This window comes from Stenotrophomonas sp. 107298_Sma (assembly GCF_056480345.1).
This window is the reverse complement of record NZ_CM151094.1, coordinates 3,208,770-3,262,706: the sequence shown is the minus strand read 5'-3', so window position 1 is coordinate 3,262,706 and position 53,937 is coordinate 3,208,770. Positions and strand designations below refer to the sequence as shown.

General features: G+C 66.7%; 56 protein-coding genes and 4 tRNA genes (2 of these 60 running past the window's edge). 31 read left to right on the top strand and 29 right to left on the bottom strand.

All coding sequences use genetic code 11. The features are described from left to right. The 9 genes from thrS to ACZK2G_RS15350 form a co-directional block, all read left to right on the top strand. Nucleotides 1-1,768 carry the 3' portion of a threonine--tRNA ligase gene (gene thrS, locus ACZK2G_RS15390; RefSeq protein ID WP_046983963.1) on the top strand. It extends 134 nt beyond the left edge of the window, so 1,768 of the gene's 1,902 nt are visible here — the last part of the coding sequence; its start codon lies beyond the left edge, outside the window; its stop codon occupies nt 1,766-1,768. 49 nt (nt 1,769-1,817) lie between these two features. Further along, on the top strand, nt 1,818-2,360 hold the full coding sequence (gene infC, locus ACZK2G_RS15385) for a translation initiation factor IF-3 (RefSeq protein ID WP_136639961.1): 543 nt from the start codon (nt 1,818-1,820) through the stop codon (nt 2,358-2,360). 284 nt (nt 2,361-2,644) lie between these two features. Next, the gene (rpmI, locus tag ACZK2G_RS15380; RefSeq protein ID WP_005410436.1) at nt 2,645-2,842 is read left to right on the top strand and encodes a 50S ribosomal protein L35; all 198 of its coding nucleotides are present in this window, start codon (nt 2,645-2,647) and stop codon (nt 2,840-2,842) included. Between the two features lie 11 nt (nt 2,843-2,853). Continuing rightward, nucleotides 2,854-3,213: a 50S ribosomal protein L20 gene (gene rplT, locus ACZK2G_RS15375; RefSeq protein ID WP_005410435.1), complete on the top strand. Its 360-nt coding sequence runs from the start codon at nt 2,854-2,856 to the stop codon at nt 3,211-3,213. A gap of 192 nt (nt 3,214-3,405) precedes the next feature. Continuing rightward, entirely contained in the window at nt 3,406-4,401 is a 996-nt protein-coding gene (locus tag ACZK2G_RS15370) for a phenylalanine--tRNA ligase subunit alpha (protein ID WP_012511694.1), read from the top strand. 83 nt (nt 4,402-4,484) lie between these two features. After that, nucleotides 4,485-6,866 carry a phenylalanine--tRNA ligase subunit beta gene (pheT, locus tag ACZK2G_RS15365; RefSeq protein ID WP_136639962.1) on the top strand — a complete coding sequence of 794 codons (2,382 nt, stop codon included), beginning with the start codon at nt 4,485-4,487 and terminating at the stop codon, nt 6,864-6,866. 27 nt (nt 6,867-6,893) lie between these two features. Then, the gene (locus ACZK2G_RS15360) at nt 6,894-7,193 is read left to right on the top strand and encodes an integration host factor subunit alpha (RefSeq protein ID WP_005410432.1); all 300 of its coding nucleotides are present in this window, start codon (nt 6,894-6,896) and stop codon (nt 7,191-7,193) included. Then, nucleotides 7,174-7,530: a MerR family transcriptional regulator gene (locus ACZK2G_RS15355; RefSeq protein WP_005410431.1), complete on the top strand. Its 357-nt coding sequence runs from the start codon at nt 7,174-7,176 to the stop codon at nt 7,528-7,530. Before ACZK2G_RS15360 ends, ACZK2G_RS15355 begins: the two co-directional genes overlap by 20 nt. 68 nt (nt 7,531-7,598) lie before the next feature. After that, nucleotides 7,599-7,675, top strand: a tRNA-Pro gene (locus ACZK2G_RS15350). Nucleotides 7,676-7,740: 65 nt separating this feature from the next. Here ACZK2G_RS15350 and ACZK2G_RS15345 read toward each other — a convergent pair. The 3 genes from ACZK2G_RS15345 to ACZK2G_RS15335 all read right to left on the bottom strand — a co-directional run bounded on the left by ACZK2G_RS15345 (nt 7,741) and on the right by ACZK2G_RS15335 (nt 9,129). Beyond that, nucleotides 7,741-8,181 (bottom strand): GNAT family N-acetyltransferase, encoded by a 441-nt coding sequence (locus ACZK2G_RS15345; RefSeq protein ID WP_478473770.1) that lies wholly within the window; start codon nt 8,179-8,181, stop codon nt 7,741-7,743. Continuing rightward, nucleotides 8,178-8,531, bottom strand: coding sequence for a DUF6713 family protein (locus ACZK2G_RS15340; protein ID WP_428709614.1), 354 nt, complete (start codon nt 8,529-8,531; stop codon nt 8,178-8,180). The genes ACZK2G_RS15345 and ACZK2G_RS15340 overlap by 4 nt, the downstream gene beginning before the upstream one ends. Before the next feature lie 88 nt (nt 8,532-8,619). Continuing rightward, nucleotides 8,620-9,129 (bottom strand): DUF3011 domain-containing protein, encoded by a 510-nt coding sequence (locus ACZK2G_RS15335; RefSeq protein ID WP_478473769.1) that lies wholly within the window; start codon nt 9,127-9,129, stop codon nt 8,620-8,622. A 241-nt stretch (nt 9,130-9,370) separates the two neighbouring features. Here ACZK2G_RS15335 and ACZK2G_RS15330 point away from each other — a divergent pair, with 241 nt between their 5' ends. Next, nucleotides 9,371-9,766, top strand: coding sequence for a hypothetical protein (locus tag ACZK2G_RS15330; protein WP_046983958.1), 396 nt, complete (start codon nt 9,371-9,373; stop codon nt 9,764-9,766). Nucleotides 9,767-9,790: 24 nt separating this feature from the next. Here the strand turns inward: ACZK2G_RS15330 and ACZK2G_RS15325 are convergent, their stop codons facing one another. After that, nucleotides 9,791-10,495, bottom strand: coding sequence for an aspartate/glutamate racemase family protein (locus ACZK2G_RS15325; RefSeq protein WP_308518121.1), 705 nt, complete (start codon nt 10,493-10,495; stop codon nt 9,791-9,793). A gap of 142 nt (nt 10,496-10,637) precedes the next feature. On the opposite strand from ACZK2G_RS15325, the gene ACZK2G_RS15320 reads away from it, so the two are divergent. Further along, nucleotides 10,638-11,279, top strand: coding sequence for a LysE family translocator (locus ACZK2G_RS15320; RefSeq protein WP_136639965.1), 642 nt, complete (start codon nt 10,638-10,640; stop codon nt 11,277-11,279). 94 nt (nt 11,280-11,373) lie between these two features. Beyond that, on the top strand, nt 11,374-11,547 hold the full coding sequence (locus ACZK2G_RS15315) for a DUF1328 domain-containing protein (RefSeq protein ID WP_006380555.1): 174 nt from the start codon (nt 11,374-11,376) through the stop codon (nt 11,545-11,547). Nucleotides 11,548-11,569: 22 nt separating this feature from the next. Here ACZK2G_RS15315 and ACZK2G_RS15310 read toward each other — a convergent pair whose 3' ends face one another. The 4 genes from ACZK2G_RS15310 to ACZK2G_RS15295 all read right to left on the bottom strand — a co-directional run bounded on the left by ACZK2G_RS15310 (nt 11,570) and on the right by ACZK2G_RS15295 (nt 13,109). Beyond that, nucleotides 11,570-11,902 carry an SMR family transporter gene (locus ACZK2G_RS15310; RefSeq protein WP_046983956.1) on the bottom strand — a complete coding sequence of 111 codons (333 nt, stop codon included), beginning with the start codon at nt 11,900-11,902 and terminating at the stop codon, nt 11,570-11,572. Between the two features lie 13 nt (nt 11,903-11,915). Then, the gene (locus ACZK2G_RS15305; protein WP_046983955.1) at nt 11,916-12,488 is read right to left on the bottom strand and encodes a TetR/AcrR family transcriptional regulator; all 573 of its coding nucleotides are present in this window, start codon (nt 12,486-12,488) and stop codon (nt 11,916-11,918) included. 90 nt (nt 12,489-12,578) lie between these two features. Further along, nucleotides 12,579-12,812, bottom strand: coding sequence for a DUF1653 domain-containing protein (locus ACZK2G_RS15300; protein WP_046983954.1), 234 nt, complete (start codon nt 12,810-12,812; stop codon nt 12,579-12,581). A 12-nt stretch (nt 12,813-12,824) separates the two neighbouring features. Next, nucleotides 12,825-13,109, bottom strand: coding sequence for a hypothetical protein (locus ACZK2G_RS15295; RefSeq protein WP_136639967.1), 285 nt, complete (start codon nt 13,107-13,109; stop codon nt 12,825-12,827). A gap of 395 nt (nt 13,110-13,504) precedes the next feature. Here ACZK2G_RS15295 and ACZK2G_RS15290 point away from each other — a divergent pair, with 395 nt between their 5' ends. From ACZK2G_RS15290 to ACZK2G_RS15280, 3 genes are all read left to right on the top strand, one after another. Further along, on the top strand, nt 13,505-13,708 hold the full coding sequence (locus tag ACZK2G_RS15290; protein WP_046983951.1) for a hypothetical protein: 204 nt from the start codon (nt 13,505-13,507) through the stop codon (nt 13,706-13,708). Between the two features lie 133 nt (nt 13,709-13,841). Continuing rightward, nucleotides 13,842-14,414: a DUF3011 domain-containing protein gene (locus ACZK2G_RS15285; protein WP_478473767.1), complete on the top strand. Its 573-nt coding sequence runs from the start codon at nt 13,842-13,844 to the stop codon at nt 14,412-14,414. 166 nt (nt 14,415-14,580) lie between these two features. Continuing rightward, nucleotides 14,581-14,784, top strand: coding sequence for a hypothetical protein (locus tag ACZK2G_RS15280; RefSeq protein ID WP_005417823.1), 204 nt, complete (start codon nt 14,581-14,583; stop codon nt 14,782-14,784). A 109-nt stretch (nt 14,785-14,893) separates the two neighbouring features. Here the strand turns inward: ACZK2G_RS15280 and dxs are convergent, their stop codons facing one another. From dxs to ACZK2G_RS15245, 7 genes are all read right to left on the bottom strand, one after another. After that, entirely contained in the window at nt 14,894-16,801 is a 1,908-nt protein-coding gene (dxs, locus tag ACZK2G_RS15275; protein ID WP_136639969.1) for a 1-deoxy-D-xylulose-5-phosphate synthase, read from the bottom strand. A 105-nt stretch (nt 16,802-16,906) separates the two neighbouring features. Beyond that, the gene (locus tag ACZK2G_RS15270) at nt 16,907-17,572 is read right to left on the bottom strand and encodes an HNH endonuclease (protein WP_046985953.1); all 666 of its coding nucleotides are present in this window, start codon (nt 17,570-17,572) and stop codon (nt 16,907-16,909) included. 491 nt (nt 17,573-18,063) lie between these two features. Continuing rightward, on the bottom strand, nt 18,064-19,854 hold the full coding sequence (locus ACZK2G_RS15265; protein ID WP_337303133.1) for an acyl-CoA dehydrogenase C-terminal domain-containing protein: 1,791 nt from the start codon (nt 19,852-19,854) through the stop codon (nt 18,064-18,066). Nucleotides 19,855-19,914: 60 nt separating this feature from the next. Next, nucleotides 19,915-20,391 (bottom strand): LEA/WHy family protein, encoded by a 477-nt coding sequence (locus ACZK2G_RS15260; RefSeq protein ID WP_006380397.1) that lies wholly within the window; start codon nt 20,389-20,391, stop codon nt 19,915-19,917. A 162-nt stretch (nt 20,392-20,553) separates the two neighbouring features. After that, on the bottom strand, nt 20,554-21,105 hold the full coding sequence (locus ACZK2G_RS15255) for a lipocalin family protein (RefSeq protein WP_478473765.1): 552 nt from the start codon (nt 21,103-21,105) through the stop codon (nt 20,554-20,556). 159 nt (nt 21,106-21,264) lie between these two features. Next, nucleotides 21,265-21,340 (bottom strand) — tRNA-Phe (locus ACZK2G_RS15250). Between the two features lie 73 nt (nt 21,341-21,413). After that, nucleotides 21,414-21,489, bottom strand: a tRNA-Phe gene (locus ACZK2G_RS15245). Nucleotides 21,490-21,824: 335 nt separating this feature from the next. On the opposite strand from ACZK2G_RS15245, the gene ACZK2G_RS15240 reads away from it, so the two are divergent. Beyond that, nucleotides 21,825-22,850 (top strand): NADP-dependent oxidoreductase, encoded by a 1,026-nt coding sequence (locus ACZK2G_RS15240; protein ID WP_164159136.1) that lies wholly within the window; start codon nt 21,825-21,827, stop codon nt 22,848-22,850. Nucleotides 22,851-22,921: 71 nt separating this feature from the next. Here ACZK2G_RS15240 and ACZK2G_RS15235 read toward each other — a convergent pair whose 3' ends face one another. Further along, nucleotides 22,922-23,764, bottom strand: coding sequence for a bifunctional transcriptional activator/DNA repair enzyme AdaA (locus ACZK2G_RS15235; protein ID WP_478473764.1), 843 nt, complete (start codon nt 23,762-23,764; stop codon nt 22,922-22,924). 132 nt (nt 23,765-23,896) lie between these two features. Between ACZK2G_RS15235 and ACZK2G_RS15230 the strand changes: the two genes are divergently transcribed. Beyond that, nucleotides 23,897-24,658 carry an SDR family oxidoreductase gene (locus tag ACZK2G_RS15230; RefSeq protein WP_478473763.1) on the top strand — a complete coding sequence of 254 codons (762 nt, stop codon included), beginning with the start codon at nt 23,897-23,899 and terminating at the stop codon, nt 24,656-24,658. Between the two features lie 6 nt (nt 24,659-24,664). On the opposite strand, the gene ACZK2G_RS15225 is transcribed toward ACZK2G_RS15230, so the two are convergent. After that, complete coding sequence (locus ACZK2G_RS15225) at nt 24,665-25,150, bottom strand: hypothetical protein (RefSeq protein WP_136639752.1); 486 nt, start codon at nt 25,148-25,150, stop codon at nt 24,665-24,667. Between the two features lie 160 nt (nt 25,151-25,310). Between ACZK2G_RS15225 and ACZK2G_RS15220 the strand changes: the two genes are divergently transcribed. Beyond that, on the top strand, nt 25,311-25,484 hold the full coding sequence (locus ACZK2G_RS15220) for a hypothetical protein (RefSeq protein ID WP_426355548.1): 174 nt from the start codon (nt 25,311-25,313) through the stop codon (nt 25,482-25,484). 61 nt (nt 25,485-25,545) lie between these two features. Here ACZK2G_RS15220 and ACZK2G_RS15215 read toward each other — a convergent pair. The 4 genes from ACZK2G_RS15215 to ACZK2G_RS15200 all read right to left on the bottom strand — a co-directional run bounded on the left by ACZK2G_RS15215 (nt 25,546) and on the right by ACZK2G_RS15200 (nt 28,595). Continuing rightward, nucleotides 25,546-25,621, bottom strand: a tRNA-Ala gene (locus tag ACZK2G_RS15215). 88 nt (nt 25,622-25,709) lie between these two features. Then, a complete protein-coding gene (locus ACZK2G_RS15210) occupies nt 25,710-26,636 on the bottom strand; it encodes an alpha/beta hydrolase (protein WP_478473760.1) in 927 nt (308 codons plus the stop codon). Next, on the bottom strand, nt 26,626-27,519 hold the full coding sequence (locus ACZK2G_RS15205; RefSeq protein WP_478473758.1) for an alpha/beta fold hydrolase: 894 nt from the start codon (nt 27,517-27,519) through the stop codon (nt 26,626-26,628). Before ACZK2G_RS15205 ends, ACZK2G_RS15210 begins: the two co-directional genes overlap by 11 nt. 20 nt (nt 27,520-27,539) lie before the next feature. Next, entirely contained in the window at nt 27,540-28,595 is a 1,056-nt protein-coding gene (locus ACZK2G_RS15200; protein WP_136639754.1) for a sugar phosphate isomerase/epimerase family protein, read from the bottom strand. A gap of 101 nt (nt 28,596-28,696) precedes the next feature. On the opposite strand from ACZK2G_RS15200, the gene ACZK2G_RS15195 reads away from it, so the two are divergent. Then, complete coding sequence (locus ACZK2G_RS15195) at nt 28,697-29,278, top strand: TetR/AcrR family transcriptional regulator (RefSeq protein ID WP_478473756.1); 582 nt, start codon at nt 28,697-28,699, stop codon at nt 29,276-29,278. Nucleotides 29,279-29,458: 180 nt separating this feature from the next. Then, nucleotides 29,459-31,789 carry a TonB-dependent receptor gene (locus ACZK2G_RS15190; protein WP_046985303.1) on the top strand — a complete coding sequence of 777 codons (2,331 nt, stop codon included), beginning with the start codon at nt 29,459-29,461 and terminating at the stop codon, nt 31,787-31,789. Between the two features lie 89 nt (nt 31,790-31,878). On the opposite strand, the gene ACZK2G_RS15185 is transcribed toward ACZK2G_RS15190, so the two are convergent. Both ACZK2G_RS15185 and rnd read right to left on the bottom strand, forming a co-directional pair. Beyond that, nucleotides 31,879-32,631 (bottom strand): hypothetical protein, encoded by a 753-nt coding sequence (locus ACZK2G_RS15185; RefSeq protein ID WP_248298509.1) that lies wholly within the window; start codon nt 32,629-32,631, stop codon nt 31,879-31,881. 177 nt (nt 32,632-32,808) lie between these two features. Further along, complete coding sequence (rnd, locus tag ACZK2G_RS15180; protein ID WP_046985304.1) at nt 32,809-33,885, bottom strand: ribonuclease D; 1,077 nt, start codon at nt 33,883-33,885, stop codon at nt 32,809-32,811. 84 nt (nt 33,886-33,969) lie between these two features. Here rnd and ACZK2G_RS15175 point away from each other — a divergent pair, with 84 nt between their 5' ends. Then, complete coding sequence (locus ACZK2G_RS15175) at nt 33,970-35,856, top strand: formylglycine-generating enzyme family protein (protein WP_426355549.1); 1,887 nt, start codon at nt 33,970-33,972, stop codon at nt 35,854-35,856. Between the two features lie 88 nt (nt 35,857-35,944). After that, a complete protein-coding gene (locus tag ACZK2G_RS15170) occupies nt 35,945-36,841 on the top strand; it encodes a M48 family metallopeptidase (protein ID WP_478473755.1) in 897 nt (298 codons plus the stop codon). A gap of 550 nt (nt 36,842-37,391) precedes the next feature. Here the strand turns inward: ACZK2G_RS15170 and xseA are convergent. Together xseA and queG are read right to left on the bottom strand one after the other, a co-directional pair. Continuing rightward, nucleotides 37,392-38,723: an exodeoxyribonuclease VII large subunit gene (gene xseA / locus ACZK2G_RS15165; protein ID WP_478473753.1), complete on the bottom strand. Its 1,332-nt coding sequence runs from the start codon at nt 38,721-38,723 to the stop codon at nt 37,392-37,394. A gap of 44 nt (nt 38,724-38,767) precedes the next feature. Then, nucleotides 38,768-39,838, bottom strand: a complete 1,071-nt coding sequence (queG, locus tag ACZK2G_RS15160; protein ID WP_478473751.1) for a tRNA epoxyqueuosine(34) reductase QueG — start codon at nt 39,836-39,838, stop codon at nt 38,768-38,770. Between the two features lie 23 nt (nt 39,839-39,861). Between queG and ACZK2G_RS15155 the strand changes: the two genes are divergently transcribed. From ACZK2G_RS15155 to ACZK2G_RS15130, 6 genes are all read left to right on the top strand, one after another. Then, nucleotides 39,862-41,346: an NAD(P)H-hydrate dehydratase gene (locus ACZK2G_RS15155; RefSeq protein ID WP_478473749.1), complete on the top strand. Its 1,485-nt coding sequence runs from the start codon at nt 39,862-39,864 to the stop codon at nt 41,344-41,346. After that, on the top strand, nt 41,343-41,825 hold the full coding sequence (gene tsaE, locus ACZK2G_RS15150) for a tRNA (adenosine(37)-N6)-threonylcarbamoyltransferase complex ATPase subunit type 1 TsaE (protein ID WP_046985047.1): 483 nt from the start codon (nt 41,343-41,345) through the stop codon (nt 41,823-41,825). Before ACZK2G_RS15155 ends, tsaE begins: the two co-directional genes overlap by 4 nt. Nucleotides 41,826-41,907: 82 nt before the next feature. Continuing rightward, complete coding sequence (locus ACZK2G_RS15145; protein ID WP_046985046.1) at nt 41,908-43,473, top strand: N-acetylmuramoyl-L-alanine amidase; 1,566 nt, start codon at nt 41,908-41,910, stop codon at nt 43,471-43,473. Nucleotides 43,474-43,571: 98 nt separating this feature from the next. Further along, the gene (gene mutL, locus ACZK2G_RS15140) at nt 43,572-45,476 is read left to right on the top strand and encodes a DNA mismatch repair endonuclease MutL (RefSeq protein ID WP_100469053.1); all 1,905 of its coding nucleotides are present in this window, start codon (nt 43,572-43,574) and stop codon (nt 45,474-45,476) included. 11 nt (nt 45,477-45,487) lie between these two features. Beyond that, nucleotides 45,488-46,417 carry a DUF1684 domain-containing protein gene (locus tag ACZK2G_RS15135; protein ID WP_136639845.1) on the top strand — a complete coding sequence of 310 codons (930 nt, stop codon included), beginning with the start codon at nt 45,488-45,490 and terminating at the stop codon, nt 46,415-46,417. Nucleotide 46,418: 1 nt separating this feature from the next. After that, entirely contained in the window at nt 46,419-47,372 is a 954-nt protein-coding gene (locus ACZK2G_RS15130; protein WP_478473747.1) for a TraB/GumN family protein, read from the top strand. Between the two features lie 75 nt (nt 47,373-47,447). Here the strand turns inward: ACZK2G_RS15130 and phaR are convergent, their stop codons facing one another. The 3 genes from phaR to gluQRS form a co-directional block, all read right to left on the bottom strand. Continuing rightward, nucleotides 47,448-47,993: a polyhydroxyalkanoate synthesis repressor PhaR gene (gene phaR / locus ACZK2G_RS15125; protein ID WP_012511655.1), complete on the bottom strand. Its 546-nt coding sequence runs from the start codon at nt 47,991-47,993 to the stop codon at nt 47,448-47,450. Nucleotides 47,994-48,176: 183 nt separating this feature from the next. Next, nucleotides 48,177-48,917 carry a beta-ketoacyl-ACP reductase gene (gene phbB, locus ACZK2G_RS15120; protein ID WP_006379851.1) on the bottom strand — a complete coding sequence of 247 codons (741 nt, stop codon included), beginning with the start codon at nt 48,915-48,917 and terminating at the stop codon, nt 48,177-48,179. A gap of 17 nt (nt 48,918-48,934) precedes the next feature. Further along, the gene (gene gluQRS / locus ACZK2G_RS15115) at nt 48,935-49,855 is read right to left on the bottom strand and encodes a tRNA glutamyl-Q(34) synthetase GluQRS (RefSeq protein ID WP_136639847.1); all 921 of its coding nucleotides are present in this window, start codon (nt 49,853-49,855) and stop codon (nt 48,935-48,937) included. A gap of 93 nt (nt 49,856-49,948) precedes the next feature. Here gluQRS and htpX point away from each other — a divergent pair, with 93 nt between their 5' ends. After that, complete coding sequence (gene htpX, locus ACZK2G_RS15110) at nt 49,949-50,815, top strand: protease HtpX (protein WP_019336842.1); 867 nt, start codon at nt 49,949-49,951, stop codon at nt 50,813-50,815. Between the two features lie 835 nt (nt 50,816-51,650). On the opposite strand, the gene ACZK2G_RS15105 is transcribed toward htpX, so the two are convergent. Beyond that, nucleotides 51,651-52,478 carry an inositol monophosphatase family protein gene (locus ACZK2G_RS15105; protein ID WP_136639849.1) on the bottom strand — a complete coding sequence of 276 codons (828 nt, stop codon included), beginning with the start codon at nt 52,476-52,478 and terminating at the stop codon, nt 51,651-51,653. 120 nt (nt 52,479-52,598) lie between these two features. On the opposite strand from ACZK2G_RS15105, the gene ACZK2G_RS15100 reads away from it, so the two are divergent. Beyond that, the gene (locus ACZK2G_RS15100) at nt 52,599-53,369 is read left to right on the top strand and encodes an RNA methyltransferase (protein WP_136639850.1); all 771 of its coding nucleotides are present in this window, start codon (nt 52,599-52,601) and stop codon (nt 53,367-53,369) included. 76 nt (nt 53,370-53,445) lie between these two features. Then, nucleotides 53,446-53,937 carry the 5' portion of a phosphate/phosphite/phosphonate ABC transporter substrate-binding protein gene (locus tag ACZK2G_RS15095; RefSeq protein WP_426355553.1) on the top strand. 411 nt of this gene lie beyond the right edge of the window, so the window shows 492 of its 903 coding nt (coding positions 1-492); the start codon lies at nt 53,446-53,448; its stop codon lies beyond the right edge, outside the window.

Genomic DNA, 53,937 nt, shown 5'->3' with positions numbered 1-53,937 from the left:
CGATGCCAGCGATGTCATCGACCACGATGCCAGCCTGCGCATCATCACCGCCAAGGACGAGGAGGGCGTGGAAATCATCCGCCATTCCTGTGCACACCTTGTTGGCCACGCCGTCAAGCAGCTGTACCCGGACGTGAAGATGGTGATCGGTCCGGTGATCGCCGAGGGTTTCTATTACGACATCTATTCCGAGCGCCCATTCACGCCCGAAGACATGGCTGCGATCGAAAAGCGCATGGGCGAGCTGATCGCCCAGGACTACGACGTCATCAAGAAGGTGACGCCGCGCGCCGAGGTGGTCGAGATCTTCAAGGCCCGTGGCGAGGACTACAAGCTGCGCCTGATCGAGGACATGTCCGACGATATCCAGGCGATGGGCATGTACTACCACCAGGAGTACGTGGACATGTGCCGCGGCCCGCACGTGCCGAACACGCGTTTCCTGAAGGCCTTCAAGCTGACCCGCATTTCCGGTGCCTACTGGCGTGGTGATGCGCAGAACGAGCAGCTGCAGCGCATCTACGGCACCGCCTGGGCCGACAAGAAGCAGCTCGAGGCGTACATCAAGCGCATCGAGGAAGCCGAGATGCGCGACCACCGTCGCATCGGCAAGCAGCAGGACCTGTTCCACCTGCAGGAAGAGGCCCCGGGCCTGGTGTTCTGGCACCCGAAGGGCTGGGCGCTGTGGCAGGTGGTCGAGCAGTACATGCGCAAGGTGTACCGCAGCACCGGCTACGGCGAAGTGCGCTGCCCGCAGATCCTGGACGTGTCGCTGTGGCAGAAATCGGGCCACTGGGACAACTACCAGGACGCGATGTTCTTCACCGAATCGGAGAAGCGTACCTACGCGCTCAAGCCGATGAACTGCCCGGGCCACGTCCAGGTGTTCAACCAGGGCCTGCACAGCTACCGCGACCTGCCGATCCGCTATGGTGAGTTCGGCGCCTGCCACCGCAACGAGCCATCCGGCGCGCTGCACGGCATCCTGCGCGTGCGTGGTTTCACCCAGGACGACGGGCACGTGTTCTGCACGGAAAACCAGGTCGAGGCCGAAGTGACCGCGTTCCACCAGCAGGCGCTGGCGGTGTACCAGCACTTTGGCTTCGATGAGATCCAGGTCAAGATCGCCTTGCGACCGGAATCGCGCCTGGGTGACGACGCCACCTGGGACAAGGCCGAAGCCGCGCTGCGCTCGGCACTGTCCAGCAATGGCGTGGAATGGCAGGAGCTGCCGGGCGAGGGCGCCTTCTACGGCCCGAAGATCGAGTACCACCTGAAGGACGCCATCGGCCGTACCTGGCAGCTGGGCACGATGCAGGTCGACTTCATGATGCCCGGCCGCCTTGGCGCGGAGTACGTGGACGAGAACAGCCAGAAGAAGCACCCGGTCATGCTCCACCGCGCCATCGTCGGCTCGATGGAGCGCTTCCTAGGCATCCTGATCGAGCACCATGCAGGGCAGTTCCCGGCCTGGCTGGCGCCGACCCAGGTGGTGGTGGCCAATATCACCGACGCCCAGGCTGAATACGTCTCGGACGTGACCAAAACCCTTGCGGATCAAGGCTTCCGCGTCAGCGCGGATTTGCGTAACGAGAAGATCGGCTATAAGATTCGCGAGCACACGCTGCAGCGCGTGCCGTACCTGCTGGTCATCGGTGACCGCGAGAAGGAAAACGGCGCTGTGGCGGTGCGTACGCGTTCTGGCGAAGATCTCGGCAGCATGAGCCTCCAGGCCTTCATCGAGCGGCTCCAGGCCGAGGGCGCGTAAGCAAAGGTCCGGCCCGTGCGCATTGGCGCCCGGGCCGGGTTCGACACCCTTGGGAGATCGCAATATCAGTACCCCTGACAACAAACAGAACCGCAAGAATCAGGAAATCCGTGTGCCGCGCGTCCGCGTGATCGGCAGTGACGGAGAAATGATCGGCGTGTTGACGCGTGACGAAGCGTTGTCCATGGCCGAAGATGAGGGCCTGGACCTGGTCGAGATCCAGCCGCAGGCCGACCCGCCGGTCTGCAAGATCATGGACTTCGGCAAGTTCAAGTTCGAAGCGCAGAAGAAGGCCAGCGAGGCCAAGAAGAAGACCAAGCAGGTCGAGATCAAGGAAGTGAAGTTCCGTCCGGTCACGGACGAGGGCGACTACCAGATCAAGCTGCGCAAGATGCGCGGTTTCCTTGAAGAAGGCGACAAGATCAAGGTCAACATCCGCTTCCGTGGCCGTGAAATGAGCCACCAGGAACTGGGTCGCGAGATGGCCAACCGGATCGAGTCCGATCTGGGTGAAGACATCGTCATCGAGTCCCGTCCGCGCCTGGAAGGGCGTCAGATGGTCATGATGATCGCGCCGAAGAAGAAAACCTGAGGCCTGACGGGCTGCCTTCCGGGGCGCCTGGCGGCTGAATGGAAAGGTGAAAGGGCGCCGCTGGCGCCCTTTTGCCTTTGTGCGGGCGGCTCCGCCGCCTGCGATGTGAAGACGGGCGTGAAAAGGGTGGCAGGGGCTGGTGATGGCCCCTGTTTGCCTGTATCATGCCCGGCTCGACCCACCCAGGACGGGTCGTACGCCGATCATGGCAGGACGGAAAGAGCGGCCCAGGCCGCCGCCAGATCAGTCAGAAACCAGGGTCATATCCCATCAAGGACATTGCAATGCCCAAGATCAAGACCAACCGGGCAGCGGCCAAGCGTTTCCGCAAGACCGCCTCGGGCAAGTACAAGTGCGGCCACGCCAACCGTAGCCACATCCTCACGAAGAAAGCGACCAAGCGTAAGCGTAATCTGCGTCAGACGGGCCATGTCCGTGCAGAAGACGCAGGCCGTCTGGACCGCATGCTCCCTTACCTCTGAGGAACTGAAAAATGGCACGAGTTAAGCGTGGCGTACAGGCGCGTCGCCGCCACAAGAAAATTCTGGATCTCGCCAAGGGCTATTACAACGCCCGTCGCAAGGTCTTCCGCGTTGCCAAGCAGGCGGTCATCAAGGCACAGCAGTACGCCTACATCGGCCGTAAGCAGAAGAAGCGCAACTTCCGTTCGCTGTGGATCACCCGCATCAATGCGGCTGCCCGCATCAATGGTCTGAGCTACAGCCGCTTCATGAACGGTCTGCTGAAGGCCGGCATCACCCTGGATCGCAAGGTCCTGGCTGACATCGCCGTGCACGACGCAGCCGGCTTTGCCGCACTGGCCGAAAAGGCCAAGGGCGCGCTGGCGGCATAAGTCCTTCCCGATGCCGTAACCGTTCCTCGGAACGGTGTCAGGTCAAGGCAATGCATGGGGAAGGGCGCAAGTCCTTCCCCATTCTTTTTTGGGTCCCGGCGTGGCCACAGCGGCAGCGCGGGGACGGCGGTGGCGACAGGGGTCGGCCCTTCGCGCATCGCGATGGCAGATCGACTGGAGTTCCGGCCCCCCATGAGCGACATCCAATCCCTCACCACCCAGGCGCTGGCCGATGTGGCCGCCGCACAGAGCCCCGACGTGCTGGAACAGCTGCGCGTGGCCCTGCTTGGCAAGAGCGGCAGCATCACTTCGCAGCTCAAGCAGCTCGGCGCGTTGCCGGCTGACGAGCGCAAGGCTGCCGGTGAAGCCATCAACCAGGCCCGCGATGCGCTGAGTCACGCGCTGGGCGAGCGCAAGGCGGTATTGGAAGACGCCGCACTGGACGCGCGCCTTGCCGCCGAATCGATCGACATCACTCTGCCGGGCCGCAGCGCCGAGCGCGCCGGCCTGCATCCGATCACCCGCACCCTTGAGCGCATCACTGGCATCTTCGGCCGGCTGGGCTACGAGCTGTCGGAAGGGCCGGAGATCGAGGATGACTGGCACAACTTCGAGGCGCTGAATTTCCCGCCGCACCACCCGGCGCGCGCCATGCACGACACCTTCTACTTTGGCGACGGCCGTCTGCTGCGCACGCACACCTCCGGTGTGCAGGTGCGCTACATGGGCGACCACGCGCCGCCGCTGCGCATGATTGCCGCCGGCAAGGTGTACCGCAGCGACAGCGACCAGACCCATTCGCCGATGTTCCACCAGGTGGAAGGCCTGCTGGTTGATGAGCATTCGACCTTCGCCGACCTGAAGGGCACGCTGGCCGAGTTCGTACGCGCGTTCTTCGAGCGCGATTTCGAAATGCGTTTCCGCCCCAGCTACTTCCCGTTCGTTGAACCGGGCGCGGAAGTGGACATCGCCTGGCAGCAGCCCGATGGCAGCACCCGCTGGCTGGAAGTGCTCGGCTGCGGCATGGTTCATCCGAACGTGCTGCGCAATGTCGGCATCGATCCGGAGCGCTACACCGGCTTCGCCTTCGGCATGGGCGTGGAGCGCTTCGCGATGCTGCGCTACGGCGTCAACGATCTGCGCGCGTTCTTCGAGAACGACGTGCGGTTCCTGAAACAGTTCGCGTAAACCACCAGGTAGCGCCGGGCCATGCCCGGCGGACTCAACAACGCAGGCCCAGGCGCATGCGCCGGGCCCACCAGGGTGACACCATGAAATTCTCCGAAAACTGGCTGCGCAGCCACGTCCCGACCAGCGCATCGCGCGAAGAACTGAGCGCGGTGCTGACCGCCATCGGCCTGGAAGTGGAGGAAGTGACCGCGCTGGGCGAAGGCCTTGATCACGTGGTCGTGGCACGCATCGTCGAAGCGGTGCGCCACCCGGAGGCCGACCGCCTGCAGGTGTGCAGGGTCGATGCCGGGCAGGGCGAGCTGCTGCAGATCGTCTGCGGTGCACCGAACGCACGCCCGGGCCTGGTCGCGCCGTTGGCGATGGTCGGTGCGCAGATCGGTGAGCTGAAGATCAAGCCGGCCAAGCTGCGCGGCGTCGAGTCCAACGGCATGCTGTGCTCGGCCAAGGAGCTGGGCCTGGACAACGATGCCTCCGGCCTGTTGGAACTGCCGGACGACGCGCTGGTCGGCCAGACCCTGGTCGAGTACCTGGGCCTGCCGGACGCCAGCATCGAGATCAAGCTGACCCCGAACCGCGCCGACTGCTTCAGCCTGCGCGGTATCGCCTACGACGTCGCCGCGGCCACCCGCAGCGACGTGCTGGATTTCACCGCCGAGGCGATTCCCGCCGTCGGCAGCCGTGAGTTGGCCATCCAGCTCGATGCCGGCGCCGAGGCGCCGCGCTACCTCGGTCGTGTCATCGAAGGTGTCAACGCCGCCGCCAAGACTCCGCTGTGGATGGCCGAGCGCCTGCGCCGCAGTGGCGTGCGCCCGGTCTCGTTGCTGGTCGACATCACCCAGTACGTGATGCTGGAGCTGGGCCAGCCGATGCATGCTTACGACCTCGGTACTCTGCAGGGCAGCATTGCCGTGCGCCGTTCGCGCGCCGGCGAGAGCCTGAAGCTGCTGGACGGCCGCGACGCCGCGCTGGACGACAGCTTCCTGGTGGTCACCGACGCCGATCGTGCGGTCGGTCTGGCCGGCCTGATGGGTGGCTTCGACACCCGTGTCACCGACGCCACCACCGCCGTGTTCCTGGAGGCCGCGCACTTCGCTCCGGCCGCGATCATGGGCCGCGGTCGCAAGCTGGGTCTGCACACCGATGCCGGCCATCGCTTCGAGCGCGGCGTCGACCCGGCACTGCCGCGCACCGCCATCGAATACGCCACCCGCCTGGTGCTGGACCTGGCCGGCGGTACCCCGGCAGCGGTCACCGAGGCCGTGCGCGCCGGCGACCTGCCGAAGCCGGCGACGATCGTGCTGCGCCGCGCCCGCATCACCCGCGTGCTTGGTATCACCATCGACGATGCCGAAGTCGAACGCATCCTCCGCGCGCTGGGCATGGACGTCGTTGCGACCGCCGATGGCTGGCAGGTCACGGCGCCGAGCCGCCGTTTCGACATCGCCATCGAGGAAGACCTGATCGAAGAGCTGGCCCGCATCCACGGCTACGAGCAGATTCCGACCACGCTGCCGGGCGGTGCCTCGCGCGTGGCGATGCCGAGCGAGACCCAACTGGACGCGCTGAGCGTGCGTCGCCAGCTGATCGCCCGTGACCAGCAGGAAACCGTGAACTTCGCCTTCGTCGACGATGCGCTGCTGACCCAGTGGCAGCTGCGCGACAACCTGGTGCCGCTGGCCAACCCGCTGTCGGCCGAACTGGCGGTGATGCGCCCGTCGCTGCTGCCGGGCCTGGTCGCCACGCTCGGTCGCAACGCTGCCCGCCAGCTGGGCCGCGTGCGCCTGTTCGAGATTGGTCGGGTATTCGCCCGGCAGGCCGGTGACGGGCAACCGGCACCGCTGGAAACCCCGCGCGTGGCCGCTGCGGTCTGCGGTGAAGCGCAGGCGGTGCAGTGGGGCCTGCCGACCCGCAAGGTCGATTTCCATGACCTGAAGGGCGACCTGGAATCGCTGGCCGCCGCCAGTGGCGCGGTACTGGAGTTCCGCCCGTCGGACCGTGCCTACGGTCACCCGGCACGTTCGGCCGAGGTGTTCCGCGACGGCGTGGCGATCGGCTGGATCGGCCAGGTCCACCCGCGGCTGGCCAGGGCGATGGACATCGAAGCCGATGTCTATGCCTTCGAACTGGACCTGGAGCCGCTGTCCGCCCGCCGCCTGCCGCGTGCCGGCGAGCTGTCGCGCTTCCCGGCGGTGCGCCGCGACCTGGCGTTCCTGGTGCCTGAGCAGGTGGCCTGGGCCGAGCTGGCGGCGACTGTCCGCCAGGCCGCTGGGCCGCTGCTGCGCGACCTGAACCTGTTCGACCGCTATGTCGGCCAGGGCGTCGAGCCGGGATTCAAGAGTCTCGCTATGGGCTTGATTTTGCAGGACAAGTCGCGCACTCTGACGGACCGCGACGTGGATGCGGTGGTGGCCGAGGCGGTCACTGCCATCGAGCGTGAACACCACGCCCGGATCCGCGGCTGAGCGGGCAGCACTCGGGGGTAGCAGGCAATGGCATTGACCAAGGCGGAGATGGCGGAAAAGCTGTTCGACGAAGTCGGTCTGAACAAGCGGGAAGCCAAGGAATTCGTCGACGCGTTTTTCGATGTGCTGCGTGAAGCATTGGAACAGGGACGTCAGGTGAAGCTGTCGGGCTTCGGTAATTTCGATCTGCGGCGCAAGAACCAGCGCCCGGGTCGCAACCCCAAGACCGGCGAGGAAATTCCGATTTCCGCCCGTACGGTGGTCACCTTCCGTCCGGGCCAGAAGCTCAAGGAGAGGGTGGAAGCTTATGCTGGATCCGGGCAGTAACCGCGAACTACCGCCGATCCCGGCCAAGCGCTACTTCACCATTGGTGAGGTCAGCGAGCTGTGCGACGTCAAGCCGCACGTCCTGCGCTACTGGGAAACCGAGTTTCCCAGCCTTGAGCCGGCCAAGCGCCGAGGCAACCGTCGCTACTATCAGCGCCACGACGTGCTGATGGTGCGGCAGATCCGCAGCCTGCTGTACGAACAGGGCTACACCATCGGTGGTGCGCGTCTGCGTCTGGATGGCCCCGATGCCCGCGAGGAATCGGCATTGAGCAACCAGATCATCAAGCAGGTGCGCATGGAGCTGGAAGAAGTGCTGCAGTTGCTGCGCCGCTGACCCCATTTCCATCGTAATCCGCTATACTTCACGGCCCGCCGCACTGGCGGGCACATCGCAGCATCAGTCGGGGCGTAGCGCAGCCTGGTAGCGCATCTGCCTGGGGGGCAGAGGGTCGTCGGTTCGAATCCGGCCGTCCCGACCACTGTGATGAACCAAGAAGCCTGCGCAGCGATGCGTGGGCTTTTTTGTGCGTGCGGCAGAGGGAGATCATGCACCCGCGAAGCGGTAGATCAGCTCCGGGTCGCCTTCGTCCAATCCGTGTACGATGCCGCTGTCGATGAAGCCCGACGCAGCGAGCAGGCGCTGCATGCCGATGTTGGAGGCATTGGTCGAGGTGAACAGTTTGCGCCGGCCATGCAATGCGATGGCCTGGAGCAGCAGTGCGGTACCGATGCCTTGGCCGCGCTGTGCGTGCGCCACCATCAGCATTTCGATGAAGGCTTCGCCGAAGAAGTGGTGATGAATGACCAGGTAGCCGACGACCTTGCCGTTCTGCTCGGCAACCTGCACGCCGCCGCGTGCCAGCCAATCGCCGATCTGCATGGCCCGGCTTGGATCGATGGCGGCCACGCTGTCGAGCGCAATCAAGGCATCGGCGTCCTGCGGAATGCTGTCGCGCAGGTGCGGGGAAGAGGACGTCCGGTTCATCGCCGGCGCAGCTGCAGCAACAGGCCGCCGCCCGACACAAAGCAGGCGAGCAGGACGGCGATCGACAGCGGCAGGTGGAATTCATTGCGACCGAACAGGGCAAACGCCAGATGGATCAGCGCCGTGCCAATACCGAGCGCGCCACAAACCAGCGCATGGCCGCGCGCCGACGATGTGCCCAGCAGGGTCTGGCGATAACCCCAAAGCACGAAGCCGATCGCAAGCAGGTTGAACAGCAGGAAGCCCTGGATGCCACCGGGCACATGGAACATGGCCCATTCCTGCCAGAACGCAGCGTCGATCTGATGCAGGATCAACGCCAACAGCGTCGCCAGATACCATCGTTCCATGTCGCGCTCCCTGCCATGTACAGGCCATAGTCTATCGGCTCTGTCCCGCACGCATGCCTACCCGCCGCAGCCAGCGCGTGCTCGGCAGTCAATACACCCGGAACTCGGCACGGCAACCGTCACTGACCCACACGCCGTGGCGGTCCCAGCCCCAGTTGCGATCCTCGATGCAGGTCGTCACCGACTTCTGTTTGACCAGGCGCACGTCGCGACGAATACGGATGCGGCATTCCTTTTCCTTCTTTTCATAGGACTCGCAGACCAGGCGTTCGCCGTCATCGTCGCGGTCCCGGCCGCGCCCGGGCCAGCGTCCGCGCCCCTGTTCGTCGGCAACGAACTCGGCGCGGCAGCCATCGGTGACCCACAGCATGCGACGGCTCTGGCCCCAGTTCCTGTCCTCGACGCAGCGGGTGACCGAGAGCTGCTTTGCCAGGCGCATGCGGCCCTCGATCGGGCACTGCTGGGTCTTGTTGAACTGCGACTCACAGCGCAGCGGTGGAATGTGGTCGGTGTCGTAGTCCTGGGCGGCCACGGCGGTGGCGGCCAGCAGCAGGGCAAGGGCGGTGCCGGCGATCGGCAGCAGCAGGCGATGGGTCATATGGAGCCTCGGGTGGGGAACGGGTGGCAAGAATGGCCCAGCCCGGGGCTGCCGGAACGGATCGTTCCGGCGATGGCTCAGTGGGGATTTAGTAGTGCGCGCCAGCCCATGCAGGGGCTTACATCCCGTATCATCGCTGCACATCCGATCGCATCGGCTTACACCTTCTTACATGTCTCCCACGCCTGTCGGCACAGCCTGTGGCTGTCGTCACTGGCGTGCGGGCGGCCTGCGGAGGACGATGCGCGGACCACGACGACCACAGGGGGTTGCGTTGATCAGCAGTACCGTCATTCATCGCTCGGCCGACGCAGGCGGCGCCGAGGTGCGGGTCCTGGACACCACGTTCAAGGGCAAGCATGTGTTCATCGCCTGGGGCCTGCGCGGGCCGGAACTGACCCGCAGCGCAGACCCGGCTGCCACCGTGGCTGCGCGCAAGGCGTTGCACGCCGAGGCCGGCCACAGCGAAGGACCGCGCAGTCCGGAAGTGTTCATCGCCAACCAATCGGCGGTGGCGATCACCGTCTATCGGCTGCTTACCGAAGCGCGCTCCGGCGATGCCATCTTCTTCCTGTGTGATTCGCAGGCGGTGGTCGATTGGCTCATCACCGCGCTGGAAGTGCAGGGCGCGGACTGATTCCGGGCCCTGTCCGGTATCGGTTCAGGCCAGTGCCGCGTCCACCGCGGCCAGCGCATGCAGGGTGGTGGTATCGAACAGCGGCACGGCGCTGTCCTCCGTTCGCACCAGCAGCATGATCTCGGTGCAACCGAGGATGATCGCTTCGGCACCGCGCTCGACCAGGCGTGCGATCACGTCGACATAGACCTGTCGCGAGCGATCACTGACCACGCCGGCGATCAGTTCCTGGTAGATGATGTCGTGCACGCTGCGACGATCATCGGCATCGGGGACCAGTACCTCCAGGCCGAAGCGATCCTGCAGCCGGCCGCGGTAGAAGTCCTGTTCCATGGTGAAGGCGGTGCCCAGCAGGCCCACCCTGCGTATGCCCGACTGCACGATGGCAGATGCGGTCGGGTCGGCGATATGCAGCAGCGGCAGCGGGCAGGCGGCCTCGATACGGTCGGTCAGCTTGTGCATCGTGTTGGTGCAGATCAGCAGCAGGTCAGCACCGCCGGCCTGCAGCCGCCGTGCGGCGTCGACCATGTGGTCGCCCAGTGCATCCCAGTCTCCGTCGTGCTGCAGCTGCTTGATGCCGGCGAAATCCACCGACCACAGCAGCAGCTGCGCCGAATGCGCGCCTCCCAGGCGCTGCCGCACCTCCTCGTTGATGAGCCGGTAGTACTGCGCCGAGCTTTCCCAGCTCATACCGCCGATCAGGCCCAGGGTTTTCATGCGCAGCTCCATGCCAGGGGCCGTCATTGCAGCACAGATGGCGTCCGGGTGCCGATGGCCGGGATCTGTAACCCTTGTATCCACGCCGCGCTGTATGTGCCGCTGATGGTGGCAACCGCTTAAGCTGGCGGGGTTTCCTGGAGCGACTGAAGAAATGGCCCTGCATACCTGGTGGTGGTTCCTGGCCACGGTCTTTGTGCTGTGCGGTACGCCTGGGCCGAACATGCTGCATATCCTTGGCCGCAGCGTCGGGCTCGGCTTCCGCGGCAGCGTGCCGGCGATGGCCGGTTGCCTGCTGGCGATGCTGCTGGTGCTGGCAGCGTCCGCGGCCGGCCTGAGTGCGCTGCTGCATTCCTCGCCGATGCTGTTCGATGTGCTGCGCTACCTGGGCGTGGCCTACCTGGCGTGGCTGGGCCTGAAGGCGTGGCGCGACAGCTGCCGGCCTGCACCGCCGGTGACGACCGATGCCGCACTGCCGACGATGCCGGTACATGGTGCGTGGACGGTGTTCCGTGGCGGTCTTCTGGTGGGCCTGAGCAACCCCAAGCTGCTGCTGTTCGCAGCGGCGTTCCTGCCGCAGTTCGTTGATCCGTCGCGCGGCCAGGCGCTGCAGTACAGCGTGCTTGTCACCACCTTCGCTGCCTGCGAGCTGTTCTGGTACGTGATGTATGCCGCCGGAGGCCATGGCCTGCGCCGCTGGTTGGCCAAGCCCTTCGCACGGCGCTGGTTCGAGCGGCTGGTGGGCAGCGTGTTCCTGGCTTTCGCGGTGGCGCTGCTGCGCTTCCGGCCGCGCTGATTCACGCCGCGCACGCGGCCTGTTCACGACTGCCGCATCGGCCACGGCCTAGCCTGATCATCCAGTACGCAGTCCCCGTGGGGAAAGGATTGACATGATCAAGTGGGCCATCATCTTCGCCATCATCGGCGTCATCGCGGGCGTGCTCGGTTTCGGCGGCATTGCCGGCGCCGCGGTCGGCATCGCCAAGTTCCTGTTCTGGGCTGGCATCATCATCGCCGTGGTGCTGTTCCTGCTCGGCATGACCGTAGCGAAGAAGGTCAGCTAGCGTTGACCGCGCAGCAGCGTGCTCAGTGTGCGCTGCTGTGCGAGAACAGGTTGATCACCAGCACGCCCGCACAGATCAGCCCGATGCCGATCAGCGCCGGTACATCCAGGCGTTGCTTGAAGACCACCAGCCCGATCAGCGAGATCAGCACGATGCCGACACCGGACCAGATCGCATAGGCGATGCCGGTGGGGATCGACTTCATCGTCACTGACAGCAGATAGAAGCACAGGCCGTAACCGACCAATGCGCCCAGTGTCGGTGCCAGGCGGCTCATGCCATCGGACGCCTTCAACAGCGAGGTGGCGATCACTTCCAGCACGATCGCAGCGGCAAGACAGGCGTAAGGGCTCATTGCAGGCTCCGGCTCACAACGGGTCGCACAACTTCAGGGCCTGCTCGGCCATGGCCAGCGCGTTGAGGCGCTCTTCTTCGTCCAGCGGCCGGCCGTAGGCGGTAGCCCAGTAGCCGTCGGCGGCGCATCGCGCGGCATACAACCGTGCATCGTTGGCCTCGTCAGGGAATTCGGCCAGCATGGCGCGCTTCCAGGTGCGCCAATGCGCGAGCAGGGCCGGCTCCATCAGATTGCCGAGGGTCAGGCCGATGTCGTTGTCTTCTTCCTGCTGCAGCAGGTGTTCGAAGTTGGCCTGCACATAGGCACGGCTGAAGCAGCCATGGCCAGGTGCGCTCTGCAGCAGCAGGGCGCGCACGCGTGCTTCGAATTCGCCGATGAGTGCGCCGATGGCTTCATCGACCAGTGCCTGCTTGCTGCTGAAGTGGTGGAACAGCGCGCCCTTGCTGACACCGGCGGCGTGGGCCACGTCCTGCACGGTCAATGCGGCCAGGCCATCTCGGCCGATCACTTCAATGGTGGCCTGCAGCAGTGACTGGCGCACGCTGTCGGGCGCCTTGCGGCGCGAGCGGGAGGGGGATGCGGACATGATGGGAAGAAACCGACTGGACGGTACGATTGTAGCGCAGGCCTGCAGATGCGCCGCGCCGCGCTGCCGGCCGCGGCCGGCAGCTTCCGGTCAATCGTCGATCCGAGCGAAGCGGGGTTGCGGCCCGTGTTCGCCGGGCACCTGTTCGACGAACATCGGGTACGGCCGCACCCACAGGCCGCCCTGGCCATAAAGGGCGCGATACAGCACCAGTGGCTCCAGCGTCTCGCTGCTGCGGACGATGTCGATCACTTCGTACTCGCCGCCCTTGAAATGGCGATAGCGACCCGGTGCGAGGGTCGGCAGTGGGCTCAGCTCAGCCATGGCGCCTGCGGCTCACTTGCGGGCCGGGCTGGCCGGCTTCGCACAGTAGGCATCGATGGCCTCGGCGGTATTGGCCAGGCCGTGGGCCTTGGCCAGTTCCCACGGACGCTCGCAGCGCTGGCTGTGTTCGCACCACTGGTAGCCGGCCGAGCCGATGCAGCCGTGGGCGTCGCGGTCACCGCCGACCATCGGTGTGGCCGGCGCGGCCGCTGCCGCGTCAGCGCGCGCAGCTGCCTTGTCCTGGCTCGCGCAGGCGGCCAGGAGCATCAGGACGGGAATCAGGAGAAGTGCTTTCATCGGGCTGGCTCCGTGCCTAAAGCGACAGTGTCTGTCGCAAATAACCCTTCAGCAAGCGCTCTCTACACGACGGCGCGGATCAGTTCCTCGATCAGCACCAGATAGCTGGCCACGAAGTAGAACTTAAGAAGCGTTGAACGCTGCTGGAAAAAGAAGGTGCGCATGTGGAAGGGGCCCCTGTTGGTGACAGTAGTGTGAAGCCGTGCTGACTCCGTGACAAGGATCACGAAATGAATTCGGTAAATGGACTCAGCGATGTGAGGGCAGGGGTGACCGACCGAATCCCGAGGCATTTTCGTACAAATCTGATAGGCCATTCCTGAGGCGCTCGCTAGCCTGACGGGACACTGGCGGTAGGACCCGCCGACGAATCTTCGAACCCCCGGGAGCCTTTCATGGTCATTACTATCCGATGCAACCACCAGCACTGGTCCGTGCTGGATCCGCACGCGCCTGATGCCGCCCGTTATGCGCGCGGTGCCGACGCGTTCGACGCCGCCGCCGCACTGGCCCTGGAGCACCACCGTCGTACCGGCCAGCCCAGTCGGGTGCGGGTCGAAGCACTCGGTAATGCCGTGGACGCGCTCATCGTCGAATGACGCCCAGGCGACGCCGGTGCGGTCAGCCGCGGTTGGGTTGTTTGAATGGGGAAAGAACCGTCGTTGCGCGCCCCCTGTGCGCCGCGTCGGGAATCACTGATGCTTGCGCCATCGTATTCATCTGGAGATATCGATGGGCAAGGCACTCCCCTGGCGCACCCTGGCCTGCACCCTGTTGCCGATGCTGGCAGCCGCCGGTGGCGCACAGGCGCAGAGCTATGGCTACGGTTATGACGATGATCGCTATGGCGGTCGCCAAGGCAGTGGCATCGTGCGCTGCGAGTCGATCAAGAACCGCAGCAATGAGTGCCGTCTGGAAGGCCGGGCCCGGATGATCCGCCAGTTGTCGGGTTCGCCGTGTGTCGAGGGTGAGACCTGGGGCCAATCGCGCTACGGGATATGGGTCACCCAGGGTTGCCGTGCCGAGTTTGTCGGCGAATACCGCCGCGGTGGGGGCTGGGGCAATGGCGGCGGTTGGGGCAACGGCAACGGTTGGGGCAACGGCAACGGTTGGGGTGGCGGCGAGGTCGTCACCTGCCATTCCAACGGCCGCCGCCAGGAGTACTGCGAAGCCCGCATCCGCCGTGGCGTGCGCATGGTCCGCCAGGATTCGCGCAGCGCCTGCATCGAAGGCCAGACCTGGGGCTGGGACCGTCGCGGCATCTGGGTCAGCAATGGTTGCCGGGGCCAGTTCCAGGTGAACTGAGCGTCCCCCTCGAAAATCAGAATAATCTGATACAGCTCACATTTTGAACAACGTATCTTCTGCGATCAGGGAGTCTTCGGGTGTCCCTGATCTGCAACGACAGTCCGTGCCGGTATCGGTGCGGTGGTACGCCAACGTCGATACGCTGCCTCAAGGAGTGAGCCGCATGTTGATCCGCCTGCAATGCGAACAGCGCCAATGGCGCGTACTGCACCCGGACAGGCCGGAGCCGATCGAGTTCCGTGATGGCGCCCGCGCCTACGATTTCGCCGAAACCCTCGCACGCCTGCACTTTGTCGATACCGGGCAGCGCGCTGCGGTGCGCGTGGAGGCCAGTGGTGCATTCGTGGAGGCGGTCAGCTACGGCTGAGGGCCGGGGCGCGTTTTCGGGGTTCCGCCATCCACGCATGGCGTGGATATACTCCGGTCCGCAGTAGACCCACGCCGTGCGTGGATCCACCAGGCGGTGCTGGCCTGCCTCAGCCGGCCGCGCTCAGCGGCGGGGTACCGGTCGCCAGTTGCGGCCAGCGCTTGAGCACTGCCGCGCGGATGCCGGCGGCATCGATACCCGCTTCAGCCAGCAGGTCCTCGCGGCTGGCGTGGTGCTGGTAGCTGTCGGGCAGGCCCAGGTGCAGGATCGGGCGCTGCACGCCCTCGGCATTGAGCAGCTCGCCGACGCCGGAACCGGCACCACCGGCCACCACGTTGTCTTCGATCGTCACCAGGCCCTCGTGCTGGGCGGCGACAGCCAGCACCAGCTCGCGGTCAAGCGGCTTGATGAAGCGCATGTTGACCACGCTCAGGCCCAGTTCGCGGCCGACCTGTTCGGCCGCAGCCACGGTGCTGCCGAAGGCGAGCAGGGCGATACGGCTGCCCTGCAGGCGCAGTTCGCCCTTGCCGATCGGCAGCGTGGACAGGTCGTTGCCGGCGGCCACGCCGGTGCCGGTACCACGCGGATAGCGTACAGCGGCCGGGCCCGGGTGCTGCAGGCCGGTGCTGAGCATCTGCCGGCACTCGGCTTCGTTGGACGGTGCCATCACCACCAGGTTCGGCACGCAGCGCAGGAAGCTCAGGTCGAGGTTGCCGGCGTGGGTCGCGCCGTCCGGGCCGACCACGCCGGCGCGGTCGATCGCGAACAGCACGTCCAGGTCCTGGATCGCCACGTCGTGCACCAGCTGGTCGTACGCGCGCTGCAGGAAGGTGGAATAGATCGCCACCACCGGCTTGCCGCCCTGGGTGGCCATGCCAGCGGCGAGGGTGACCGCGTGCTGCTCGGCGATCGCCACGTCGAAATAGCGCTGCGGGTATTCCTTGCTGAAACGCACCAGGCCGGAGCCTTCGCGCATCGCCGGGGTGATGCCGTACAGGCGCGGCTCGGCGGCGGCGGCATCGCACAACCAGTCGCTGAACACATCGGTGTAGGTCGGTTTCTTGGCGCCGGCCTTGGCCACCAGGCCCTTGTCCGGATCGAACGGACCCACTGCGTGGTAACCGATCTGGTCGCCTTCGGCCGGCTCGTAGCCCTTGCCCTTGGTGGTCATCACGTGCAGCAGCTTCGGACCCTTGGAGGCGCGCAGGGTCTTCAGCGCAGACAGCAGTGCCGGCAGGTCGTGGCCATCGATCGGGCCGGTGTAATGGAAGCCCATTTCCTCGAACATCGTGGACGGCACGAACATGCCCTTCCAGTGTTCTTCCCAGCGCTTCACGAAGCGCGCGGGATTGTTCTTCTTGTCGCCCAGGATTTTCTTGCCGCTTTCTCGCAGTGCGTTGAGCGTGCGGCTGCCGGTGGCGCGGCCGAGCATCTTGGTCAGGCCGCCAACCGCTTCGGAGATCGACATGTTGTTGTCGTTGAGGATCACCAGCAAGTTCGGCTCGGGCTCCATGCCACCGGCATGCATCAGCGCCTCGAACGCCATGCCGGCGGTCATCGCGCCGTCACCGATCACCGCCACGACCTTGCGGTCGTCGCCTTCGGACTGGCGGGCGATGGCCATGCCGAGCGCGGCCGAGATCGAGGTCGAAGAGTGGCCGACGCCGAAGGTGTCGTACTCGCTTTCCTCGCGCTTCGGGAAAGGCGCGACGCCGTCCTTCTGTTTGACGGTATGGATCTCGTCGCGGCGACCGGTGAGGATCTTGTGCGGATAGGTCTGGTGACCGACATCCCAGACCAGCTGATCGACCGGGGTCTGGTACAGGTAGTGCAGGGCCACGGTGAGTTCGATCACGCCCAGGCCGGCGGCGAAGTGGCCGCCGCTCTTGCCCACCGATTCGATCAGGTAGGCGCGCAGTTCATCGGCGACCGCCGTCAATTCGGATTCGTCGAACGTGCGCAGGTCATCCGGTGTCTGGATGCGCGCGAGGCGGGGATAGCGGGCAGAGTCGATCATCATGTTCGCACTTGTTCTGAACGCCCATTTTCGCCCTCAAACGGGGGTGGGGCAAGCAAACGCCGCCGTCCGTGACAGGACGGTGAGGGTTGCATTTTCGGCGATTCAGGTGCTCAGTTTTGACCGCTTGGGTAATTGCGCCTTCAGGAAGGCCATCTGGTCGGCCAGGATGTTGCGGTTGGACAGGATCAGGTGCTCGATCCAGCTGGGCCGGTAGGGCACCGCCAGCAGCGGCATGCCGGCCTGCTGGGGCGTGCGGTCGCTCTTGCGCGAGTTGCAGTGGAAGCAGGCGGTGACCACGTTTTCCCAGCAGTCCAGGCCGCCCTTGGACAGCGGCATGACGTGGTCGCGGGTGAGCGTGGGGCGACCGAACTGCTGGCCGCAGTACATGCACAGGTGGGCGTCGCGGGCGAACAGGGCCGGGTTGGTCAGGTTCGGTGTGGGATCGATCGCGCGGGAGCGGGCGTGACCGCGGGCGGCGATGATCGGGTGCAGGTCCATGCCGCTCTGCAGGCCGCTGAAGCGGTTGGTGCCGCCGTGGATGTGCAGGCAGGGATCGCCGAGTGTCCAGGCGACGGCTTCGCGGGCGTAGAGGCAGGCAGCATCCTGCCAGGTGATCCAGTCCAGTACGCGTCCGTGGGCATCAAGCGAGAGCAGCCGGACCGAACCGGGGCGATGCAGCGTCGTGGCGTTGGGCGATGCTTCGGCGCCCGGAGCAGAAATCGGAGCTCCGGCTTCGATCAGACCCAAGCGTGTAGTGTCTGTCTCCATCGGGAGAACAGCTTATACCTGAATGTTGACGATTTGTGTATCGCCTGTCGGCGATACGCAAATCGTCAACATTCAGGTCCACGCATTCCTCCTAATCCCCGCGCCTTTGGCGCGCCCCCTTTAACAAAAGGGGGCTCTTCTCCAGATGGATTCTGGGTGTTTCCATCCACGCGTGGCGTGGATCTACCGTGTCGACCAAGGTCGACACCCACCAGCAGCAGAAATCTGTCGAGGGCGGGGTGGGTCCGGTTGCGGGGGGCGTGAGCCGCATGGGCCCGAGGCATGCCTCGGGCGGGTTGGGCAGGACGCCCAACCCCGGTCTTGCCGTGTGCGCAGGACTGCGCACACGAGCAAGCGGCGATCGAGGCTACAAGAACGTACTTGCGCCGTCCCCCGCAATCGGACCCGCCCTGCCATCCCGCAGGAAGCCAGCTGTTGCTGTTGCTTTAGCTCCAGCCTTGGCTGCTGCGGGTGCCGGGCGGCAGCCCGGCTCAGGCGCCGAAGCGTTCGTCGTCCATCGCCATCAGCGGGGCGGCGCCGGCCTGGATCGCGGCGGCGTGGCTGAGCGTGCGCGGCAACACGCGGGCGAAGTAGAACCGTGCGGTTTCGCGCTTGCCCTGGGCGAAGGCGGCGCCATGCGCGCTGGCATCGGCGGCGGCCACGCTGCGGGCCCACCAGTAGGCCAGCACCACGTAACCCGAATAGAACAGGTAGTCGTAGCTGGCCGCGCCGAGTTCGTCCGGATTGGCGGCCGAACGCTGCAGCACATCCATGGTCAGCTTGCCCCATTCGGCGGCCTTGGCGCGCAGCGGGCCGATGAACTCCGCCAGCGCTTCGTCGCCCTCGTTGGCCTTGGCGAACGCCTCGATCTCGGCCAGCATCAGCTTCAGGCCGGCACCCTGGCTGGACGCGGTCTTGCGACCGATCAGGTCCAGCGCCTGGATGCCGGTGGTGCCTTCATACAGCGTGGTGATGCGCGCATCGCGGGCCAGCTGCTCCATGCCGTGTTCGCGGATGTAGCCGTGGCCGCCGAAGCACTGCAGGGCGTTGTAGGTGTTCTCGATGCCCCATTCGGTCTGGCAGGCCTTGGAGATCGGGGTCAGGAAGCTCACCAGGGTGTCAGCGCGCTCACGCTCGGCGGCATCGTCGGCGTGGTGGGCGACGTCGATCAGGGTGGCCGCGTGCAGTGCCAGCAGGCGGCTGCCTTCGACCAGCGACTTGATGGTCAGCAGCATGCGCCGCACATCCGGGTGCACCAGGATCGGATCGGCCGGCTTGTCCGGGAATTTGGCGCCGCTGAGCGAGCGCGACTGCAGGCGCTCGCGGCTGTATTTCAGCGCGTTCTGGTAGGCGCGCTCGGACAGGCCGATGCCCTGTAGGCCGACACCCAGGCGAGCAGTGTTCATCATGGTGAACATGGCCTGCAGGCCCTTGTGCGGCTGGCCAACCAGGTAGCCCTGTGCACCATCGAAGTTCATCACGCAGGTGACCGAACCCTTGATGCCCATCTTGTGTTCGATCGAGCCACAGCGCAGCGCGTTGCGCTCGCCGACGTTGCCATCGCGGTCGACCTTGAATTTCGGGGTGACGAACAGCGAAATGCCCTTCGCACCCGGGGGCGCATCAGGCAGCTTGGCCAGCACCAGGTGCACGATGTTGCCGGTCAGGTCGTGCTCGCCGGCAGTGATGAAGATCTTGGTGCCGGTGATCGAATAGCTGCCGTCGGCGTTCGGCTCGGCCTTGGTCTTGAGCAGGCCCAGGTCGGTGCCGCAGTGCGGTTCGGTCAGGCACATGGTGCCGGTCCAGCGGCCTTCGATCAGCGGCTTCAGGAAGGCCTCGTGCTGCCATGCTTCGCCGTGCTGCTTCAGTGCTTCGATGGCGCCGTGCGAGAGCAGCGGGAAATTGCCCCAGGCGAGATTGGCGGCATTGATCATTTCGTTGAGCGGCACGCCCAGGGTGTGCGGGAGGCCCTGTCCGCCCAGTTCCGGTGCGGCGGTCAGGCCGGTCCAGCCGCCGTCCACGAACTGGTCATAGGCCTGCTTGAAGCCGGGCGGGGTGGTCACTTCGCCGCTGGCCTGGTCGAGCACGCAGCCGATCTCATCGCCGACGCTGTTGAGCGGTGCCAGCACGGTGGCGCTGAAACGGCCGGCTTCTTCCAGCACGGCATCGACCACGTCGGCGGTGGCGTCGGTGAAGCCCAGGCGGGCGAACAGGGGTTCGACCTTGAGCACGTCGTGCAGGCCGAAACGGAGGTCGGAAAGCGGGGCGGTGTAGCTGCTCATCAGGTACGTCTCGATCAGGGGCAGGGGGAGCGGCGGCAGGCGCCGCGGCGGAAAGTGGAGTCAGCGCAGCACGCCCGGCAGGCCCGGGGCCTGGTTGAGGGTGCTGCGGCTGCTGATGTCGAAGCTGCGCTGCTTCTTTTCCTGCGGCGTGGCCGCCACCGAACCCTTCAGGCCATAAGCGAGGGTACGATTGCCAGCCAGCGCATCGGCCACCACCAGGCGTGCGGCCGAGCTGGGCACAAGGTCGACATTGATGACGTCGGCGGAGGTGCCGCCGATGGAGATGCCGGGCTTGGCCTGCAGGGTGCCGGCTTCGGTGTCGCCGACGGTCAGGGCCAGGGAGACGTCATCGAAGGTCATCGGCATCGAGCTGTAGTTCTGCAGGCGCAGGGCCACGGTCCAGTTGCCGTCGGCGCGCACGGTCAGCTGCTGCAGGCTGGCCGCCGGTTCCGAAACACGCTTGACGATGCCGTTGTTGCAGGCAACAAGGGCGAGGGTGCACAGGACGATCAAGGCGATACGGAAACGGTGGAGCATGGGCGCAGGTCCTCTGAAGGGGTGCGTTGGATAAGCATACTACGGCGTATGGTCGTTTGGATCGCCTGTGGCGACCCGTCGCAGAGGGTAGCGCGTGAAGATGGCGGCCGGGCGTGCGTGGCGCCGGATCGGTCGCGCGCAGTGCGCCGTATGCGGGGCGATTCAGTCGGCAGGCGTGTCGCGCAGGGGGGCCATCAAGCGCAGCGGCTTGAGGTCGTAGCCCATTGCTTCGGCCTTCGCTTTCAACTGTTCGAACCGGCTGCGATCCATTTCCGGCAGGCGCGAAAGGATCCACAGGTATTTCCGGTCGGGTTCACCGACCAGCGCCCACTGGTAATCCGGGTCCAGTGCCAGCACCCAGTAATCGGCCCAGACCAGGGGCACCCAGCTCAGCCAGTCGGGAACGAAGCGCACCTGCAGTTGGCCGGGATGGCCGGCAACCGGGCGTGCCACGCCTTCAGCAACCACGCGTTCTCCGTCGCCGTTGCGGCAGGCATTGGTGACACTGATGCGGCCATCGCGGCGCAGCCCGTAGTTGGCGGTGATCTCGCCAACGCACTGCTTCTGGAACGACACCGGAAGATGCGCGATCTCGTGCCACTGACCGGCATAGCGATCGATGTCCAGCGTGTCGACCGCGCGCACCGGCTCGGCGGCGATCACCGGCAGGGTGGCCAGCAGCAGGCAGGCGAGCAGGGCAGGGCGAAGATGCATGGGCGGCTCCAGACAGGAGTCTGGAGCGTAGGTGGCACGGCGTGAGGTGGTGTAAATGTTTCGTCAACCAGGCGGCGCTGGCCGGGCCTGGATCCACGCCTTGCGAGGATGGCAGATCGCAGACAAAAAAAGACCTGCATTTCTGCAGGTCTCGAAAGATGGTGGCCGAAGACGGAATCGAACCGCCGACACGGGGATTTTCAATCCCCTGCTCTACCAACTGAGCTACTCGGCCAAATTGTGTGGCAACCGTGATCAAACCCGGTTTCCGGAAAAAAAAGACCCGCATTTCTGCAGGCCTTCGAAAATGGTGGCCGAAGACGGAATCGAACCGCCGACACGGGGATTTTCAATCCCCTGCTCTACCAACTGAGCTACTCGGCCACATGTTTCGTTACAGCGAGGTCGCTGCCAAGGACGCGTATATTACGGAGGTCGGCTGCCTTCGGCAAGCGTTTTGCCAAGATTTCTTCACATTGCCGTCTGCGCGCTCGCAAGTGCTTGATCCTCCGTTGTGGGGCGGGGCGTGGCCAATCGATCATCGTCTGCGATGGAAATCAGCAGGTCGCCGCGATCGCCAAAGCTGCAAGGGCAAGGGTTGCGCCGGACCCGCGCGGGTACGGGCAATGGAACGCTGTTTTCGTGGCCGCTGGCGCCGCCCGCAGCGGCGTAGTGTCGACGCTCCTTTCCTGATGCTGGCAACAGCAGAGTCCGTCGCCATGACCGCTTCTTCGACTACTTCCCGCATCGTGCTGGCCTCGCGTCCACAGGGCGCACCGACCGCCGGCAATTTCCGTCTGGAGCAGGCCACGCTGCCGGCGCCCGGGCCGGGCGAAGTGTTGCTGCGCAACCGCTACCTGTCATTGGACCCTTACATGCGCGGACGCATGGACGAAGGCCCGTCCTACGCCCCGCCGGTGGCGGTCGGCGCGGTGATGGAGGGTCAGACCGTGGCCGAGGTGCTGCAGTCCAACGCCGAAGGGGTAGCGGTGGGGGATCTGGTGCTGGCGCCAGGTGGCTGGCAGACCCACGCGGTGCTGCCTGCGACTGCGCTGGCACGTCGACTCGATCCCGCCGGCCTGCCATTGAGCACGGCGCTGGGCGTGTACGGCATGCCCGGATTCACTGCCTATTCCAGCCTGCATGAAATCGCCCGTTTGAAGCCGGGCGAGACGCTGGTGGTCGCCGCAGCGAGCGGCCCGGTCGGGGCGACCGTGGCCCAGCTGGCCAAGCTGCAGGGCGCACGCGTGGTCGCCATCGCCGGCGGTGAGGCCAAGCGTGCCTACCTGCAGACGCTGGGCGTGGACGTGGCGCTGGACCATCGCGCCGCTGATTTTGCGGACCAGCTGCGCGCGGCGGTGCCTGCGGGCATCGACGTCTACTTCGAGAACGTCGGCGGCCATGTGCTGGATGCGGTGCTGCCGCTGCTCAACGACTTCGCTCGCATTCCGGTATGCGGCACCATTGCCACCTACAACGACCGCGGCGTCGAGCAGCCCGGTCCGGACCGCCTGCCGGCGCTGTTCAGCCAGATCCTGCGTCAGCGCTTGACCGTGCGTGGTTTCATCGTGCACGACTTCAACCACCTGTGGCCGGACTTCGAACGCGAGATGCCGCAGTGGCTGCGCGAAGGCCGCATCCAGTACCGCGAGGATGTGGTGGAAGGACTGGAGAATGCACCGGAGGCGTTCTTCGGGCTGTTGCAGGGGCGCAACTTCGGCAAGCTGGTGGTGAAGCTGGATTGAGGGCTTGGCGGTGTGCCAACCAAGGTCGGCACCTACCGGAAGCTGGGCGCCGACCAAGGTCGGCACCCACCTCAGGCAGTCGAGGCCTTTTCGCGGCGTAGCAGTTCGCGCTTGCGGGCCACGCCCCAGGCGTAGCCGGACAGGTCGCCGTCGCGGCGCACCACGCGGTGGCAGGGCACTGCCACCGCCAGCGGGTTGCTTGCGCATGCGCGGGCTACGGCACGGCTCGAGCGCGGGGCGCCGATGCGCGCGGCGACATCCGCATACGACGCGGTCTGCCCGCGCGGAATCTGCTGCAGCGCTTGCCACACCCGTTGCTGGAACGCGGTGCCGCGGATGTCCAGCGGCAGCGTGGCGCCCCGCGAAGGATCCTCGACCAGGCCTACGACCTGTGCCACCAGTTGCTCATAGCCCTGGTCGGCGCCGACCAGTTCGGCTTGGCGGAAGCGTTGCTGCAGCGACTGCAGCAGGGTCTCCGGATCGTCGCCGAGCAGGATCGCGACCACGCCGGTCCCGCTGCTGGCCACCAGCACGCTGCCCAGTGAGCTTTCGGCAAGCGCGAAGTGGATGACTTCGCCGCGACCACCTGCGCGCCATTGCTTGGGAGTCATGCCCAGCAACTTAGGTGCGTTCTCATAGAAGCGTCCACTGGAACCGAAGCCAGCATCGTGGAAGGCGTCGGTGATGCGTTGCTGTTGTTCCAGCCCGGTGCGCAGGCGGTCGGCGCGCAGCGCGGCGGCGTACTGCTTGGGGGTCAGCCCGGTGGCCTGCTTGAACAGGCGATGCAGGCGCGTCGGGCTGCAGCCAGCGATGTCGGCCAGCTCCTGCAGCGAGGGTTCGTCGAGGCTGGTCTGCAGGTGGCGGCAGACCCGTTCTACGCGGGCATCGAGGGCGGTGGTGGCGGTACTGTCCATGGCTGGATTCTGGCACGTGCCGGTTCTGCGGAAACTCCGTTTCCTGCACCGACGGGTCAGGCCCGGAAACGGAGTGTTGGCAGGCCGAAGGCGCAGCATCGTGGCGGCCACTTCACAACCGGTACCACGACCATGCGCCTGAACAACAAGATCGCTCTCATCACCGGTGCCAGTGCCGGTATCGGCCGCGCCAGCGCCCTGCGCTTCGCTGCTGAAGGCGCAAAGCTGGTGCTCAACGCACGGCGGCCGGAGCCGCTGCAGGAACTGGCCGAGCAGATCCGCGCCGCTGGTGGCGAGGTGGTAGTGCATGCGGCGGATGTGGCTGATCCGGGCACGGCGCAGACGCTGGTCGATCTCGCCCAGCAGTCATTCGGTGGCCTCGACATCGCCCTTAATAATGCCGGCATGCTCGGCCTGGGCGTGCCGGCCGCGGAGTTCCCGGTGGACGCCTGGCGCGAGGTGATGGCGACCAACCTGGATGCCGCCTTCCACGCCGCACGCGCGCAGTTGCCGGCGATGCTGGCGCGCGGCGGTGGCTCGCTGGTGTTCGTCGGCACCTTCGTTGGTCATACGGTGGGATTCCCGGGCATGGCGGCCTATGCGTCGAGCAAGGCTGGGCTGATTGGCCTGAGCCAGGTGATCGCCGCCGAATACGGGGCGCGTGGCGTGCGCAGCAACGTGCTGCTGCCCGGGGGCACGGATACCGAGATGGGCCGGCAAGCGGCACCCACCGGCGATGCCCGCGACTTCGTGCGCTCGCTGCACGCGCTCAAGCGCCTCGCCGAGCCGGAGGAGATCGCCAATGCGGCGTTGTTCCTGGCCAGCGATGAAAGCAGTTTCGTTACCGGCAGCGCGATGCGCGTGGAGGGTGGGGTGTCGATCACCCGTACCTGAGCGCGGTCACGTGCGTGGCGCGTAGCGGATGCCGCTGCTGGCCATGAAGCCTTTCGGGTCGAACCGGGCCCAGGCCTCGCCCCAGTTGAAGTGGGCGTGGCCGCCGCTCAGCTTGCAACCCAGCGCCGCACCCAGCGTGCGGCGCATGAAGGCGACTTCGGCGTCGATCGCTGCCTGGGTCGGCCAGCCGTCTTCCAGTGTTGCACCGGGTAGATCGACGCTCATCGTCACCATGTCGAGCCGTTGCCCGTGGAAGCACAGGCTGATGCCGGCAGGCGCACCGCCCAGGCTGAGCCGGTGCAGGCTCAGCCAGTGGTAGCCGGTGCCGACATCGCGCTCCCCACTTACCAAGGCGGCAAAGGCGACGCGCGCTTCATCCAGTGAGAGGGTGGGGCAGATCAAGGCCGGTAGATTGCCGAGACGGAGGCTGCCGTCGGTCGCATCGAGGATCATCGGCACGGCGTGTGCTGCGTGCTGGACGGAAGAGGGCATGGTGCACCCGGTATGCATAGTGCGTCGGATTCTGGATGTACCTTGCCGATGGCTGCAAGCCGCGGGCTGCACACAGCGTTCGCACCGAACTGACTGGCGGCTTACCCGATGCGCTCTAGCGTGGAGGCAGCGTCGGCCCCCGCCGACGAGGGAGTTTTCGATGAGCGAGCACGATAAAGACCACGGCGACCCGAAGCAGGGCGTGCAGGAAAGCCGCCAGGACAGGAAGCAGGACGATGTGGCCAAGCAGCGGCCGGGGCAGCGCGATCAACAGGTGCGCGATACGCACTCGCGGAGCCCGCAGCACAAGGACGGAGGCCAGGAGCCGGCCTGAGCCGGGATGCTGAAAAGAAAAAACCCGCAGATCACGTGGATCTACGGGTTCTTCCGAATAGTGGTGGAGCCAAGGAGGATCGAACTCCTGACCTCGTCATTGCGAACGACGCGCTCTCCCAGCTGAGCTATGGCCCCACGGCAGGGTTTCAGTGTAGCGCTGCCAGTGGGGCTTGCCAAGCGGAGGGCAAGGCGGCGGTATTGGCCCCGCCACCGGCCCACCTGTTCAGGCCAGAGCCTGACGCAGCCGGGCGCCCGCGCGCTGTACCGCCGCGTCCGTGGAGGTGACCACCCCGTGCAGATGGATGCAGGCATGGATCATCCCGGGCAACCGCTCCAGCGTGCACGCCACGTTCGCAGACTGCAGGCGCGCCGCGTAGTGCTCGGCCTCATCACGCAGCGGGTCGTGCTCGCAGCTGAGCACGGAAGCCGGTGCCAGGCCGGACAGGTCCGTTGCGTGGGCCGGCGAGGCGAGTGCAGGCGGCGGATCCATGTCGCCCAGATAAGCCTGCCAGCAGCGCAGCATCAGTTCGGCGCTGAGGTAGTAGCCGCTGGCGTACTCGCGGTAGGAGTCGCTGCCCATGCCGGCATCCAGGGCGGGGTACAGCAGCAGCTGGTGGTGCGGCTGCGGCAGGCCGAGATCACGCAGCAGCAGGCAGCAGGCGGCAGCGAGATTGCCACCGGCACTGTCGCCCCCGATCGCCAGTCGTTGCGGGTCCAGGCCCAGGCCCGCGGCGTTGATCTGCAGCCACTGCCAGGCGTCTGCTACATCCTGCAGCGGCACCGGGAACGGATGCTCCGGGGCCAAGCGGTAGCCGACCGCCACCACGACGCAGCCGCTGGCATTGGCCAGCGCACGGCAAGGACCGTCATAGACTGCCAACGAACACTGGAACCAGCCGCCGCCATGCGCGAACAAAAGGGCCGGTGCCGGTCCGTCGGGCAGCCCGTCCGGGGTGTACAGGCGCACTTCCAGCGGCTGTCCGTCACGTGCGGCCACGCTGTGCTCGATCACGTGTGCGACCGGTTGCGGTGCACCCTGCAATTGCGGCAGCGCGGTCTCGCTGATCGCACGCAGTTCGCGCAGGTCCTCGGGCAGCGGATGGGCCGCGACTGCATCGACGAACTGCTGCAGTGCGGGTTCAAGCGGCATGACGCGCCTCCTGCAGGAACGGCAGCAGCTGTTCCAGGAACGCCTGCGGTGCTTCCTCCATGATGAAGTGGCCACAGCCCGGTACGATGCTGCCGCGCAGGTCATCGGCGTGTGGTTGCAGGGTCAGCATCGGTGCATCGGCGGTGGCATGCTCGGCGCCGATCGCCAGCACCGGCATTGCGAGCCGGCGCTGCGCACGCAGCTTGTTCTGGCGGATCGTTTCCGGAATCGCGCGGTACCATGCGAAGCCGGCGCGCAGTGCACCGGGCCGACTGTAGGCGGCAATGTAGGTATCGGCGGCAACAGCATCACGGCGGTACGACCAGCGGTCGAACATGAATTCCAGATAGGCGCGCTCGCGTCCGGTGATCAGTGCTTCCGGCAGGTCGGCCACCTGGTTGAACATGAAGTGCCAGAGGAAGATGTTGTCGGCCGGCGCAGCGAAGATGCCCGGCTCCGGCGCCAGCCCGGGGATGACTGCTTCGGTGACGGCCAGCTGCTGCACGGCCTGCGGCTGGTCGCTGGCCAATGCATAGGCGATCCACATGCCGATGTCATGGCCGACCACCTGATAGCGCTCGTGGCCCAGCGCCTGCATGGTCTGGTGCAGTACCGCGGCGGCGCTGCCGGTGTCGTAGCCGTGCGCAGGGCGATCGGATTCGCCGATGCCTGGCGGGTCGACCGCGATGGCCTCGAAACCGGCGGCTGCCAGTGCATGCAGCACATGGCGCCAGGCATACCAGGTCTGCGGCCAGCCAGGGATCAGCAGCACGGGCTGGCCGCTGCCTGCCGACACGCAATGCACGCGCTGGCCGTCGATACGCAGGTAGTGATGGCGCAGGGCATCGTCGCCGGCAGTGCCAGCGGAAGAAAGGGTGTTCATGGGGGTTGCTCCGTTGGGGCTCAGGCGATGCCGAGCATCTGCTGCATCTGTGCGGTGCTGATCGGTGCACCAGCGAAATCGTCGAAGATCTTGTCGGTGACCGGAATGATGTGGTCACGGATGAAAGCGGCACCTTCGCGTGCACCGGCCTCCTGGTCCTTCAGGCAGCACTCCCATTCCAACGTTGCCCAGCCCTGGTAATCGTACTGGGCCAGCTTGGAGAAGATCGACTTGAAGTCGACCTGGCCATCGCCCAGCGAGCGGAAGCGGCCCGCCCGCTCGGTCCAGTCGGCGTAGCCGCCGTAGATGCCCTGGCGGCCGCTGGGGCGGAATTCCGCGTCCTTGACATGGAACATGCGGATCAGTGGGTGGTAGATGTCCAGGTACTGCAGGTAGTCCAGCTGCTGCAGCACGAAATGGCTGGGATCGAACAGGATGCGGCAGCGCTCGTGCTGGCCGACACGCTCGAAGAAGCGCTCGAAGCTGGTGCCATCGTGCAGGTCTTCACTGGGATGGATCTCGTAGCAGAGGTTGATGCCGTTGTCCTCGCAGGTATCGAGGATCGGCCGCCAGCGCCGTGCCAGTTCATCGAAGGCCGCATCGATCAGTCCCGGCGGGCGCTGCGGGAACGGGAACAGGTAGGGCCAGGCGAACGAGCCGGAGAAGGTGCCCATGTCCTGCAGGCCCAAGCGGCGCGACGCGTGGGCGGCCAGGTGCAGCTGCTGCTGCGCCCATTCGCTGCGAGCCTTCGGATTGCCGCGCAGTGCTTCGGGGGCGAAGCCGTCGCAGAGTTCATCGTAGGCCGGATGCACGGCCACCAGCTGGCCGAGAATGTGGGTGGTCAGCTCGCTGACCTGCAGGCCGTGCTCGGCCAGCGTGCCACGAATGTCGTCGCAGTAGTCCTGGCTGTCGGCAGCGGTGGCCAGGTCGAACAGGCGTGCATCCCAGGCCGGAATCTGCAGCGCCTTGAAGCCGTGGCCGGCCGCCCACGCGGCAATGGCGGTAAGCGAGTTGAACGGGGCCTGGTCGCCGGCGAACTGCGCCAGGTGCAGGCTGGGGCCCTTGAGGGTCTGCATGTGTTGCTCCAATTGTTTGTCGATCAACAAAGAATAGGCGCGAGCATCGATGCGGTCAACACCCGCGTTACACTGCGCGCCTCAGAACGGCAGGCAGGCAGATGGCAGGGCGACCGCGCGAATTCGACAGGGACCAGGCATTGCGCAAGGCAATGCTGCTGTTCTGGCAGCACGGCTATGAAGGCACCTCGATGTCGGCACTGGTCGAAGCACTGGGCATTGCATCGGCGCGCATCTATGCCGCGTTCGGCAGCAAGGAGCAGTTGTTCCGCGAAGCCGTTGCGCTGTACGAGGAAGGCGAAGGCGGCTTCGCGCCGCGCGCGCTGGAGCAGGCCACGCTGCGCGAGGCGATCGGCAGCATGCTGCGCGATGCGGTGCTGACCTACACCCGACGTGGCCGACCGCATGGCTGCCTGGTGGTGTCTTCGGCCAGCAGCGTGTCGCCCGATGGCGAGGGCATGCGGGATTGGCTGGCCAGCCACCGCCGCCAGCGAACCGCGGCGATCATTGCGCGCCTGCAGCAGGCCCAGGCCGAAGGGGAGCTGGCCAACGATGCGGCGGTGCAGGCCATGGGCGATCACTTCGCCACCGTGCTGCACGGCATTTCGGTGCAGGCCCGTGACGGCATCAGCCGCGAGCGACTGCTGGCGATGGTCGATGTGGCGTTGACCCCGCTGCCCTGAGTCAAGCCTCCAGGGCGTGCGGAATGCCCGGTGACTGTGCCGAAACCGCTTGTTTCGCCGTGTTTGGGCGCCGCGCAACGAAATCGTAACAATTTGGGGGATAATGGCGGCTTGCGCAGTTCTCCTCCTTTTTGCCGCCCGGCCCGCGCAGGCCGCACGGACGCCTCCTCAGAGCATTCCATGCCCTCCCATACCGATTCCCGCCGCCTGTCGGGTATGTCGTCTTCCTTCGTTTCCTTCCGCCGCCACCCGCTGGCGCTGGCCTGTGCCGGCGTGGCCCTGGCTGCCAGCTTCGGCGCCTCGGCGCAGGACAGTGCGCCGACCCCGACCGGGCTGGACACCATCACCGTGACCGCCGAACACCGTGAGCAGAACCTGCAGGAAGTGCCGGTCTCGGTCGGCGTGGTGCAGGGCGAGCGCATGCGCGACTTCACCGCTGGGGGTGACGACACCCTGCTGGCGCTGTCCGGCCGCGTTCCGAGCCTGTATGCGGAAACCACCACCGGCCGCATCTTCCCGCGCTTCTACATCCGTGGCCTGGGCAACATCGACTTCTACCTGGGTGCCTCGCAGCCGGTGTCGATCATCCAGGACGATGTAGTCCTCGAGCATGTAGTGCTGAAGTCCAACCCGGTCTATGACGTGGACCAGGTGGAAGTGCTGCGCGGCCCGCAGGGCTCGCTGTTCGGCCGCAACACCACCGCCGGCATCATCAAGTTCGACACCCTGAAGCCGACCCAGGAGTACAGCGGCCGCGTCAGCGCCAGCTACGCGACCTACAACAGCGTGTCGATCGACGGCGGCTTCGGTGGCCCGATCAACGACATCGCCTCGTTCCGCGTGTCGGCCCTGTACCAGCACCGCGACGACTACGTCGACAATACCTACAAGGGCCCGAGTGCGGACGGCACGGTCAGCCCGAAGAAGAACGCCATGGGCGGTTTCGATGACCGCAACGTGCGCGCACAGCTGCTGCTGACCCCGAGCGACCAGTTCTCGATCCTGGCCTCGGCCCACGCCCGTGACTACGAAGGCACCTCGACCCTGTTCCTGCGCGGTGCGCTGACCAAGGGCTCGAACAAGACCGACGTGCCGCGTGACCAGGTGGCCTACGACGAAGCCGGCAACAACCCGCAGGCCTACAAGACCTACGGCGGCTCGGTGAAGGCACGCTACGATTTCGGCGCGATCGACTTCACCTCGATCACCGCCTACGAGACCACCTCCGGCTATAGCCGCGGTGACACCGACGGCGGCGCTGCGGTGAACTTCCCGGTCAATGGCGTACCGAACGGTTACGGCCAGTCGATGGGCCGCATCCGTGATCTGGACCAGTGGACCCAGGAATTCCGCCTGGCCAGCCATGACGACAGCGCCCTGCAGTGGCAGGCCGGTGCGTTCTACTTCAATGGCAGCGACACCACCGATTTCTACCAGCGCGCCTGGTTCCTCAACGGTGCTGCACGCAACCCGAACAACTGGGTGCGCCTGCGCAACAAGAACACCTCGTGGGCCGGTTTCGGCCAGCTCAGCTACGCGTTCACCGACAAGTTCACCGTCACCGCCGGCCTGCGCCAGACCAAGGACGAGAAGCACACGCGCCTGCTGAAGACCGCTGACACTGCCGCCGGCGTGGTTACCTACAAGGGCCGCACCGACGTCAAGATGTCCGACACCACCCCGAGCTGGGATCTGAGCGCGATGTATCAGATCACCCCGGACGTGAGCGTCTACGCCAAGGTTGCGCGTGGCTTCCGCGGTCCGACCATCCAGGGCCGTTCGGCGGTCTTCAATGCCGACTTCACCACCGCCGATTCCGAGACCATCCTGTCCTGGGAAGCGGGCGTGAAGAGCAGCCTGTGGGACAACCGCCTGCGCCTGAATGCCACCGCGTTCACCTACACCGTCAACGACATCCAGCTCAACGGCAACGATTCGGACGGCAACGGCGTGCTGTTCAACGCCGACAAGGCAAAGGCCTACGGTTTCGAAGCCGACATGGAGCTGCGCCCGATCCCGAACCTGACCCTGAGCGCCGGCCTGAGCCTGCTGCACAGCGAGATCAAGGACAAGCGCGTGTACGCGCAGGTCTGCGGCCTCAACGGCCAGGTGGTCTGCACCGTCGGCGACCCGACCATCAAGGTCGGTGCCAACACCTTCGCGCAGATCGATGGCAACCCGCTGCCGAACGCGCCGAAGTACAACGTCAACCTGGCCGCCCGCTACGACTTCCCGGTCAGCGACGCAGGCACCATGTTCGTTTCCACCGACTGGAACAAGCAGGGTTACACCAGCTTCGTGCTGTACGACAGCAAGGAATTCAACTCCAAGGGTGACTTCGAGGGTGGCCTGAAGATCGGCTACTCGGGCAACTACGGTGCCTACGAAGTGGCGCTGTTCGCGCGCAACATCACCAACGAGAAGAACCTCAAGGGTGTGATCGAGAACTACATGGCTGCGGTCTACAACGAGCCGCGCACCGTGGGTGTCTCGCTGAACATGAACTGGTAATGCGCTGTCGCGATGGCGGGCACTGTCCCGCCATCGCATCGACGGAATGCAAAGGGCGGTCCGGTGATCCGGGCCGCCCTTTTCGTTGCTCAATCGGAATCGGCCCCATCATCCCCGGGTGTCCCGCCATGGACCCGATAGCCGGCTGCACGCAGATGCTCCGGCCAGGGCGGCGTGGCCATTTCTTCCAATGCCATCGACAAGCGCGAGGCAAGATGCAGGGGCGCCGACTCCAGCCAGTCAAGGTAGGCATCGCTGCGGATGATGGCGCGAAGTGCGGCGGCGTCATGCCATTGCGATGCCGGCAGCAGGGTGAAGCCGGTCACCTCGAACAGGCGCTGGCGTTGGCGGGCATCCATGCGCAGCGGGAACGCGAGCAGCAGGTCCGGCTGGTAGGCCAGTGTGGTGTGGCCGTAGCGCCACGCGGTGACTTCGGCGCGATCGATGCCGGGTACAGCACCTTCCAGTGCCAGTCCACCGCCGGCTTCGAAGTAGCCATGCATCAGGGCATGCGGGTGCAGCGCAGGCTCGAGCGTGTCCTGCTCGCTGGCATCGGCATCCTGTTCGATCAGTGCGGCCGACAGTGCCAGGTAGTGGACCGAGCGGGAAAGATCCAGCCCGCTGGCCAGTACGGTGTAGGCATTGAGCAGGCTGCTGCGATCGATGCAGGGGTTCTGCGGGGCATCGTCGGCGACCTGTTGTGCCAGCGCGATGTAGCGCTCCGCGCCGTGCGGATCCTTGAACAACACGCGATAACGCTGTGGATCGCGCAGCACCTCAATTGCGGCTTGCAGGTCGCCCCGCGAAAGGGCTTCGCTGATGGACTCGGGCGTCTGTGCCACGGCAACTCCGGATGCGGGTGGGCAGGAAGGTGCTGCAATGCTGCTGGACGCCAGCATCAGCAGCGAGGCTGTCATCCATCGTGATGTGCCGGATTGGAGCCACGCAGGCATGCAGCAACGTCCTTGTCGATCATCGGCAGGGCCGCCCCTGCCGGGCGGCTGATGCGGTCGGTTTTCTTATGCGGGCAGCAGTGCCTGCAGCCGCGATTCCAGTTCCTGCTGGCGCCAGCCGGCCAGTGCGGCAGGCCATTGGCGACGTTCCAGATAGCTTTCGAGGTGCTTGCGCGAGGCTAGGATGCCATCGGGCAGGCCCAGCTCTCGGCTGCGTTCGGCCACCGCATCCTGCAGCTTTTTCAGCGCCTGCTTGTTGCTGTCGTTGGCCGGCAACGCCAGTGGCGCTTCGGCTTCGTCGGCCAGCGGAGTGTCCAGCGCCTGCCACACGGCAGCGGCGAGCTTGCGCGGTGCCTTGGGGAACTGCTCGAACAGCTTGGCCAACGCGTCGGCGTCGGCCGGTGGCGTACGCGCCAGGGTCGCCGCCAGTTCGTTGTCCAGGATCCAGCTGCGCGGGCGGTCGCTGCTGCGTGCCTGCACATCGCGCCAGCGCAGCAGGCGCAGCAGGCGGTGCTGCGCGGCGGCATCAAGGAACTGCGCCGAGCGCATCGACAGGTGCGGCCAGCGGTCCTCGTCATTGGCGACGCTGGCCAGCAGGCGCTCGCCGTCGTCATGCAGCCACTGCTGGCGGCCGAGCGCCTGCAGCTTGGCATCGATGGCGTCATGCATCGCGAACAGATGCTCGACGTCGTCGGCGGCGTACTGCAGCTGCGACTCCGACAGCGGCCGGCGCATCCAGTCAGAGCGGGTCTCGCCCTTGGCCAATGCCACGCCGGTGATCTCAGCCACCAGCTTCTGGTAGCCCATGCCGCCGCCGATGCCGGCCAGTGACGCACCGATCTGGGTGTCGAACAGCGGTCGTGGAAGCACGCCACAGGCCCACTTGAAGGCGACCAGGTCTTCGCTGGCGCTGTGCATCACCTTGATGATTGATTCGTCGGCCAGCCACGGTGCCAGCGCCTCGGTCATGCCGGGAATCAGCGGGTCGATCAGCAGGATGTCCTGGCCGACCGCCATCTGCACCAGCGCCAGCTGCGGCCAGAAGGTGCGTTCACGAATGAATTCGGTGTCCAGGCCGATGCGGGAGGGGCGCTGCTGGAAGTACGCATCCAGCTCGGTGGGGGTGGTGATCCAGGTTGCCACGGGTCAGGGCCTACTACTCGGGTTTGCTCAGGGAGGGGAGAATAGCCTAACGTCGGTCCGCGTCCGTGCTGAAGGAGATCCCGCTTGCGTTTTCCGCTGTCGTCCGTGCTGTGCACCGCCCTGGCCGTGGCCCTGGCCGGTTGCACGCCGTCGCCCCCCGCGACGGCGGACCGGACGACTGCTGATGAAGCGCGTCCGGCCGCGGACAAGGGCGCTGATGACAACCCGCAGGTGGCCCGGGGCAGTGTGACCATCGCCGGCGAGGATGCCGCCGAGGACGTGCAGCAGTGGACGCCGCCAAGGGTGGACCGGCAGGGCCGCAGCCTGGCCCAGTTGCGCCGTGCCGCAACGCAGGCGTACGCCGATGGCCGCCTGTACGAGGACGCCGACGCGGCCATCCCGCTGTGGCTGGCGGTCCAGGAAGAAGACCCGGATGACCGCCAGGCGCGACTGGGCCTGCAGCGCGCGCGCCAGCGCCTGCAGCAGCAGGCCGATGCGCTGCTGGTACGCCCGCTGAAACAGCGCGAAGCACTGGCCGAGGCCAGCCGCCAGGCACTGGTGCTGCTGACCCTGGCGCCCAAGGACGAGATCGTGCGGGCGCTGCAGGGCCGGGTGGAGAACGCGCAGCGGGTGGTGGCCTACAACCGTGCCGGCGAAGAGGACCTGCGCGCCGACCGGATTGGCGAGGACGGCGACGGTGCGATCGGCAATTTCCGCGAGGCGCTGGCGCTGGATGAACACAACAGCCGGGCGCGCCAGGGCCTGGCAGCGGCTGAGAGCGGGCTGATCCGGCGTGCAGAAGAGGCCGCGCGCGCGCGTGATTTCGCCAGCGCCGGCAGCTGGTTGGCCGAGGCCAGCAAGGTCCGGGACTCGTCGCCGACCATTGCCGATGCATTCGAGCGCATCGAGCAGATCCGGGCGACCGTATTGCTGCAGCTGCGTGACGACGGCCTGCGTGACCTGACCACGCCACAGGGTCTGAAGCCGGCGCGTGAGAAGCTGGGCGAAGCCCTGCGCATCGCCCTGCCGGGTGACCCGGTGGTAGCCCAGCTGCGCGAGCGTATCGACCTGGCCACGCACTATGGCAGCTTCCGACCGGGCCAGGTGTTCAGCGATGCGATGCGTGACGGCGGCCGCGGTCCGCAGATGGTGGTGGTCCCGCATGGGGGCTTCCAGATGGGCGCAGGCGATGCGGAGCCGGGCGCCTCTGATTCCGAACGTCCCTCGCATTACGTGCGTTTCGATCGTGGCTTCGCGATGGCGATCACCGAGGTCACGGTTGGCGATTTCGAGCGCTACGTGAAGGCGACCAACGCGCGGCCACGTGCGAGCCGTCGCGGACATTCGGTGGTCTATGACGAGCGCAGCGGCAATTTCATCCGCCGCAGCGGCGTGGATTGGCGTTCGGATTACGACGGCGCCCGCGCGCTGGGCAATGCCCCGGTGATGCATGTCAGCGTGCGCGACGCCGAGAACTATGCGGCCTGGTTGTCCGAGCAGACCGGTCGCAGCTACCGATTGCCCAGTGAGGCTGAGTTCGAGTACGCGCTGCGTGGCGGCAGCAGTGGCCGCTATCCGTGGGGCGACGCCGGCATACCGCCGCCTGGCAGCGGCAACTTTACCGGCAGCAAGGATGTGTCGCCCTCGGGGCGGCACTGGCACAACGCCTTCGTCGGTTATGGCGATGGCTGGTGGGGGCCGGCACCGGTGGCCAGCTTCCAGGCCAATGCGTTCGGCCTGCACGACATGGGTGGCAACCTCAGCGAATGGGTGGCCGATTGCTGGCATGCCAGCTACCGGCGTGCGCCCTCCGATGGCGCGGCCTGGTTCAACCCGGGCTGCCGGGCCCGGGTGATCCGTGGCGGCAACTGGGCCAACGCGCCCGAGCAGACCCGCGCCGCCTGGCGCCAGTCACAGGATTCAGACACCACCAACGCGCGCATCGGCTTCCGCCTGGTGCGCGGCATCTGATCGGCGTCCGGCTTCACCCGCTACGGGCATCGGCGCACTAAGATTGCGCCGTACCCGCCGGCCGGCGGGGCTGCTGGAAGATCTCCCGATGAGCAACGATCCCTTCTCCCGCTCGCAGCAGGGCCCGCAGCGGCGCGGCCTGTTCGGCAACATCCGTTGGTGGGTGCTGCTGCTGGCCGCCGGTTACGCCGCGTTCTACTGGTTCTCCAACCGCACGATCGATCCCTACACCGGCGAGAAGGTGATGATCGACAGCAGCCTGGATGCGCGCCAGGAGACTGCACTGGGGCTGCAGGCCTACCAGCAGATCCTGTCGCAGGAACGGCCGATGGACCCGAATGCGCCGATCGCACGCGACGTGCGCGACATCGCCCAGCGACTGATCGCCAAAGTGGACGTGGTTGAGACCGCACTGGCGCGGGAGCACGGTGTGCAGCCGGCGCATTTCGCGCGTGATTTCCAGTGGGAAGTGAACGTGATCCCGTCCGAGCAGGCCAATGCGTTCTGCCTGCCGGGCGGCAAGATGGCGGTGTACACCGGCCTGGTGCCGGTGGCGCGCACCCGCGATGCGATGGCGGTGGTGATGGGCCATGAAATCGCCCATGCGCTGCTACGCCATGGTGCACAGCGCATGGCCCAGCAGAAGCTGACCCAGATCGGGCAGGTGGCTGGCGCAGCCAGCGGCATGGACGCGCAGCAGCAACAGATGATGATGTCGGCGATGGGCTACGGTTACTTGTTGCCGTATGCGCGCAGCCACGAGACCCAGGCTGACGAAGTGGGGCTGATGCTGGCGGCGGCGGCGTGCTTCGATCCACGCGAGGCGGTCCCGCTGTGGCAGCGCATGGGCCAGGCCAGCGGTGGTCAGGCACCACCGGAATTCTCCTCGACCCATCCCAACCCGGGTACCCGCATCCAGAACCTGCAGGCGCTGATGCCCAAGGCGCTCGAGTACCGGCAGAAGTTCTGCGAGCAGGCAAAGTAGGGGGTTGTTCGGCAGGGCTGCGCCCTGCACCTGCTACAAGCCAGAGCAACAGCAACAGCAACAGCAACAGCGTGCATTCCGTGGGATGGCGGGGTGGGTCCGGTTGCGGGAGACGCCGTAAACCCATCCATGGGGGCTTGGCCGCGGCATCCATGCCGCGGACACTCCCGCAACCGGACCCACCCCGCCTTCGACAGATTTCTGCTGCTGTTGGTAGGTGTCGACCTTGGTCGACACGGTAGATCCACGCCATGCGTGGATGCCTGTCGATCTCAACTCGAAATATTCGATTTCGATGGAGATTCATCCACGCGTGGCGTGGATCTACCGACCGTCACCGGGAAACTGTCGAGGGTGGGGTGGTGTGGCTGTGCAGGACCGTTGGCGCCATGGATGGCGCCATCGAGCCCCCATGGATGGGTTTACGGCGTGTCCTGCACAGCCACACCGCCCCGCCATCCCACGGAATACCAGCTTGGCTGTTGCTTCGGCTGTTGCTGTCGCTTGAACGCTTCGGCAGGTGCAGGGCGCAGCCCTGCCGAACAACCCTTTACTTGACCTGCACGTCGATCACGCCGTCGCCGACGCGAGCCTGCAGGGCGTCACCCGGCTGCACCTGATCGACCTGGCGCACCAGTGCGCCATCGTCGCTGCGGGTCAGGATGCTGTAGCCACGGGCCACGGTGGCCAGCGGGCTGACTGCTTCCAGCGAACGCGCCAGCCCGCGCAGGCGCAGTGCGTCGCGCTCCAGCAGACGCTGCATCGCGGCCTGCGGGCGCCCCCGCAGGGCAGCCAGGCGGCGCCGCAGCGCGTCGAGCTGGCGCTGTGGATGGTGACCGCGCAACACCGCCGCCGCATGCCGCAGGCGCGCGGCACGGCGTTCCTGCTGCTGGTTGAATGCAGCATGCAGGCGCCGGCCCAGATCGAGCTGGCGGCGGCGCAGCAGGTCCAGCCGGGCCTGCGGGCTCTGTGCGTTCAGACGCAGCAGGGCGCGGTCGGCGCGCTGCATCGCCTGCTGCATCGTATGCCGTTGCAGCTGCACCATGCGCGCAGCATTGCGGCGCAGGCGCAACGCCAGTTCGCGTTGATCGGGTACCAGCAGTTCAGCTGCCACCGAAGGCGTTGGTGCGCGCAGGTCGGCGGCGAAATCGCTGAGGCTGAAGTCGGTTTCGTGGCCCACCGCCGACACCACCGGGGTGCGGCTGGCGGCGATCGCACGGGCCAGCGCTTCATCGTTGAACGCCCACAGGTCTTCCAGCGATCCACCACCGCGGGTCAGCAGGATCACGTCGTAGCGGCCACTGGCATCAGCGGCCTGCAGCAGGCGGGTGATCTGCGCGGCGGCGCTGTTGCCCTGGACCAGGGTCGGCAGCAGGTCCACTTCCAGCAGCGGGAAACGGCGGCCCAGCACGCTCAGTACGTCGCGAACGGCGGCACCGGTGGGCGAGGTGATCACCGCCAGGCGCTGTACGTGTGCAGGCATCGGGCGCTTGCGTGCCGGGTCGAACAGGCCCTCGGCTTCCAGGCGTGCCTTCAGTTCCTCGAAGGCGCGGCGCAGTGCGCCTTCGCCGGCTTCCTCCATGTGGTCCAGCACCATCTGGTACTCGCCACGCGCGTCGTACAGCGTCACCTTGCCGCGCACCAGCACGCGCATGCCCTCGCGCGGCACGAACTTCAGGTACTGCGCCTTCATCCGGAACATCGCTGCACGCAGCTGCGCGCGCGCATCCTTCAGGGTGAAATACAGGTGCCCGGACGCGGGGCGGGCCACGCTGCCCAGCTCGGCTTCGACCCAGATCGCCGGGAAGCTGCCTTCCAGCAGGTCGCGGGCCAGGGTGTTGAGCTGGCTGGGGGTGAGGACGTCGTTGTTGCGTGGCTGCATGGGTACGGCGGTGACGGGCAGAGCAGGGCGCTCAGGATCGCACGTCAGCGCGCGCCGTGCTGGGCCAGCGCCCACTGCACGTGCTCGCGCACCACGGGCGAGGGATCGTCGATGCGGGTGTGCAGGGCGGCCAACGCATCGGTCGAGGCCGGCGCGTTGCCAAGTGCCACGGCGATGTTGCGCAGCCAACGCTCGTGGCCGCTGCGGCGGATCGGGCTGCCTTCGGTACGGCGCAGGAACTCGGCTTCGTCCCAGGCGAACAACTGGTCCAGGCGCGCGGTGTCCAGATGGTTGCGCGCACGGAAATCGGCTTCGTCGGTGCGCTTGGCGAACTTGTTCCAGGGGCAGACCAGCTGGCAGTCATCGCAGCCGTAGATGCGGTTGCCGATCAACGGCCGCATGTCCTCGGGGATGGCGCCATCATGTTCGATGGTCAGGTAGGAAATGCAGCGACGCGCGTCCAGGCGCTGCGGGCCGGTGATCGCGCGGGTGGGGCAGACATCGATGCAGCGCGTGCAGGTGCCGCAGTGGGCGCTGGCCGGGGCGTCGATCGGCAGAGGGATGTCGATGTAGATCTCGCCGATGAAGAACCAGGAACCGCCATGGCGGTCGATCAGGCAGGTGTGCTTGCCAATCCAGCCCAGGCCAGCGTTGCGCGCCAGTGCGCGTTCCAGCACCGGCGCCGAATCGACGAACACGCGGTAGCCCAGTGGGGCCACTTCGTCGTTGATCTGCGTGGCCAGCTTCTGCAGGCGGTTGCGCATCAGCTTGTGGTAGTCGCGGCCCAGCGCGTAACGGGCCACGTAGGCGCGGCCGGGATCGGCCAGGGTTGCCCAGGCTTCGATGTCGTCCTTGTGGCTGTAATCCATGCCCACCGAGATCACCCGCACGGTGCCGGGCAGCAGCTCGGCCGGGCGGGCGCGCAGGGTGCCGTGGCGCGCCATCCAGTCCATCGTGCCGTACAGGCCCTGGCCAAGCCAGTCGGCCAGGTGTGCTTCATCTTCGCCCAGCTCGATGCCGGCAATGCCGCAGCGCTGGAAGCCATGCGCACGGGCCAGTTCGCGGATGCGCTGCACGGCCTTGGCCGGATCGACAGGGGCGGGGACGGGGGACATGTGCACCAGTATAAAATCCCCGCATGGCCAACCTTGCCGATCTGTTCGATTCCGCTGCCGCACGTGCGCTTGATGAGCAGGCCTCGGCGCTTGCCGCCGAGGGCGGTTGGGGCCTGATGGCGCAGGCCGGCCAGGCCGCCTGGCAGTGCCTGCTGCAGCACTGGCCGCAGGCGCAGCGGATCGGCGTGGTGGTCGGCGCGGGCAACAACGGCGGCGATGGCCATGTGCTGGCCCGTCACGCGCTGCAGGCCGGGCGGGAGGTGATGGTGATCGCCTTGCCGGGGAAGTCGCCGTCAACCGTGCTGGCACAGCGTGCAGCATCGGAATTCGCCCGCGCGGGGGGCATTGTTGCCGCATTCGACGGCACGCTGCCCGAGGCCGATATATGGGTCGATGGCCTGTTCGGGCTGGGCTTCGACCGCGCGCCGGGGGGCGCGGCGCAGGCGTTGATAACCGCGCTCAACGCGCAAACGGCGCCGGTGCTGGCGCTGGACGTCCCCAGTGGCGTCGATGCCGATCGCGGTGCCGTACCGGGCGTGGCCGTGAAGGCCGCTTTGACCCTGCAGTTCATCGTGCCGCATCGCGGCCTGTATACCGGCGACGCGCTGGATCATTGTGGCCATAAGGTGCTGGCGCCGCTGCAGCTACCCGCGGCCGCATGGCAGGGCGTGTCACCCGCCGCGGAGCACTGCACCCAGGCTCGCTTGCCGGTACTGCTGCCGCCGCGCCGCGCCAATACCCACAAGGGCGAATCCGGCCATGTGCTGTGCGTGGGTGGCAACCACGGCAGCGGCGGCGCCATCGCGATGGCCGCCGAAGCGGCGTTGCGGGCGGGCGCTGGCCTGCTCAGCCTCGGCACCCGCCGCGACCATGTCGGCCCGTTGCTGGCACGCCTGCCCGAGGCGATGACCCACGCGCTGGAAGACGGCGACGCACTGCCGGCGCTGCTGGACAAGGCCAGGGTGGTGGCGATCGGGCCCGGGCTGGGCCAGGACGAGTGGGCACGCGCATTGTTTGCGCGGGTGCTGGCATGCGGCAAGCCGTTGGTGATCGATGCCGATGCCCTGAATCTGTTGGCGCAGGACCCGCGCGCACTGCCCGAAGCCATTCTCACGCCGCACCCCGGCGAGGCTGCGCGTCTGCTCGGTTGCAGCACGCCTGATATCCAGGCCGACCGCTTCACCTGCGCACAGGCGCTGGCCGAACGTTTCCACGCGGTGGTGGTGCTGAAAGGGGCTGGCAGCATCGTGGCCGCCCCAGGACATCGGCCACGACTGATTGCCGCCGGCAATCCCGGCATGGCTGTCGGTGGCATGGGGGACCTGCTCACCGGCATCATCGCCAGCCTGCGCGCGCAGGGCCTGGCCGCCTTCGACGCCGCTGCGGCCGGTGCGCTGTTGCATGCGCTCGCGGGCGATGTAGCTGCCGCCGATGGCGCGCGCGGCCTGCTTCCTACTGATCTGCTGTCGCCGCTGCGGCGACTGGCCAACCCGGAACTCTCTCGATGATCGATTTCTTCCTTGCCGACAGCGATGCCACCGAACTGCTCGGGCAGTGGCTGGCGGCCACCCGGCCGCCGCAGGCGCTGATCGAACTGCGTGGCGACCTGGGCGCCGGCAAGTCCACCACTGCGCGGGCACTGCTGCGCGCGCTGGGGGTACAGGGTGCGATCCGCAGCCCGACCTACACCTTGGTCGAGCGCTATCCACTGGCCAGTGGCGGCGAGGCCTGGCACCTGGACCTGTACCGCATCGGCCAGGCCGGCGAACTGGATTTTCTCGGCCTGGACGAGGGCAGCGCGGTGCTGTGGCTGGTCGAATGGCCCGAGCGCGGGGCCGGTGCGTTGCCGCCGACTGACCTGGTGGTAGCCCTGGAAATCGAGGGGCAAGGGCGGCGTGTTCGTCTCACTGGGGCCAGCGACGCAGGACGTGAATGGCTGGAACGGCTTCCCAAAGGGGGCGACTTGCAGGCCATTTCTGCCGGCTGACGAGAACAAACACCGGCAGGTTACGGATTATTAAGGAAAAAGGTGTTGCATTCCGTTCAGCGCGGTGATTGAATCCTGAGCCATGCGCCCGGGGAACCGTCTCATTGCCATCTGTGCCGCCGTCGGACTGAGTCTGGCGAGCGTCAGTGCGTGGGCCGGCGAAGTCCGCCAGGTCCTGCTGAACACCGGCGCGACCGGTACCCGCGCCGAAATCTCGCTGGTTGGCAGCGGCGGCTACAAGACCTTGTCGCTGGCGGGTCCGAACCGGCTGGTGGTCGATTTCCCGGACTCCAGCGCGATACGCAATCTGAAGATGCCGGCTGCGCAGGGCGTGGTCACGGCGGTGCGTACCGGACAGCCGGTGCCGGGTACCTTCCGTGTCGTTTTCGACCTCGCTGAATCGGTGGCGCCGTTCCGCCCGCAGATGCAGCGCGAGGGCAATGAATCCAAGCTGGTGATCGAATGGCCGGGTGATGGCCCGGCCGTGGCCGCCAGCCGTCCGGCGGCGACGCCGACCGTGCCGCCGCCGCAGGCACCGGTTGCCGCACCGGCGCCGACGCCTGCCGAAAGCGCGCAGTCGCGTTCAGACGCCGCGCGTGCCACGGCGCTGCTGACGGCACAGGTGCAGCAGCAGGCCAGCGCGGCCGCTGCCGCACCGGCCACGCCGACGCCGGCACCGTCCACCGCGCCGGCCCAGGTCGCCGCCGCCGGTACCACCGCCAGCAGCACGCCTTCTTCCTCGCCGGCCGCGATCCTCGCCGGCCAGCGCACTGCTGCGGTAGTGACCAATCCGCCGGCTACGGCCCCCGCGCCGATACCGACGACGGTCGTGCCGCCGCGCCCGGTCATGCCCAGCGATGCCTCGCGCATCCGCATGCAGGCCGGCATGCGCCACCTGGTGGTGGCCATCGATCCGGGCCACGGTGGCCAGGACCCCGGTGCGATCGGCCCGACCGGCAAGCGCGAGAAGGATGTGACCCTGGCCGTGGCGCGTGAGCTGGCCCGCCAGGTCAACGCGACGCCGGGCCTGAAGGCTTACCTGACCCGCGACAGCGACGTGTTCATTCCGCTGCCGATGCGTGCGCAGAAGGCGCGTGCGAACAAGGCCGACATCTTCATCTCGATCCACGCTGACGCTGCCGAGAACCGCTCGGCAACAGGTTCATCGGTGTATGTGCTGTCGACCAAGGGCGCCTCTTCGCAGCGCGCCCGCTGGCTGGCGGACAAGGAAAACGCGGCTGATCTGGTCGGCGGCGTGCGCCTGCAGCAGACCGAAGGCACGCTTGCCAACGTGCTGCTGGACCTGGCCCAGAGCGGCTACATGAAGGCGTCCGAGGACGCGGCCGGCCACGTGCTGGGCGGGCTGAAGCGGATCGGCAACAACCACAAGCCGAACATCGAGCGTGCCAACTTCGCGGTACTGCGTACTTCGGACATGCCGGCGATGCTGGTGGAAACCGCGTTCATCTCCAACCCGGACGAAGAGCGCCGCCTGATCGACCCGGCCTACCAGCGCAAGATCGCCGGTGCGGTGCTCGATGGCGTGCATACCTTCTTCAGCCGGCAGCCGCCGCCGGGCACGCTCTACGCGGCCCGCGCCCAGGCCGAGATCGACGCCGCCGGCACCATGGCCGGTGGCAGCAAGTAACCCGTGGTACGCATTGCGTAGGGTAGCGCCGGGCCATGCCCGGCGGAGGGGCGGCTCCGCTATCATCAACCCATGAAGTCTGCTGCCCATTCCGTCCCATGAGCGCGCCCGGCCCGCGTCCGATCCGGCCGTTGCCGGACATCCTGATCAACCAGATCGCCGCCGGCGAAGTGGTCGAGCGTCCTGCATCGGTGGTCAAGGAACTGGTCGAGAATGCGATCGATGCGGGCGCCAGCCGCGTCGATATCGACCTGGAAGAGGGCGGCGTGCGCCTGATCCGCATCCGCGACAACGGCAGTGGCATCGCGCCGGAGCAGTTGCCGCTGGCGGTGTCACGCCACGCCACCAGCAAGATCGCCGACCTCGACGATCTCGAATCGGTGGCCACGCTCGGCTTCCGCGGTGAAGCGCTGCCGTCGATCGCCTCGGTCAGTCGCTTCACCCTTTCCTCGCGCCGCGCGCATGACGAGCATGGCTCGGCGCTGCAGATCGAAGGCGGCAAGATCGGCGAAGTGACCCCGCGCGCGCATGCGCCGGGCACCACCGTGGAAGTACGCGAGCTGTTCTACAACGTGCCGGCGCGGCGCAAGTTCCTGCGCGCTGAGCGCACCGAACTGGGTCATATCGAAGAGTGGCTGCGTTCGCTGGCGCTGGCGCGGCCGGATGTTGAACTGCGCGTGTCGCACAACGGCAAGGCGTCACGCCGCTACAAGCCGGGCGACCTGTACTCCGATACGCGATTGGCTGAAACACTGGGCGAGGACTTCGCCAACCAGGCGGTGCGCGTGGACCACAGCGGTGCCGGACTGCGCCTGCACGGCTGGATCGCGCAGCCGCATTATTCTCGGGCCAGCGCCGACCAGCAGTACCTGTACGTCAATGGCCGTTCGGTGCGCGACCGCAGCGTCGCCCACGCGGTGAAGATGGCCTACGGCGATGTGCTGTACCACGGCCGCCAGCCGGCTTACGTGCTGTTCCTGGAGTTGGATCCGACACGCGTCGACGTCAACGTGCATCCGGCCAAGCACGAAGTGCGCTTCCGTGATTCGCGGCTTGTCCATGACTTCGTCTACCGCACGCTGAAGGATGCGCTGGCCGATACCCGCGCCGGCATGTCGGCGCAGGAGATCGGTGCTGGCGCCATGCATCCGGTGGATGCGGCCGCTGCACCGATGGCATCGACCGCGGGCGCCTCCGGTTTCGGGCTGGTGCGCGGTCCCGCACCCGGTGCTGGCTCCGGTGGTGGTGGTGGCGGATTCTCAGGCTGGCGCCCGCAGCAGCCGCTGGGCCTGCAGGTAGCCGATGCACCGGCCGCCTACGCTGCGCTGTATGCCGCGCCCTCCGGTGCAGAACGCGGGGCGGCGTTACCGCCGATGCCGACCGAGAACGGGCTGCCGGTGACCAGCGCCGACGCCGGCGTGCCGCCGCTGGGTTATGCGATCGCGCAGCTGCACGGCATCTACATCCTGGCCGAGAATGCCGAAGGCCTGATCGTGGTCGACATGCATGCGGCGCACGAACGCATCGGCTACGAGCGGCTGAAGAACGCGCACGATGGCATCGGCCTGCAGTCGCAGCCGATGCTGGTGCCGATCACGCTGGCGGTGGGTGAGCGCGAGGCGGATACCGCCGAGAGCGAGGCAGATACATTGGCCGCACTCGGCTTCGAGGTGACCCGCGCCGGCCCTGGCTCGCTGCATGTACGCAGTATTCCGGCGCTGCTGGCCCACGCCGAACCGGAAGGCCTGCTGCGTGACGTACTGACCGACCTGCGCGAGCATGGCCAGAGCCGCCGCGTGGCAACTGCACGTGACGAGCTGCTGTCGACCATGGCTTGCCACGGCGCGGTGCGCGCCAACCGGCGGTTGACCGTGCCGGAAATGAACGCGCTGCTGCGCGACATGGAAATCACCGAGCGGTCCGGTCAGTGCAACCACGGCCGACCGACCTGGGCCCGTTTTTCGCTGGCGGAGATCGACCGCTGGTTCCTGCGCGGACGTTGAGGGGAGCATCGATGCGTTATCGGGGAATGGGCGGCCTGCTGGCCGCCTTGTTGTTGGCGGCCTGCAGCCCGGCGACGCCGCCGGCACCGGCTGTTGCTGAAGATCCAGCCTATGCCACCGCGCAGCAGCAGTGGCGCGTGGCGCGTTACCAGGACCTGACCCGGCCCGATGGCTGGACAGCACTGGTTGGCCTGCATTGGCTGCCGAACAAATCGCATTTCGTCGGAAGCGGCGCCACCAATGGCATCCGCCTGGCGGTCGGCCCGGACAAGCTGGGCCTGCTGCGCCGCGAAGGCAGCCAGTGGTGGTTCACCCCGGAAGCGGGCGCCGAGATCAGCCATGACGGCCAGCCGGTGCGCGGCCGCATCCGCATCGACACCGACAAGGATCCGCAGCCGACCCTGCTGGCCTTCGATGGTGGCAAGGGCCAGCTCGGCATCATTCGCCGCGGTCCGCGCGATGCGCTGCGGGTCAAGCACGCTGACGCACCGGCACGCCGCGATTTCGCCGGCCTGGAGTACTGGCCGGGTGGTCCGGACTGGCAGGTGCAGGCGCGCTTCATCCCGCATCCGCCGGGCAAGACCTTGCCGATCGTTGATATCACCGGCCTGACCACTGAGATGCCGAATGCCGGTGCGGTTGAGTTCGAGCGCGATGGACGCGCCTGGCGGCTGGAGGCGATCGGTGCTCCCGGGCAGCCGCTGTTCCTGATCTTCGCCGACCGCACCAGCGGCCGTGGCAGTTATCCGGCCGGCCGCTACCTGGACACCGATGCGCCCGGCGCCGACGGCACGGTACGCATCGATTTCAATCACGCCTACAACCCACCGTGCGCGTTCACCGCCTACGCGACCTGCCCGTTGGCGCCGCCGGAAAACCGGCTGGACCTGCGCGTGGAAGCGGGCGAGAAGGCTTACCACCTGCCTGAAGGAGAAGGCTGATATGCCGATCAGATCCCTGTTGCGTACCGCCGTTGTATTGGCGGCCTGTGCGCTGGCACCGCTGGTTGCAGCGCGTACCGTGCAAGCCGACACCGCTGGCGCAGTGGCGGCCAAGCCGCCGGTGCCGTTGCTGTGGAAAGTGACCGGCCCGGGTGACTCGCGCCTCTACCTGCTCGGCTCCTTCCACCTGCTGAAGCCGCAGGACTACCCGTTGTCGCCCGAAGTCGAGCAGGCGTTCGAGGCCTCGCAGCGGGTGGTATTCGAGCTGTCGCCGGAAGACATGCAATCGCCACAGCTGGCCAGCCGCATGGTGCAGGCAGCGGTCCGTACCGATGGCAGCGAACTCAAGCGCGATCTTGATGCCGCCACCTGGCAGAAACTGCAGACGTTCGCCATCGAGAACAAGCTGCCACTGGCGCAGATGCAGGGCATGAAGCCGTGGTTTGTCGGCCTGAGCATTTCGGTCGGGCAGATGCAGAAGATGGGGCTGGACCCGGCCCTTGGCCTGGATCGGCACTTCATGGAGCGCGCGCAGAAGACTGGCCGCAAGACGGCGGGCCTGGAAGACATCGATACCCAGATCGGCATGCTCGACGGCATGACGGTGCAGGAGCAGCGGCAGATGCTGTCCGAGGCGCTGGACCAGGCTGGCAAGGGCGATGAGCAGGCCCGCCAGCTGCACGACGCCTGGCGCCGTGGCGATGAGCGCGTGCTGTGGACCAAGATGGCGGCGGAGATGCGCCAGCAGTATCCGCAGCTGTACCAGCGCATCAACACCGGTCGCAATGATGCATGGGTGCCCAAGCTGCTGCCGTACCTGCAGGCCGGGCAGGGCGGTACGCTGGTCGTGGTTGGAACACTGCACCTGCTCGGCAATGATGGCGTGGTCGAAAAGCTGAAGGCGAAGGGCTACAAGGTCGAGCGCGTGTGCACGGGGTGCAAGGCGAAACGCTGACGCATCGCGGCTGGACTGCAAAACAGAACGGCGCGCCAAGGGGCGCGCCGTTTTCGTTCCAGCCGGAGCAATGGCTCAGCGGCGCGTCTTGCCGCCGGTACCCGTACCGGTGCCGGGTTCGTTCGGCTTGTTACCTGTGCTGGTGCCGGTACCCGTTCCGGTACCACCCGGGCGCGGGCCGCCGAAACCGGTGCCCATGTTGCGCTGGAACTCCTGCCACAGCTCCAGGTTGCGCTCGGTCAGCTGGTTCATCATCGCCCACGGGGTCTGCCCCAGCAGATTGCCCATCTGCTGGCGGAACTGCTGCTGCTGGTCGAGGAAGACCTGCATGCTGCGCTCCAGGTAGTTGCCCATGAAGCCCTGCAGGGAATCGCCGTAGAAGCGGATCAGCTGGCTCAACAGCTGGGTGGACAGCATCGGTTCGCCGTCCTGTTCCTGATCGGCGATGATCTGCAGCAGGACCGATCGCGTGAGGTCGTCGCCGCTCTTGGCGTCGCGGACTTCGAAGTCTTCACCGTCCAGGATCAGCTGGCGCACGTCCTCGATGGTGATGTAGCTGGAGATCTCGGTGTCGTAGAGACGGCGGTTCGGATACTTCTTGATGATGCGGGTCGCAGCCATGAAGCGGTACTCGTCACAGTAGACGCGCAGCATGGCGCAGTGCAGCAGCCGTTGCAACCGCCTCAGCCCCCGCCAGGCTTGGCTTTCGGCGGCGATCATGTTGCGCAACAAGGGTTTGCGTGCTGCGCAGCATGACTCTCGGCAGGGGGCGGCAGCGCGCGCTGCAACCACCCCGTGCGCGGCTTACCAGCCCATATGGTGGCCGCCGTTGATGTCCAGGTTGCTGCCTGTGATCCACGAGGCCTCGTCGGCCACCAGGAACGACACGCCGTAGGCGATTTCTTCCGGCTTGCCCAGGCGCCCGGTGGGGATGTCGGCGATGATCTTGGCGCGCACTTCCTCCGGCACCGCCATCACCATGTCGGTGGCGACGTAGCCGGGCGAAATGGTGTTGACGGTGATGCCAAAGCCGGCATTCTCGCGGGCCAGCGAGATGGTGAAGCCGTGCATGCCGGCCTTGGCCGCTGCGTAGTTGGCCTGGCCATACTGGCCCTTCAGGCCGTTGATCGAGCTGATCTGGATGACCCGGCCCCAGCCGCGGCGGCGCATGCCCTCGATCACCGGGCGGGTGACGTTGAACACCGAATTGAGGTTGGTGTTGATCACATCGTGCCACTGGTCCGCGCGCATGCGGTGGAAGGTGGTGTCGCGGGTGATGCCGGCGTTGTTGACCAGGATCTCGACCGGCCCGAGCTCGGCCTCGACCGCGCGCACCATCGCCTCGGCGCTGTCCGGATCGGAGACATCACCTGGGAAGATCGACACGCTGTAGCCGCGTTCGGTCATCGCCTGCAGCCAGGCACGGGCCTTGGCTTCGTCGCGGTAATTGGTGGCGACCCGGTGGCCCTGGTCGGCCAGGCGTTGGCAGATGGCGGTACCGATGCCGCCGGTTCCGCCGGTGACCAGTGCGACGCGAGATGTCATGGAATGCTGTCCGGGAATCAGGTGGGGGAAGGGGGATTCTGCAACATCGGCGCGGAAAGTGCGCCGGCCGGCAGCAGGATATCGGTACGCGGCAGCCGCGCCGGGTCGAAGGCCCGTTGCGCGGCGGCGAACAGCGTGTCCAGATCCTGCGCGTGGTCCAGCGCGGCGGGGGCCTGGCCGAGCAGCTGCCAGAGCTGGCGCAGCACCGGCACCGGTCGCGTGCTGTCGACCGCCAGCGCCGCCAGTGACTTGGACAGCTTGTGGCCCGGTGCATCCAGCAGCAGGGGTAGATGCCAGTAGCGCGGCACCGCCAGGCCCAGCGCCTGCTGCAGCAGGATCTGCCGCGCGGTGGAATCGAGCAGGTCGGCGCCACGCACCACTTCGGTCACGCCCTGTGCAGCGTCGTCCACCACCACCGCCAGCTGGTACGCCCAGCAGCCGTCGGCGCGGCGCAGCACGAAGTCGCCGACCTCGGCATGCACGTCCTGCTGCTGTGGGCCACGCAGGCCATCGTCGAAGTGCACGAGGCTGCCAGGCGGCACGCGGAAGCGGACGGCCGGGTCCGGTCTTGGTTGCCGCGCAACGCAGCGATGGTGGATGCCGCCGCTGGCAGCCAGCTCGCTGCGGCTGCAGTGGCAGATGAAGGCCAGATCATCGGCGAGCAGCACATCCAGTGCGGCCTGGTAGACCTCGCCACGGGCGCTCTGCCAGAGGATCGGGCCATCATGGACCAGGCCGAACGCGGACAGTGCCCGCAGTTGTGACTCGGCGGCACCGGGCACGGTGCGCGGCGGATCGACGTCTTCGATGCGCAGCCGCCACAAGCCGCCGTGATGGCGCGCGAGCAGCCAGCTGCCGAAGGCGGCGAGCAGGGATCCGGGGTGGAGCAGGCCGGTCGGCGAGGGCGCGAAGCGGCCGCAGGGAATGGGGGAGGTCATGCAGGCTGAATCGTCGGTCAGGTTGGCGCTTGAATTCAAGCTGACCGCACCGCAAATTGATCGATATCGACCCCTTCCGAGCCGGAATTTCCCATGTTCACCCGTATAGCCCTCTTCCTGGCCACGAACTTTGCCGTGCTGATCCTGGCCAGCATCGTGATGTCGCTGACGGGAACCGACCCCAGCAAGATGAGCGGCCTGCTGATCATGGCCGGCATCTTCGGTTTCGGTGGCTCCTTCATTTCGCTGCTGCTGTCCAAGTGGATGGCCAAGCGCTCCACCGGTGCGGTGGTGATCACCGAGCCACGCAACCAGACTGAGCGTTGGCTGCTGGCCACCGTCGAGCGCCAGGCCAAGGCGGCCGGCATCGGCATGCCTGAAGTGGCGGTGTATGAGGGCCCGGAGATCAACGCCTTCGCCACCGGTGCCAACCGCAACAATGCGCTGGTGGCGGTGTCCACCGGCCTGCTGCACAACATGAGCGAAGACGAGGCCGAAGCAGTGCTGGGCCACGAGATCGCCCACGTCGCCAACGGTGACATGATCACCATGGCGTTGCTGCAGGGTGTGCTGAACACCTTCGTGATCGTGCTGGCCCGCGTGGTCGGCGGCATCATCGACAGCGCGCTGTCGGGCAACCGCGAAGGCGGCGGCCGCGGTTTTGCGTACTACATCATCGTGTTCGTGCTGGAGATGGTGTTCGGCCTGTTCGCCACCATGATCGCGATGTGGTTTTCGCGTCACCGTGAGTTTCGTGCCGATGCCGGCGGTGCCTCGCTGGCCGGCCGCCAGAAGATGATCGCCGCGCTGGAGCGCCTGCAGCTCAACCACGGCCAGAGCACGCTGCCGACCCAGATCGCCGCCTTCGGTATTGCCGGTTCGACGGCGAAGAAGCTGTTCATGAGCCACCCGCCGCTGGAAGAGCGCATTGCCGCACTGCGGGCGTCTACGGTGGCGTAAGCCTCCGCTTCCAAGGTAGTGCAGGAACGCCTGGCCTCGCGCCGGGCGTTTTTGTTTGCGGGGATGCATTGCTGATGCCGGGTCGTGCCCGGCGGATCGTTTCCGCGTCTGCGGAGAGGTGTCACTTTCTTTGCTCGTGCACCGCGCTGCAGGAGCAGCGTGGAACGGCGTAGCCGACCCGTAGGGTGGCGCACATGGATGTGCGCCATCAAGAAAGTAACCAAAGAAACGCTCCGCCGGCCGCGAGCCGCCGTGCTGCGCACGCCGGTGCCCTGTGCTCCTCGGTCCGTCGAGGGACGGTGCGGGAACTCGCTTCGCTCAGACACCCGCACCTCTTCGCCCTCGCCGGACCTGCGGTGCTCGGCTCGCTCAAGGCGGACTGGAAGATCAAGATCAACGGCAACAGCATCCATGCATGGCGTGGATCTTCCGGGTGTAGCTGTTGCTCTTGATGTTGGGTCCGCCTTGAGCGAGCCGAGCATCGCAGGGGAATCAGGGGCGCAGAGGCGCCGGTGTCTGAGCGAAGCGAGTTCGGCGCCGTCCCCTGATTCGCCGAGAAGCGCAGGGTGCCGGCGCGGAGCGACGGCTCGCGGCCTGGCGGCGTGTTTCTTTGGTTACTTTCTTGATGGCGCACATCCATGTGCGCCACCCTACGGGCCGGCTACGCCGTTCCACGCTGCTCCTGCAGCGCGGTGCACGAGCAAAGAAAGTGACACCCCTCCGCAGTCGCGGAAACGATCCGCGGGCATGGCCCGGCGCGACCAAATGCGTGGGCGCTCAAACGAAAACGGCACCTTCGCAGGTGCCGTTTCCATGAACCGCTCTACACGGAACCTCAGAACTTCGCGTCGAACTCCGCCGCGTAGCCGGTGTTCACCAGCACCTTCTGCAGCGATTCGGCCACCTTCAGGTTACCGGCCACGATCTGGTGGTTGTCCGGGCCGCGGTTGTCCATCCGGCCCAGGGTTGCGCCCTTGAAGTCGCAGACCTTGCCACCGGCCTCGCGGACCAGCAGCAGGCCAGCGGCGATGTCCCATGCCTTCACACCGGCTTCGAAGTAGGCATCAGCGCGGCCACAGGCCACGTAGGCCAGGTCCAGCGCGGCTGAACCGGTGCGGCGGATGTCCTCGGCCTGGACCAGCAGGGTGTCGACCGACTTCAGCTGGGCGCTGGCGCGGGCGCGCTCACGCGGGGCGAAGCCGGTGTGGATCATGGTGCCTTCCAGGTCCTTGCGGTCGGCAACGCGGATGCGGCGGTCGTTCAGCACGGCACCAGCGCCACGGCTGGCGGTGAACAGTTCATTGCGCAGCGGGTCGAAGATGACCGCATCGGTCGGCTCGCCGTTCTCGACCAGGGCGATCGACACGCAGTAGTGCGGCACGCCGCGCAGGTAATTGCTGGTGCCATCGAGCGGGTCGATGACCCACATCTGGCGACGCTCGCCCTGCACGCCACCTTCTTCGCCGAAGATGCCGTATTCGGGATAGGCGCGCTTGAGTTCCTTGACGATGACCTTTTCCGCGTCCGCGTCCACTTCGCTGGCGTAGTCCATCCGGCCCTTCTGCACCACGTTCAGCGCCTCGAGCTTGTTGATGTTGCGCAACAGGACGTTGCCGGCGAGGCGGGCGGCCTTGACCATGACGGTTACGGCGGGTTTCTGCATGGCGTGGGCTCCCGGAAAGGCAGAAGAGAAGGGCTGGCGGGGGAAAAGAGCGGGTCCGGCGCAGTGGCCGGCCGCACAGTTTACCATTGGTCTTCGTCCAGCTCGACATTTTCCCTGTTCATGTCCCAGTTTCCCGTCGCCACCCGCCTCCGATTCGTCCTGGTCGGTACCCAGCACCCCGGCAACATGGGCGCCGCCGCCCGTGCCCTGAAGACCATGGGCCTGGCCCGCCTGGTGCTGGTCGCGCCCGAAAAGCCATTGGACGAGGAGGCCTTCCGCCGCTCGGCCGGTGCCGAAGACGTACTCGGTGACGCCCCGGTGGTGGCCACCCTGGCCGAGGCCGTGGCCGACTGCCGCCTGGTGCTGGGCTGCACTGCCCGCGCGCGCCGCGTCCAGCTGGAGGAGTACCTGCCCGCCGAGGCCGCTGCCCGCGCCGTGACCAAGGCCGGCGAAGGTGCCGAGGTAGCGCTGGTGTTCGGCCGCGAGCGTACCGGGCTGACCAACGAAGAGCTGCAGCTGTGCCACGCGGCGGTGCACATCCCGTCCGATCCGGAGTTCAGCTCGCTCAACCTGGCGGCAGCCGTACAGGTGCTGGCCTATGAAACCCGCATGCAGCTGCTTGGCGCACAGCCGGTGGCTGAGCCGGGGACCGGCGTCCGCGAACAGGTCGCCAGCCATGAGCAGATGGAGAGCTTCTTCGCCCAGCTCGGCGACACCCTGGACGAGATCGATTTCCACAAGGGCCGCGCGCCGGAATCGGCGATGCGCAAGCTGCGCCGCCTGTTCCTGCGCAGCGAGCCGAGCGAGCAGGAAGTACGCCTGCTGCGCGGCATCCTCGCCGATACCCAGCGCATGGCGCGGCTGGCCCAGGCGGGCAACAAGGACAGCTGACGACGTTCTCATTTTTTCGGGTAGTCTGTCCGGATACCCAGGGGGGATGAAGCCTGTGTCAGGTCTTCGAAAGGCAATGCAGGGGGGACTGCTGAGCCTGGCCATGGTCCTGCTGGCCGGGACGGTGCGTGCAGCACCGGACCCGGTGCTGGTGCTGGGCCGGATCAGCGATGATCCCAAGGCCCACTACGAGCAGCTGCAGCCACTGCTGGACTATGTGGTGCCGCGCATGCACGACGTCGGGATCAAGGAGGGGAGGATCCTGATGGCGCGCGACCCCCAGCAGATGGCCAGCTACCTGCGGCGGGGACGGGTCGACTGGGTCACCGAAACATCGGGCACGGCCATGGCGCTGGGCCAGCGCAGTGGCGCTCGTCCGCTGCTGCTGACCGAGCGCAATGGCGTGCGTGAATACCAGACGGTGTTCTTCGTGCGCAGCGACAGCCCGATCCAGCGCGTGCAGGATCTGCGCGGCCATCGGTTGGCCCTGCAGAACACCGCGTCCACCAGTGCCTACCTGGTGCCGGTGATGACCCTGCTGCAGGACGGGCTGTCACCACAGATCCTT

Bases quoted from the DNA above. Each gene is read 5' to 3' on its own strand.
- ACZK2G_RS15325 (WP_308518121.1), bottom strand. From the start codon at position 10,495: ATGGAGCTGCGCATGAAAACCCTGGGCCTGATCGGCGGTATGAGCTGG.
- ACZK2G_RS15265 (WP_337303133.1), bottom strand. From the start codon at position 19,854: ATGAGCAGCTACACCGCCCCGCTTTCCGACCTCCGTTTCGGCCTGCAC.
- ACZK2G_RS15370 (WP_012511694.1), top strand. From the start codon at position 3,406: ATGAGCGACATCCAATCCCTCACCACCCAGGCGCTGGCCGATGTGGCC.
- rpmI (WP_005410436.1), top strand. From the start codon at position 2,645: ATGCCCAAGATCAAGACCAACCGGGCAGCGGCCAAGCGTTTCCGCAAG.
- ACZK2G_RS15225 (WP_136639752.1), bottom strand. From the start codon at position 25,150: ATGCCCTCTTCCGTCCAGCACGCAGCACACGCCGTGCCGATGATCCTC.
- ACZK2G_RS15285 (WP_478473767.1), top strand. From the start codon at position 13,842: ATGGGCAAGGCACTCCCCTGGCGCACCCTGGCCTGCACCCTGTTGCCG.
- ACZK2G_RS15170 (WP_478473755.1), top strand. From the start codon at position 35,945: ATGAGCAACGATCCCTTCTCCCGCTCGCAGCAGGGCCCGCAGCGGCGC.
- gluQRS (WP_136639847.1), bottom strand. From the start codon at position 49,855: ATGACCTCCCCCATTCCCTGCGGCCGCTTCGCGCCCTCGCCGACCGGC.
- ACZK2G_RS15355 (WP_005410431.1), top strand. From the start codon at position 7,174: ATGCTGGATCCGGGCAGTAACCGCGAACTACCGCCGATCCCGGCCAAG.
- rplT (WP_005410435.1), top strand. From the start codon at position 2,854: ATGGCACGAGTTAAGCGTGGCGTACAGGCGCGTCGCCGCCACAAGAAA.
- ACZK2G_RS15360 (WP_005410432.1), top strand. From the start codon at position 6,894: ATGGCATTGACCAAGGCGGAGATGGCGGAAAAGCTGTTCGACGAAGTC.
- ACZK2G_RS15135 (WP_136639845.1), top strand. From the start codon at position 45,488: ATGCGTTATCGGGGAATGGGCGGCCTGCTGGCCGCCTTGTTGTTGGCG.
- ACZK2G_RS15240 (WP_164159136.1), top strand. From the start codon at position 21,825: ATGACCGCTTCTTCGACTACTTCCCGCATCGTGCTGGCCTCGCGTCCA.
- phbB (WP_006379851.1), bottom strand. From the start codon at position 48,917: ATGACATCTCGCGTCGCACTGGTCACCGGCGGAACCGGCGGCATCGGT.
- ACZK2G_RS15205 (WP_478473758.1), bottom strand. From the start codon at position 27,519: ATGAACACCCTTTCTTCCGCTGGCACTGCCGGCGACGATGCCCTGCGC.
- tsaE (WP_046985047.1), top strand. From the start codon at position 41,343: ATGATCGATTTCTTCCTTGCCGACAGCGATGCCACCGAACTGCTCGGG.
- ACZK2G_RS15295 (WP_136639967.1), bottom strand. From the start codon at position 13,109: ATGAAAGCACTTCTCCTGATTCCCGTCCTGATGCTCCTGGCCGCCTGC.
- queG (WP_478473751.1), bottom strand. From the start codon at position 39,838: ATGTCCCCCGTCCCCGCCCCTGTCGATCCGGCCAAGGCCGTGCAGCGC.
- ACZK2G_RS15155 (WP_478473749.1), top strand. From the start codon at position 39,862: ATGGCCAACCTTGCCGATCTGTTCGATTCCGCTGCCGCACGTGCGCTT.
- ACZK2G_RS15280 (WP_005417823.1), top strand. From the start codon at position 14,581: ATGTTGATCCGCCTGCAATGCGAACAGCGCCAATGGCGCGTACTGCAC.
- ACZK2G_RS15195 (WP_478473756.1), top strand. From the start codon at position 28,697: ATGGCAGGGCGACCGCGCGAATTCGACAGGGACCAGGCATTGCGCAAG.
- ACZK2G_RS15100 (WP_136639850.1), top strand. From the start codon at position 52,599: ATGTCCCAGTTTCCCGTCGCCACCCGCCTCCGATTCGTCCTGGTCGGT.
- ACZK2G_RS15210 (WP_478473760.1), bottom strand. From the start codon at position 26,636: ATGCCGCTTGAACCCGCACTGCAGCAGTTCGTCGATGCAGTCGCGGCC.
- ACZK2G_RS15200 (WP_136639754.1), bottom strand. From the start codon at position 28,595: ATGCAGACCCTCAAGGGCCCCAGCCTGCACCTGGCGCAGTTCGCCGGC.
- ACZK2G_RS15235 (WP_478473764.1), bottom strand. From the start codon at position 23,764: ATGGACAGTACCGCCACCACCGCCCTCGATGCCCGCGTAGAACGGGTC.
- ACZK2G_RS15190 (WP_046985303.1), top strand. From the start codon at position 29,459: ATGCCCTCCCATACCGATTCCCGCCGCCTGTCGGGTATGTCGTCTTCC.
- ACZK2G_RS15320 (WP_136639965.1), top strand. From the start codon at position 10,638: ATGGCCCTGCATACCTGGTGGTGGTTCCTGGCCACGGTCTTTGTGCTG.
- ACZK2G_RS15310 (WP_046983956.1), bottom strand. From the start codon at position 11,902: ATGAGCCCTTACGCCTGTCTTGCCGCTGCGATCGTGCTGGAAGTGATC.
- ACZK2G_RS15220 (WP_426355548.1), top strand. From the start codon at position 25,311: ATGAGCGAGCACGATAAAGACCACGGCGACCCGAAGCAGGGCGTGCAG.
- ACZK2G_RS15260 (WP_006380397.1), bottom strand. From the start codon at position 20,391: ATGCTCCACCGTTTCCGTATCGCCTTGATCGTCCTGTGCACCCTCGCC.
- ACZK2G_RS15315 (WP_006380555.1), top strand. From the start codon at position 11,374: ATGATCAAGTGGGCCATCATCTTCGCCATCATCGGCGTCATCGCGGGC.
- xseA (WP_478473753.1), bottom strand. From the start codon at position 38,723: ATGCAGCCACGCAACAACGACGTCCTCACCCCCAGCCAGCTCAACACC.
- ACZK2G_RS15230 (WP_478473763.1), top strand. From the start codon at position 23,897: ATGCGCCTGAACAACAAGATCGCTCTCATCACCGGTGCCAGTGCCGGT.
- ACZK2G_RS15340 (WP_428709614.1), bottom strand. From the start codon at position 8,531: ATGGAACGATGGTATCTGGCGACGCTGTTGGCGTTGATCCTGCATCAG.
- mutL (WP_100469053.1), top strand. From the start codon at position 43,572: ATGAGCGCGCCCGGCCCGCGTCCGATCCGGCCGTTGCCGGACATCCTG.
- htpX (WP_019336842.1), top strand. From the start codon at position 49,949: ATGTTCACCCGTATAGCCCTCTTCCTGGCCACGAACTTTGCCGTGCTG.
- ACZK2G_RS15335 (WP_478473769.1), bottom strand. From the start codon at position 9,129: ATGACCCATCGCCTGCTGCTGCCGATCGCCGGCACCGCCCTTGCCCTG.
- ACZK2G_RS15305 (WP_046983955.1), bottom strand. From the start codon at position 12,488: ATGTCCGCATCCCCCTCCCGCTCGCGCCGCAAGGCGCCCGACAGCGTG.
- phaR (WP_012511655.1), bottom strand. From the start codon at position 47,993: ATGGCTGCGACCCGCATCATCAAGAAGTATCCGAACCGCCGTCTCTAC.
- ACZK2G_RS15330 (WP_046983958.1), top strand. From the start codon at position 9,371: ATGCGCGGACCACGACGACCACAGGGGGTTGCGTTGATCAGCAGTACC.
- ACZK2G_RS15345 (WP_478473770.1), bottom strand. From the start codon at position 8,181: ATGAACCGGACGTCCTCTTCCCCGCACCTGCGCGACAGCATTCCGCAG.
- ACZK2G_RS15105 (WP_136639849.1), bottom strand. From the start codon at position 52,478: ATGCAGAAACCCGCCGTAACCGTCATGGTCAAGGCCGCCCGCCTCGCC.
- ACZK2G_RS15130 (WP_478473747.1), top strand. From the start codon at position 46,419: ATGCCGATCAGATCCCTGTTGCGTACCGCCGTTGTATTGGCGGCCTGT.
- ACZK2G_RS15290 (WP_046983951.1), top strand. From the start codon at position 13,505: ATGGTCATTACTATCCGATGCAACCACCAGCACTGGTCCGTGCTGGAT.
- ACZK2G_RS15300 (WP_046983954.1), bottom strand. From the start codon at position 12,812: ATGGCTGAGCTGAGCCCACTGCCGACCCTCGCACCGGGTCGCTATCGC.
- dxs (WP_136639969.1), bottom strand. From the start codon at position 16,801: ATGATCGACTCTGCCCGCTATCCCCGCCTCGCGCGCATCCAGACACCG.
- ACZK2G_RS15255 (WP_478473765.1), bottom strand. From the start codon at position 21,105: ATGCATCTTCGCCCTGCCCTGCTCGCCTGCCTGCTGCTGGCCACCCTG.
- ACZK2G_RS15145 (WP_046985046.1), top strand. From the start codon at position 41,908: ATGCGCCCGGGGAACCGTCTCATTGCCATCTGTGCCGCCGTCGGACTG.
- pheT (WP_136639962.1), top strand. From the start codon at position 4,485: ATGAAATTCTCCGAAAACTGGCTGCGCAGCCACGTCCCGACCAGCGCA.
- ACZK2G_RS15270 (WP_046985953.1), bottom strand. From the start codon at position 17,572: ATGGAGACAGACACTACACGCTTGGGTCTGATCGAAGCCGGAGCTCCG.